The following is a 55,333-nucleotide window of genomic DNA, read 5'->3' as shown; positions in this document are numbered from 1 at the left end:
CAGGGTGACCGCGCCCGAGTCCTGGAGGATCCAGCGGACCTGGAAGAGCGAGGAGGTCGGGTAGACGGGCACCGTGACGAGGCCCGCGGCCCAGGCGGCGAAGTCCAGCAGCGTCCACTCGTACGTCGTCCGGGCCATGATCGCTATCCGGTCGCCCGGCATCAGGCCCTCGGAGATCATCCCCTTCGCCACCGCCAGCACCTGCGCGGCGAACTCGGCCGCCGTCACGTCGCTCCAGTGGCCGTCGCCCGACCTGCGGCTGAGGACCACCGCGTCGGGCACGGCCGCCGCGTTGTCGAAGGGCAGGTCGGCCAGGGAACCGTGCCGCACCGGCGGGGCGAACGGCGGTACGTACGCCTCCCGCACGGCCCCGTCCAGGCGTCGCGTCTCGGGTGCCACCAGGGTGGGACCGGGTGAGTCGGTGAACGCGGCGGAGGGGGCGAAGGAGGGAAGCGGGGTGGACACGGGCGGCTCCTGGGACGTGCAGCGGCGGCACTGCTCAGCTGCATGACGTACGTGCCTCGGGCGCCGAGGCGTTCATCGCCGGGCCCGGTGGATGAGGTCCTGCCGGGGGTTACCGGCGGTCAGGTTCGGGATCGTACGGGGCTCGCGTGGGGAGTTGGTGCGGGTTCGGGGATGGTCCGGCGCCGGGGCTGTGCAGTCTCGGGGGTTACCTGCGGGTAAGTCACGTTCGGTCCGGAATGATCGGCACACCACACCTCTCCGCAACGGGACGACCACGCCTTACCTCCGGTAACATTACTTCAAAGTAAGTGTTGTTCGGGTCTGTTCACAGAGCTGGGGGACGCCCGTGGCCGACGACCGTCCGCTGACCGCCGTCCCCGCCCTCACGCCGCTCCTCGCCCGCGGCGCCCTGCTGTCGCCCCTCAAGCGGCCCCGCCCCGACGCGGACTTCCCGCGCACCCGCCTGGTGGTCCCCGGCCTGCGCGTGGACCCCGCCCGGCTGGCCGCCTACGAACGGGCGTGCGGCTTCCCGGCCGGGGCGGCCACGCTTCCCCCGACCTATCCCCACGTGCTCGGCTTCCCGCTGGCCGTGCGGCTGATGAGCCGCCGGGACTTCCCGCTGCCGCTGCTCGGGCTCGTCCACACGTCGATCGGCCTCACCCGGCGGGCCTCCCTGCCGGCGGCCGGGACCTACGCACTCGCCGTGCGCGTCGAGGCCCTGCTGCCGCACCGGCGCGGCACCGAGGCCGCGGTCGTGACGGAGCTGCGGGCCGGCGGCGAGCTGGTGTGGGAGTCGCGCAGCACCTACCTGGCGCGGCACGGCACCGGGGGGCGGAGCTCCTCCGACGTCCCGCGGCGGCAGGAGCCGCCGCTGCCCGTGCGCGCCGAGTGGCGGCTCGCCGGTGACCTCGGCCGGCGCTACGGAGCCGCGTCCGGCGACCGCAACCCGATCCACCTGCACCCCCTCACCGCCCGCCCGTTCGGCTTCCCCCGCCCCATCGCACACGGCATGTGGTCGGTGGCCCGGTGCCTCGCCGAGCACGGCACCCCGGAGGCGGTCACGGTGCGGGCCGCCTTCGAGGCGCCACTGCCGCTGCCGGGGACGGTGACGTACGGGGCCGGGGACGGACGGTTCGAACTGCGCGGCGGCGAGGGCCGGCCGCACCTGTCCGGCGAGGTCGTCCCCTATCCGGCGGCGTGAGCCACCGCTTCGGCCCCGGACTCCTCGGGCGGGGTCCAGGGCCGGTCCGTCATCAGGTTGCCCAGGCCCGCCCAGGCGAAGTTCATCAGGGTCGCCGCCGCCTGCCTCGCGCTGACGCCCTCGGTCGCGTTGGCCCAGTCCGCGAGCGACTCGGCGGCGCCGACCAGGGCCTCGGCGAGCCCGGCGACCTCGCGCTCGGGCAGGTCCGGGTCACGGTGGGCGTCCCGCGCGGCGGCGGCGATCAGCTGCGTCACGAACGCGACGATCTCCTCGCGCATCACCGCCACCTCGGCGGCGAACGGCTCGCCGTGGGTACGGGCCTGGAGGTGCAGCACCGCCCAGGCGTCCGGGTTCCGGGCGGTGTGGGTGAAGAAGGCCCGCAGGCCCGACCAGAGCTGGCCGTCGGCCGGCAGTCCCGGGCGGACGCCGGCCCGCACGGCCTCGGTCAGCGCCCGCGCCTCACGGCGGATGCAGGCGGTGAAGAGGTCTTCCTTCGAGTTCAGGTAGAGGTAGACCAGCGGCTTGGACACGCCCGCGAGTTCGGCGATCTCGTCCATCGACGCCGCCATGTACCCGCGCTGCCCGAAGGTGCGCACCGCGGCGTCCAGCATCTGCTGCTCACGGACCGCACGCGGCATCCGCTTGGTCTTCCCCACACCCATGGGCATCAGCGTACGGTCCGCGCGACCACGACAGGGGCGTCCGGACGCCGATGCGTCCGGACGCCCCTGTCGTGGTCAGGCGGTCAAGCGGTCAGGCCGCGGCCGGGACGGGCTCCGCGTCCCGCTTCTCCCGCTCCGGCTCGTCCAGCGGCGAGCTGTGCGCCTCGTCGTACGCCTTGCGGTCGAGCAGGCCCTCGCGGGCGGCGACGACGACCGGGACGAGGGCCTGGCCGGCGACGTTGGTCGCGGTGCGCATCATGTCCAGGATCGGGTCGATGGCGAGGAGGAGGCCGACGCCCTCCATCGGCAGGCCCAGCGTGGACAGGGTCAGCGTCAGCATGACCGTGGCGCCGGTGAGGCCGGCCGTGGCGGCGGAGCCGACCACCGAGACGAAGGCGATCAGCAGGTAGTCGCCGACCCCGAGGGGGATGTCGAAGATCTGCGCGACGAAGATCGCGGCGATCGCCGGGTAGATCGCGGCGCAGCCGTCCATCTTGGTCGTCGCGCCGAACGGCACGGCGAAGGACGCGTACTCCCTCGGCACGCCGAGGCGCTCGGTGACCTTCTGGGTCAGCGGCATGGTGCCCACGGACGAGCGGGAGACGAAGGCGAGCTGGATGGCGGGCCAGGCGCCCTTGAAGAACTGGAGCGGGCTGACCTTGGCGACGGTGGCGAGCAGCGTCGGGTAGACCACGAACAGGACGATCGCGCAGCCGACGTAGATGTCGGCGGTGAAGGTCGCGTACTTGCCGATCAGGTCCCAGCCGTAGGTGGCGATGGCGCGGCCGATGAGGCCGACGGTGCCGAGCGGGGCCAGGCGGATGACCCACCACAGGGCCTTCTGGAGGAGTTCGAGGATCGACTCGCTCAGGTTCAGGATCGGCTGGGCCTTCTCGCCGAGCTGGAGGGCGGCGATACCGGCGACGGCCGCCATGAAGACGATCTGGAGCACGTTCAGCTCGGTGAACGGCGTGATGACGTCGGTCGGCACGATGCCGGTCAGGAAGTCGATCCAGGAGCCGGTGTGCTCGGGCTCGGCGCCGTCGGCCGGGGTGAGGCCGGTGCCCGCGCCGGGGTTGGTGACCAGGCCGATGACGAGGCCGATGGCCACCGCGATCAGGGAGGTGATCATGAACCAGAGGAGGGTGCGGGACGCCAGGCGCGCCGCGTTGTTGACCTTCCGCAGGTTGGTGATCGAGACGAGGATCGCGAAGAAGACGAGCGGGGCGACGGCCAGCTTCAGCAGGCCGATGAAGGTGCCGCCGATCTTGTCCAGGGTGGTGACCAGCCAGGAGACGTCCTGGCTGCGGGCCAGCCAGCCCAGCAGGACGCCGAGGACGAGGCCGGCGATTATCTGGGCCCAGAAGGGCACCTTGAAGGACTTGGTGAGGGAGGACACGGACATGCTCCGTAGGGGGACGGGACGCGGGGACGGACGCGCACGTGCTGACGTGGGGAACGACGGATGAGAGGGGACGTCAGGGGCGACAGTTCGCGGACGCGCACCGACAGAGGTCCACGTGCAGGCGCGCCACGAGCCCGAGGCTCGGCGGTGTGGCGGGCGCGGCTGCTGACATCATGCGTACGACTTTAACACTTACGCTTTGAGACCCCCAAAGCCTCACTTTGAGAGGCTGGAGCCGACTCCTGACCGTAAAACGTAAAGCGCCCCGGTTTCCTGTGGTTAGGGAACCGGGCGCTCGGGTGCGTGAGGGGGTTACGAGGTCCGGCCCTGCGCGCGGGCGGCCTCGTCGGCGAGGTCCTCCTGGCCGCGGTTGGCCTCCAGGTTGGCCTTCATCCGGTCCACCCGCTGCACGACCTGCACGGAGGCGCGGTCGCGCTCCTTGCGCAGCACCACGAAGCTGATGGGGGCCGAGAGCAGCAGGGACAGCAGGACGATCCACATGCCGTTGGAGTCGCCGAGGCCGCGCGGGAACACACCGGCGTAGACGAGGCCCCAGACGGCCACGAGGCAGGCCACGAAGATCCCGAGGCGCATCAGCGTGTAGCGGAGCATCTCAATCCACTCTTCCGTTGGGGGAGGCCGGAACGTACCCAAATGGGCACCGTCCAGTGAAGCACGCCGGGGCCCGTGCGCCTCAGTCGGGGTGGTGCGCTCAGGTCAGCGGCAGCAGCATCGTGATGTCGTCCCGGTCGTCGTCCGGCGCCACCCGGATCGCGCCGGGCACCCGGCCGACCTCCTTGTAGCCGCAGGACGCGTAGAACCGCTCCAGGCCGAGGCCGCCCCGACAGGTGAGCCGGATCGCCTCGATGCCGTCGTGGGCGCGGGCCGCGTCGGCGGCGGCGGTCATCAGGTCCCGGCCGTACCCCCGGCCCTGGTGGCGCGGGTGGACCATCACCGTGTAGAGCCACAGCCAGTGGGTCATCAGCCGGTGCGTGTTGAGGGTGAGGAACGCGGTGGCGGCCACCCGCCCCTCCTCGTCGTGTCCGACGAGGAGCCGGGTGCGGCCCTCGGCCATGGCCACCATGTGCCTGACCAGCTCGGGGCGGATGTCCTCCCGGGTCACCGTCGGTACGAAGCCCACGGAGCCGCCGGCGTTGGTCACGTCGGTCCACAGGTCGAGGACGCCGTCGCGCAGTTCGGGGGTCAGGGCGGGGTCGAGCGTGAAAGTAAGCGGCACGAGGCCATACTAACTATTACCCCTCCGGTTCCCGGAAGGGTCCCCCGCCAGGACCCGCGCCGCCACCTCCAGGTCGGAGACCAGACCCCGGTAGGCGCCCTCCCGGTCGTCCGCCCGCAGCACCGCCGACGGGTGCACCGTCGGCACCAGCCTCTCGAACCGCCCGTGGATCTCCTCCTCCAGGACAGTGCCGCGCACCTGCGTGACCCGGAACGACGGGCCGAGCAGCGCCTTCCCGGCCGTGGCGCCGAGCACCACGATCAGTTCGGGCTCCACCACGGCGAGCTCGGCGGCCAGCCACGGCCCGCACGCCGTCGTCTCGCGCCGGGCGGGCGCCTTGTGGACACGGCGCTTGCCCGGCCCGGCCTGTGTGAACTTGAAGTGCTTGACGGCGTTGGTGACGTACGCGTCCGCCGGGTCGATGCCGGCTTCGGCCAGGGCCCGGTCGAGGAGTCTGCCGGCGGGCCCGACGAAGGGCCTGCCCTGGCGGTCCTCCTGGTCACCGGGCTGCTCGCCGACGAGCATGACGCGCGCGTCCGCCGTGCCGGCGCCGAACACGGTCTGTGTGGCGTCCCGGTGCAGCGGGCAGCCGCGGCAGCCGGCGGCGGCCTCGCGGAGGGCGGTCAGGCCGCCGCGCTCGGGAACGAAGGGCTCCGCCGTGTAGGCGTCCTCGGGAGCTCGGGTGGTGGCCATGGGGTGCGGGTACCCGCCGCGGGGGCGCGGATCCCTGGCCGGGTGCGGGCCGACGGGGGACTACCGCCCGTTCACACCCGCATCGGCTGCGGCGCGTCGCGACGCGCCGGGTCGGGGCCCTCGTACTCCCGGATGATCTCGTACCGCGTGTTCCGCTCGACGGGGCGGAACCCGGCGTCGCGGATCAGGTCGAGCAGGTCCTCGCGGGTCAGCTTGTTCGGCGTGCCGTAGTTGTCCGCGTCGTGCGTGATCTTGTACTCGACGACCGACCCGTCCATGTCGTCGGCGCCGTGCTGGAGCGCGAGCTGTGCGGTCCGGACGCCGTGCATGACCCAGAAGACCTTGACGTGCGGGACGTTGTCGAACAGCAGCCGCGACACCGCGAAGGTCTTCAGCGCCTCCGCGCCGGTCGCCATCTGCGTCCGCGCCTGGAGCCGGTTGCGGATCTTGCCGTCCTTCATGTCCACGAAGTCGTGCTGGTAGCGCAGCGGGATGAAGACCTGGAAGCCGTTCGTCTCGTCCTGCAGCTCACGCAGCCGCAGCACGTGGTCCACGCGGTGGCGGGGCTCCTCGATGTGGCCGTAGAGCATGGTGCACGGGGTCTTGAGCCCCTTCTCGTGCGCCAGGCGGTGGATGCGCGACCAGTCCTCCCAGTGGGTGCGGTGGTCGACGATGTGCTGCCGCACCTCCCAGTCGAAGATCTCCGCGCCGCCGCCGGTGAGGGACTCCAGACCGGCGTCGATCAGCTCGTCGAGGATGTCGGAGGCGGACATCCCGGAGATCGTCTCGAAGTGGTGGATCTCGGTGGCCGTGAACGCCTTCAGCGACACGCCCGGCAGCGCGGCCTTCAGTTCGCGCAGCGAGCGCGGGTAGTAGCGCCACGGCAGGTTCGGGTGCAGTCCGTTGACGATGTGCAGCTCGGTGAGGTTCTCGCCCTCCATCGCCTTGGCGAGCTTCACCGCCTCCTCGATGCGCATCGTGTAGGCGTCCTTCTCCCCCGGCTTGCGCTGGAAGGAGCAGTAGGCGCAGGACGCCGTGCACACGTTGGTCATGTTGAGGTGACGGTTGACGTTGAAGTGGACGACGTCGCCGTTCTTCCGCGTCCGCACCTCGTGCGCGAGGCCGCCGAGCCAGGCCAGGTCGTCCGACTCGTACAGCGCGATGCCGTCCTCGCGGGTCAGGCGGACGCTCGCCCGCACCTTCTCCTCCAGCTCGCGCTTGAGCCCGGCGTCCATGCGATACCTCTTTCTGAGACGAACTCGTCAACCGTACTCCCCCACCCTTCGGGCGGGGGGACCCCCGAACGGCGCTCCGTGCCCCGGCTACTGGACCTCTTCGGGCAGCTCACCGACCCGGTTCTCCCACTTGGTGGAGAGCACGATGGTGGTACGGGTCCTGGACACGCCCTTCGTGCCGGACAGCCGGCGGATGATGCTCTCCAGGCCGTCCACGTCGGCCGCGCGCACCTTGAGCATGTAGGAGTCGTCGCCGGCGATGAACCAGCAGTCCTCGATCTCCCGCAGGTCCCGCAGCCGCTGCGCGACGTCCTCGTGGTCGGCGGCGTCGGAGAGCGAGACGCCGACCAGGGCGGTGACGCCGAGGCCGAGCGACGCGGAGTCGACGGTGGCCCGGTAGCCGGTGATGACACCGGCCGCCTCCAGCCGGTTGATGCGGTCGGTGACGCTGGGGCCCGACAGCCCGACGAGGCGCCCCAGTTCCGCGTAGGAGGCCCGTCCGTTCTCCCTCAGGGCCTGGATGAGCTGCCTGTCCACCGCGTCCATGCGATCGAAGCCTTCCGCTGAAGAGGTCTGAAGATACGTGTGGGGGAGATGGTGCTCGTGGGGTGTTGCCGTGGGGGTGTTCTCGTGGGGTGTGCTTTCGTGCTCAGCCGGTGGTGCGCGACCCTCCGCCGAGCTCGCCGCGCCAGCGGCGGTACAGGCCGTGCTCGACGCCCGCCGCGTCCAGGACGCGTCCGGCGACGAAGTCCACCAGGTCCTGGATGTGCGTCGCCCCCGCGTAGAAGGCCGGGGAGGCGGGCACCACGCTCGCGCCCGCGTCGTCCAGGGCCACCAGGTGCCGCAGCGTCCGGCCGTCCAACGGGGTCTCCCGCACGGCCACGACCAGTGTGCGCCCCTCCTTCAGGGTCACGCTCGCCGCCCGCTGCAACAGGTCCTTCGACAGCCCCAGCGCGACCCCGGCCACGCAGGCCGTGGAGGCGGGGACGATCAGCATGCCCTTGGCGGGGTACGACCCCGAGGACGGCCCGGCCGCGAGGTCGCCCGCGCTCCAGTGCCGTACCCGGTCGCCGTCGAGGCCGACGTCGAAGGTGCCCGGCTTGCCGTCGGCTCCGCGGGCCAGCCACTCGCGCAGGTCCTGCTGCCAGTGGGCGTCGCGGAAGGAGATGCCGGTCTCGTCGAGCAGGGTGAGCCGCGAGGCCCGGCTGACCACCAGGTCGACGTTCTCGCCGGCCGCGAGCAGCGCCCGCAGCACGGCGGCGGCGTACGGGGTGCCGGAGGCCCCGGACACCCCCACGATCCAAGGCACGCGCTGCGATTTTCCTGGGTTCACATCTTGAGCCTATCCGGCCGCCCTCCGTGCGTGTCGGGCGGCCGGACAGCGATCCCCGCAGGTGCGGGGAGCACCTTGACCGTCAACCGGTTCATGGGCGTAGCGCTCGGGCCATCCCCGCTGGTGCGGGGAGCAGAACCCGATCAAGGCCCGTTCAACGGACGAGTTCTCGAGCGGGTGGACACGGCGGCTCCGCCGACGTCACCTGAAGGGGCTACACCGTGAGCCCGCGCACCAGTAGATCGATCAGCGCGCACACGAAGAGGCTGATACCGATGAAGCCGTTGACGCTGAAGAACGCCCTGTTGAGGCGGGTCAGGTCGGTGGGGCGGACGATGGTGTGCTCGTAGAGGAAGGCGCCCGCGACGATGACCAGGCCGAGCCAGAAGAACGCGCCGGCGCCGGTGGCGAGGGCGTACCAGACGAGCAGGGCGGTGGTGACCGTGTGGCAGGCGCGGGCTCCCCAGATGGCGGCGGGGATGCCGAAGCGGGCCGGGACGGACTTCACGCCGACCTGCCGGTCGGTCTCGACGTCCTGGCAGGCGTAGATCAGGTCGAAGCCGCCGATCCAGATGCCGACCGCGAGACCGAGGATCACCGCCTCCCAGGACCACTCGCCCGTGATCGCGAGCCAACCGCCGATGGGCCCCATGGCCTGCGCGAGGCCGAGGATGGCCTGCGGGAAGTTGGTGAACCGCTTGCCGTACGGGTAGACCACCATCGGCACGACGGCCACCGGGGCGAGGGCCAGGCAGAGGGGGTTGAGCAGGGCCGCCGCGCCCAGGAAGACGACCAGGGCGATCAGCGCGCCGGTCCAGGCGTGCCTGACCGACATCGCGCCGGTGACCAGCTCGCGGTGGGCGGTGCGCGGGTTGCGGGCGTCGATCTCGCGGTCGATGATCCGGTTGACGGCCATCGCGAAGGTGCGCAGGCCGACCATGGCGACGGTGACCAGGAGCAGCCGGCCCCAGTGGATGTTCTCGTCCCACTCGTACATCGCGGTGAGGGAGGCGATGTAGGCGAAGGGCAGCGCGAAGACCGAGTGCTCGATCATCACCAGGCGCAGGAACGCCCTGGTGCGGCCCGGCTGCGGCATCGCGGCGGCGGAGGCGCTCACAGTCCGTGCCCCGTCCCACGGCGCTCGACCGGACCGCCTCCGCACCGGCGGACAGGCCCCGCCGGTGCGGTGCCGCGCTCCCTCATGACCTCGACTGTCACAGGCCGTATTCCTTCCAGCGTCGCGTCACCCGTTCGGATGTCTCCGGGTCGGACAGCACCATGTCCGGCCAGCCCCCGTCCCGCGTGTACCCCTCCTCGGGGAGCTTCTTCGTCGCGTCGATGCCCGCCTTGCCGCCCCAGAACTGCTGGTAGGAGGCGTGGTCGAGGTGGTCGACCGGGCCCTCGACGACGGTGAGGTCGCGGGCGTAGTCGGTGTTGCCGAGCGCGCGCCAGGCGACCTCGTGCAGGTCGTGGACGTCGCAGTCGGCGTCGACGACCACGATCAGCTTGGTCAGGGACATCATGTGGGCGCCCCAGATGGCGTGCATCACCTTCTGGGCGTGTTTGGGGTACTTCTTGTCGATCGACACGATCGCACAGTTGTGGAAGCCGCCCGCCTCCGGGAGGTGGTAGTCCACGATGTCCGGGACGATGATCTTGAGGAGCGGGAGGAAGAAGCGCTCCGTCGCCCGCCCCAGCGGCCCGTCCTCCGTCGGCGGCCGGCCGACGACGATCGACTGGAGCAGCGGGCGCTTCCGCATCGTCACGCAGTCGATCGTCAGGGCCGGGAAGGGCTCCTGGGGCGTGTAGAAGCCGGTGTGGTCGCCGAAGGGGCCCTCGGGCAGCATCTCGCCGGGCTCCAGCCAGCCCTCCAGCACGACCTCGGCGTTGGCCGGGACCTGGAGCGGCACGGTCTTGCAGTCGACCATCTCGATCCGCTTGCCCTGCACGAAGCCGGCGAAGAGGTACTCGTCGATGTCGCCGGGGAGGGGAGCGGTGGAGGCGTAGGTCACGGCGGGCGGGCAGCCGAAGGCGATGGCGACGGGCAGGCGCTCGCCGCGCCGGGCCGCCACCTGGTAGTGGTTGCGGCTGTCCTTGTGGATCTGCCAGTGCATGCCGATGGTGCGCTTGTCGTGGCGCTGGAGCCGGTACAGGCCCAGGTTGCGGACGCCCGTCTCCGGGTCCTTGGTGTGGGTGAGCCCCAGGTTGAAGAAGGAGCCGCCGTCGTCGGGCCACGTGAACAGGGCGGGCAGCCGCTCCAGGTCCACGTCGTCGCCGTGCAGGACGACCTCCTGCACGGGCGCGCTGTCGGACTTCACCTTCTTCGGCGGCACGTGCGCCATCGCACCGAGCTTGCCGAACGCCTCGCGCATCCCGACGAAGCCCTGCGGCAGCTCCGGCTTCAGCAGCCCGCCGATCTTGTCGGAGATGTCGCTGTACGCCTTCAGGCCGAGGGCCTTGAGCAGGCGCCGGTCGGTGCCGAAGACGTTCATCGCGAGGGGCATGGCGGAGCCCTTCACGTTCTCGAAGAGCAGGGCGGGGCCGCCGGCCTTGTTCACCCGGTCGACGATCTCCCCGACCTCCAGGTACGGGTCCACCTCGGCCTTGATGCGCTTGAGGTCGCCCTCGCGCTCCAGCGCCCTGAGCAGGGAGCGAAGATCGTCGTAAGCCATGCGGTCCAGTATCCCCGAGCGGCTAGGCTGGCCCTGTACCTGGGGGCGGTGACGCGTCCCCGCCCACCGCTTGAGCTGGAGAGGCCCATGCTCCGGGTGCTGATGTTCCTCGTGCCACTGGCGCTGAGCGTCTACGCGTTCATCGACTGCATCAGCACGAAGGACGAGGACATCCGCCACATGCCCAAGCCGCTGTGGGCCATCCTCGTGCTGCTGTTCCCGCTGGTCGGATCGATCTCCTGGCTCATCGCGGGCAAGAAGCGGCACCCCGCCGGCGCGGGGCCCTGGCAGGGCGGGGGCCGGGGTCAGTGGGTGGCACCGGACGACAACCCCGACTTCCTCAAGTCCCTCGGCGAGGAGCGGGACAGGGGCGGGGACAGGGGCAGGGACCGCGACCGGGACGAGGACTCCGACCGGGACAAGAACCCCGACCGGGACGACGACCCGCGGGGCGACTGAACCGTCCGGCGGCGCGTCCTCCCCGCGCAACGCCGGACCGGCCGGACCCGAGGCCCGTACGTTCCCCCCGGGCCGTACGGACGGACACGAGTCCGGCCAGACGGACAGTCTGTCACCACCCCGCCCCGGATTGAAAGTTACTTCTAGAAACCCGCTTCTAACTCCGCGCGTACGAGCCGAGCCCGACCAGGCAGTACACGTACTCGCTGATGGCCGCTCCGTTGAGGGTGTAGCGGTAGGAGAACGCGTACTCGGTGCGGGGGTTGTCGTCGCACGCACTCATGTCGGACGTCATGGGGAAGGTCTGGATCACCCGGTAGTGGGCGTCCGACGCCGAGCAGTCGACCTCTTCGACGTCGTCGACCTCCTGCGCGGTCGTGGAGTCCGGCAGCGTCCCGTTGAGACAGGTGCCCGACTCGAACGGGTCGGGGGCCTCGCTCTCGGACGCGTAGGGGTCGTCCTCGGTGAACGGGTCCTCATCGGCCGGGTCTTCGTCGACCGGTTCTTCGTCGGCCGGGTCCTCGGTGTACGAGTCGTCGTAGGTTTCGTCGTCGTAGGTGTCGTCGCCGTAGGTGTCGTCGCCGTACGAGTCGTCGGTGTACGCATCCTCCGTGGCGGTCTCGTAGGACGACGAACCCGTGGACGACGTGTCGCCGCCCCCGCATCCGACGGCCGACAGCGCCAGCAGCGCGACCACGGCGGCCGCCGCCGCGCCCCTCGCCCGGGCGGTGCGGCGCGGCCTGAGAACGGTGGGGATCCCTGATCCTGATCCAGACATGCGCACAGTGTGCTCGCGCCTCCGCCGCACCGGAGCCTTTTTCTAGAAATCTGCTCTAGAATTCCACGGACGGGGTACCGGGCGGAACGTTGCTTTACCCTGGTCCCCACGGTCCCAGCAGAGAACGGTCGCCCCATGAGCCCCAAGCAACAACGCGGTGAGGCCACTGTCGAACTGCTCCTGGACACCGCCCTGCGCCTGTACGGCGAGGAGGGCGAACAGGGCCTGACCGTCAACGCGGTGACCAAGGCCAGCGGCGTGAGCCTGGGCAGCCTCTACCACCACTTCGGGAGCATCGACGGCCTCGTCGACGCGCTGCTGATGCGGTGGCTCGAGCGGCTGCTGGGCGAGATGCTCGCGGCGCTGGAGCGCTCACGCACCGCACGGACCGGCGTCCGCGCGCTGGTGCGCGCCTATCTGTCCTTCGTCCGGGAGCACCCGGAGGCGGGCCGGCTCCTGCACTCGTCCCGCGCCGACCACCTCGGCATGGAACAGGCCAGGCAGCTCCGTGACGCCCAGGAGGCCAGGCTGACGCCCCTGACCGGCTGGCTCCAGCGGTACGTGGACAAGGGGGAGGTCGCGCCGCTCTCCCCGCCGCTGCTCGAGTCCCTCGTCCTCGGCCCCGTCATCGGCGTCTCCCGCCGCTGGCTGACCCTCGGCGACGTCGACCTCGACGAGGCCGCGCGCGTCCTGCCGGAACGGATCTGGCGGTCGGTGAGCGCGGAGGCGGCGCCTCACACGTGACGGACGGGGGGCTCGAAGACCCCGGCTCCGATGAACGCGGCCCAGGCGGCGCGCCCGACGACCAGCACGGGACCGTCACCGTCGTAGCGCGAAGGCCGGTTTCCGTGACCCGGGTCACGGAAACCGGCCTCGTGATGCTCGCGGTGCTCCGGGTCAGAAGCCCACGGACTGCAGTGCGCCCAGGCCGACGTCGGCGTACGAGTGCTTGCCGGAGACGAAGATGTTCACGCCGTAGTAGTTGAACAGCCAGCAGGCGAACGCGGCCAGGGCCAGGTAGGCGGCCTTGCGGCCCTTCCAGCCGGCGGTCGCGCGGGCGTGCAGGTAGCAGGCGTAGGCGACCCAGGTGATGAAGGACCAGGTCTCCTTGGGGTCCCAGCCCCAGTAGCGGCCCCAGGCGTCGCCCGCCCAGATGGCGCCCGCGATGATCGTGAACGTCCACAGCGGGAAGACGGCGGCGTTGACGCGGTACGCGAACTTGTCGAGGGACGCGGCGGCGGGCAGCCGGTCCAGGACCGAGTTGGCGAAGCGGCCGGGGGTGCCGCCGGTGGCGAGCTTGTTCTCGAACGAGTCCTTGAACAGGTACAGGATCGTGGAGACCGCGCCGACGTAGAAGACCGCGCCGCAGAAGATCGCCGTGGAGACGTGGATGTACAGCCAGTACGAGTGCAGCGCCGGGACCAGCTGGTCGCTCGCCGTGTACAGGACGGTGACGGCCAGGCCGAGGTCGAGCAGGACCGTGGTGGCCAGGGGCAGGCCGAGCCAGCGGATGTTCTTCTTCAGCGCGAGCAGGACGAGGTACACGCCGACGGCGACCGTCGTGAACGTGATGTTGAACTCGTACATGTTGCCCCACGGCGCCCGCTTCACCGACAGGGCGCGCGTGAGCACGCCACCGGCCTCGATGGCGAAGGCGAGCACGGTGAGCGAGATGGCGATCCGTCCGTAGAGGTCGCCCTTCTCGGTGCCGCCGTGGGCGCCCGGCCCGTCGGGCACGTCGCGGGAGCCGGAGGCGGCCCGCACGACCACCTTCGGCCGCTCCAGTACGGCGGTGCCGCCGTTCTTCTTCACCGTGACGGCCGGTGCGCTCTTCGCCTCGGCCGTGGCGGTGAGCGCGGCGGCGGTGCGGCCGACCTTGCTGCGGCTGCCGAAGATCCACTCGGCGATGTGGGCGAAGAAGGCCAGCGTGTAGACGGCCATCGCGGAGTAGATCAGCGTGTTGCTGAGGTTCGCGAGGTGCTCGTTGGTGGCGGTGGCCAACTCCGTTGCGGCCTCTGTTGCGGCGGCGAGAGTCACTTCTCAGCCCCTTCGGCAGGTACGACTCGGGGATCGGGGGTTTCGGGATCGGCGTCGGCGTCGGGGACGCCGGGCGCCTGTTCGTACAGGATCCCGGCCAGGTCGCCGAGCTCCTCGGGCACCTTCGCGGACTCGCTGCGGCCGAGGCCGGCCATCTCGACGACCGTGACGCCGTCGGCGCCCCTGACGGCCCGCACCCACACGCGGCGGCGCTGGATGAACAGGGAGCCGGCGAGGCCGAGGATGGCGACGACGGCACCGGCGAGCGCCCAGCCGCTGGCGGGCTGCCGGGTGACCTGGAAGTTGGCCCATTCCCGGACGCCGTCGAAGGTCACCGTGCCGGCGCCGTTCGGCAGGGTCATGGTGTCGCCGACCTTGAGCTGCTTCTTGAACAGCTCGCCGTCGGAGTCCTTGAACTCCTTCAGCTTGGTCTTGTCGAGCTGGTAGATGCTCTTCGGGAAGCCCGCGTCGACACCGAGGTCGCCGTGGTAGGCGGAGAGCGCGAGCATCGGGTTGAGCAGGGCCGGGAAGGCCGAGAGCATCGTGCTCCCCTTGCCGCCGTACGTCGGCAGGAAGAACGCGTTGAAGCCGAGCTGCTCCTTGACGCCCTCGGCGTTGCGGTAGCCGTCCCGGACCATGACGGCGCCGGAGGAGGTGACGTTGGAGTCCAGCGGCAGCAGTGCCGTCGCCTCGTGGTCCATGACGACGTTGCCCTTGGCGTCCTTGACGGTGAGGACGGGCGCGTAGCCGTGGGCGGTGAGGTAGACCTTCGAGCCGTCGATCTCCAGCGGCTCGTTGACCTTGATGGTGGTCGGCCTGTCCTTGCCGTAGGCACCCTCGCTGTAGGTGATCCTGGCCTCGTAGAGGCGCGGGGTGCCGCGGTTGGGGCCGGTCGCCTCGTAGGTGCCGTGGAAGTCCTTCAGGGTGAAGCTGAAGGGGTCCAGGTCGCGGTCCGGGTCGAACAGGTTGCCGGACTTGAAGTCGTCGTACTGCGTGAGGGTGTTGGAGAAGCCGTCGCCCTCCAGGATCAGCTTGTTGCCCTCGTACTTGAACAGCTGGCCCCAGGCGAAGGCGATCAGCATCACGATCAGCGCGATGTGGAAGGCGAGGTTGCCGACCTCGCGCAGGTAGCCCTTCTCGCCGGCGACGGCGTCACCGACGACGTGGGCGCGGAAGCGGCGCTTCCGCAGCAGTGCCAGCGCGGCCTCGCGGACCTGCTCGGGCTCGGCCCCGGTGCGCCAGGTGGTGTGGGCGGGCAGCCGGGTCAGGCGCCGGGGGGCGCCCGGCGGGCGGCCGCGCAGCTGGCCGACGAACTGCCAGGTGCGCGGGACGATGCAGCCGATGAGGGAGACGAACAGCAGGATGTAGATCGCGGAGAACCACACCGAGCTGTACACGTGGAAGAGGCCGAGCTTGTCGTAGACCGGCGCCAGGAGGTCGTGCCTCGCGCGGAAGTCGTCGGCCTTCGTGGCGTCGACGCCCTCCTGCGGGATCAGCGACCCGGGGATCGCGCCCAGCGACAGCAGCAGGAGCAGCAGCAGCGCCACCCGCATCGAGGTGAGCTGCCGCCAGAACCAGCGGACCCAGCCGACGACGCCGAGGGCGGGGAGGTTCGGTGCCTCCTCCTGGGGGGCGGTGGAGAGCTGGGAGCCGGCGGCGCCGAGGTCCTGGTCGTCGCCGGCCCCCGGGGTGGTCCCCGGCACCGTTTTCGAAGTGCTGCTCATCGATTCAGATTCCCACGTTGAAGCCGGTGGACCAGGTCTGCATGTCCTGCACCATGCTGTCCCACGCGCCGGTCAGCAGCAGCAGACCGGTCGCGATCATCATGACGCCGCCGACGCGCATCACCCATACGTAGTGGCGTTTGACCCAGCCGAAGGCGCCGAGCGCCTTGCGGAAGGCGACCGCGGCCAGGACGAACGGCACGCCGAGGCCGAGGCAGTAGGCCACGGTCAGCACGGCGCCGCGACCGGCGGTGCCCTGCTGGGAGGAGAGCACCAGCACCGAGGAGAGCGTCGGGCCGATGCAGGGCGTCCAGCCGATGCCGAACAGGGCGCCGAGCACGGGCGCGCCCACCAGTCCGCTCACGGGCTTGCGGTGGAAGCGGAACTCGCGCTGGGTGAGCCAGGGCATCAGGCCCATGAAGAAGACGCCCATGAGCACCATGAAGACGCCCAGCACCTTGGTCAGGACGCCCCGGTTGGCCTGGAGCGTCTCACCGAAGTAGCCGAACAGCGCGCCGCCGGAGACGAACACGGCGGTGAAGCCGAGGACGAAGAGGGAGGCGCCGGCGACCATCCGGCCGCGCCGGGCCTCGGCGAGGTCGGTGCCGGTGACCCCGGTCACGTAGGAGAGGTAGCCGGGGACGAGCGGCAGGACGCAGGGCGAGAAGAACGAGACGAGGCCGCCGAGGAGGGCGACGGGGAGGGCGACCAGCAGGGCGCCGTTGAGCACAGTGCCGTTGTAGCCGTCCGCAGCGAGCGTGGACATCACGGTCACGTCACTTCTCCGGCTTCTCCGCGAGGAACGGCGCGAGCATCTTGCGCAGCTTCTCCTCGCTGAGCCCCTGGAGGGTGCGCGCGGCGACCTTCCCGTCCCGGTCGATGACCAGCGTGGACGGGATGGCCTGCGGGTTGAGCGTGCCCTTCTCGAACCGGAGCATCATCTTGCCGGTGGGGTCGTACAGGCTCGGGTACGTGATCCCGTAGTCCTTCTCGAAGGCGCGGGCCGGGCCGACGGACGGGTCACGGGTGTTGATGCCGACGAACTGGACGCCCTGGTCCTTGACGTCCCGGTAGACCGTCTCCAGGTTCTTCGCCTCGGCACGGCAGGGCCCGCACCAGGAGCCCCACACGTTGACGACGACGATCTTGCCCTTGTAGTCGGCGACGTCGACCTGTCCGCCGTCGACGGTCTTGCCGGACAGCTCGGGGGCGTCCGCCCGCTCCCCCTTCTCGGCGGTGGAGATGCCGTCCGAGCCGGTGATGAAGCCGGTCTGGCCGCCACCGCCGGAGGTCCCTCCCGAGCTGCACGCGGACACGAGCAGCGCGGCCACGGCCGCACCGGTGGTCAGGGCGGCACGACGGCGGACACGGGCGGCGGTGCGGTTCGAGCGCAGGGGGGCGCGGCTGGCGGCACTCATGTGAAAAGTTTCGCATGTCCGTTCCGGGGATCTTGCGCACCCCCCTCACGGGCGGAAACCCGCATTTCAGGCGGCATTCCCGGTGGGTGTCGAGCCGGTGGCGGAGGTGTCCTTGAGGAAGGTGTTCCAGCCGCCGGCGGGCCGCTGCCCCACCTCGACGGTGCGGAGCCTGGCGAGCACCTCGGGCTTCTGCACGTCCAGCCAGTCGGTGAACTGGCGGAAGGAGACGAGCCGTATGTCCCCGCCCTTCTCCTTCTCCCGCGCGATGTGCTTCAGGGCGTTCTCGACGGCGTCCATGTAGATGCCGCCGTTCCACTCCTCGAAGTGGTTGCCGACGAAGAAGGGTGCCCGATTCGACTCGTACGCCCGCGTGAAGCCGGATATGTACGACCGGGTGGCCTGGTCGCGCCAGCCCGGGTAGTTGTGGGCGGGGGCCTTGGTCGAGTTGACCGACTGGTTGGCGAGGATGTTGTAGTCCATCGACAGGACCTCGAAGGAGTGGCCGGGGAACGGTATCTGCTGCAGCGGCAGGTCCCAGATCCCGTCCTTCTTCGCCGGCCACACCTGCCGGCCGCCGGGCGAGGAGGCGTCGTAGCGCCAGCCGAGCTCGCGGGCGGTGGGCAGCAGGTTGTCCTGGCCGAGCAGACAGGGCGTGCGGCCGCCGACGAGTTCCTTGTCGTAGTCGAAGGGCAGCGACGGCAGGTCGGTCCAGCCGGTGTTGGTCCGCCACTCCTTCACGAAGGACTTCGCCTGCTCGATCTCGCTGCGCCACTGCACCGGGGTCCAGTTGCCGACCGTGCCGCTGCCGCCGCAGAAGTGGCCGTTGAAGTGGGTGCCGATCTCGTGGCCGTCCAGCCAGGCCCGGCGGACGTTCTTCAGCGTCTCCTTGATGTGGGCGTCGGTGAGGTAGCCGATGTCCGAGGCGCCGCGCGGGTTGTTCGGCGGGTCGTAGAGGCGCTTCTTCGACTCGGGCAGCAGGTACAGCCCCGAGAGGAAGAAGGTCATGTGCGCGCCGTGCTCCCGGGCGAGGTCGAGGAAGCGCGGGAAGAGCCCGTTGCCGACCTCTCCCGCGCCGTCCCAGGAGAAGACGACGAACTGCGGCGGCGTCTGGCCGGGCTCCAGCGGCACGGGTGCGTCCGGCTGGTGCGGCTGCCTGCCGGTGTACGACGTGGAGCCGTCGCCGATGGGGCGGGCGGGCGGTGCCGTGCTGCCGGACGGCGAGGGCCGCTCGGCGGGGCCGCCGGCCTGGTGCGAGCCGTCCGCCGACGGGTGGGAGCCGCAGCCCGCGAGACCGACGGCGGCCGCGGCACCCGCGCCGAGTCCGAGCATCCCCCTGCGGGTGAGAGTGCGGGTGGAAGTGCGCATCGCAACCTCGTTCGTCACGTCCTCTGGTGGTCACTGGGTGAGAGGACGTGACGAACGGGCGGGTTCCGGATATTTGTGCGGATTCCGTAACGAGGTTCGCGAGCGGCGGGTCGCGCGGCCGTCGGATCGCGCGGCCGTCGGATCGCGCGACCTTCGGGTCTCAGGCCCCGAAGGCCTTGCCCTGCCCCTTCACCGGCTTGGCCCCCGCGAGGAGGTGCGCCGGGACGAGGTCGCGGGCGGGCTCCGTGTAGCCGACGGACACGATCCGGTCGCCCCGGAACGTGAACGTCGTCAGGGAGGCCAGCGTGCACTGCCGCTTGCGCGGATCGTGCCACAGCCGCCGCCGCTCGACGTACGAGCGCAGGATCCAGATCGGCAGCTGGTGGCTGACGACGACGGCCTCGTGCCCGCGCGCCTTGTCCTTGGCGGCGTTCAGCGCGCCCATCATCCGCACCACCTGGTCGACGTACGGCTCGCCCCAGGACGGCTTGAACGGGTTGACGACGTGCTTCCAGTTGGCGGGGCGGCGCAGCGCGCCGTCGCCGATGCCGAAGGTCTTGCCCTGGAAGACGTTGTCGGCCTCGATGAGCCGCTCGTCGGTGTCCAGGTCCACCCCGTGCGCCTTGGCGATCGGCGTCGCCGTCTCCTGCGCCCGCTCCAGCGGGGAGGCCACGACGTACGTCACGTCGCGCGGGGCGAGGTGCTCGGCGACCCGGTCGGCCATGCGCCGGCCCAGGTCGGAGAGGTGGTAGCCGGGCAGCCGGCCGTAGAGCACGCCGGTCGGGTTCTCGACCTCGCCGTGCCGCATCACGTGGACGACGGTCAGGTCGTCCTTCTCGTCCCCGGCGCTCACGCGGTCGCCTCCGCAGCCGCGCGGGCCGCCGCCGGAAGGGCGTCGGCGATGCGCTGGACGGCCCGCTCGTCGTGGGCGGTGGACACGAACCAGGACTCGAAGGAGGACGGCGGCAGGTAGACGCCGTTCGCGAGCATCGAGTGGAAGAAGGCGGTGAAGCGGAAGGACTCCTGCGCCTTGGCGTCCTCGTAGTTCCTGACCGGCCGGTCGGTGAAGAAGACGGAGAACATGTTGGAGGCGTTCTGCAGCGTGTGCGCGACGCCCTCCTTGGTCAGCGCCTCGGTGACCAGGCCCTGGATCTGCTCCGAGACCGCGTCGACCTTGGTGTACGCCGCGTCGTCGAGGAGGCGCAGCTGGGCGAGACCGGCGGCGGTGGCGACCGGGTTCCCGGACAGGGTGCCGGCCTGGTAGACGGGGCCGGCCGGGGCGAGGTGCGCCATGACGTCCGCGCGCCCGCCGAACGCGGCGGCGGGGAACCCACCGCCCATGACCTTGCCGAAGGTCATCAGGTCGGGGACGACGCCCTCGACGCCGTACCAGCCGGCCCTGCTGGTGCGGAAGCCGGTCATCACCTCGTCGGAGACGAACAGCGCGCCGTTCGCGGCGCAGGCGTCCTTGAGTCCCTGGTTGAAGCCGGGCAGCGGCGGCACGACGCCCATGTTGCCGGGCGACGCCTCGGTGATCACGCAGGCGATCTCACCGGGGTGGGCGGCGAAGGCGGCGTGCACGGCCTCGAGGTCGTTGTACGGCAGCACGATCGTGTCGCTCGCCTGGGCGCCGGTGACGCCGGGGGTGTCGGGCAGCGCGAAGGTGGCGACGCCGGAACCGGCGGCGGCGAGGAGGGAGTCGACGTGGCCGTGGTAGCACCCGGCGAACTTGATCACCTTGGTGCGCCGCGTGAACCCGCGGGCGAGCCGGATGGCCGACATGGTCGCCTCGGTCCCGCTGGACACCAGCCGCACCTGCTCCAGCGGCGCGACCCGCTCGACCATCGCCTCCGCGAGGGCGACCTCGCCCTCGGCGGGCGTGCCGAACGACGTCCCGCGCGCGACCGCCTCCTGCACGGCGGCGATCACCTCGGGGTGCGCGTGCCCGAGGATCATCGGACCCCAGGAGCAGACGAGGTCGACGTACTCCCGCCCGTCCGCGTCCGTCAGGTACGGCCCGGTGCCGGACACCATGAACCGGGGCGTGCCGCCGACGGCGCGGAACGCCCGCACCGGGGAGTTCACACCACCCGGGGTGACGGCCGCCGCACGGTCGAACAGAGCCTGCGAGGCCGGTGCTTCGTATGGATATGCCAGTTCGCTCATGACCTGCGACTTCTCCGACCTTCTCGACCTTCTCCGACTTCTCGGACACCGGTTGCCCAGAGTGACCTCATTCAGGGTAGACAACCCGCCCGAACGCCGTGTCGTCTGCCAGACTGGAACCCGTCCACGCAGCTCACGCGGGCGGCGCGGACAGGGGCCGCCGGCTTCCGCGGGCACGTGACGGCCGTACGACGGCCATATGTCCGCCGCACGTTTCGGCGGGCGGCCGTGGGGGAGGTCACTGACACGATGATCGGGTTGCGCGGCGGGGGTCACGCGTCCTAGAAAAGCAGTCGGGTGGAGATATGCATCGCGGTGGCGGACTGGGCGAGGGGACCGACGACCTGGGTCCTCGACGTGCCCGGCGGGGAAGGCACCGGCGCGAGGCGGCGGATTCGACCGAAGCACGCCAGGCGCACGGACCCCCGGGAGAGCCCGACCGGCTCGACGCGCGGGCCGGCCGGCTGGGGACGGGGAGCGGGAATGGTGGTCGGGTGGGGGTGACGTACAAGTACTTCGGCGCGCCCGACGGCGCGACCGCGGCCCGCGTCCCGATCTCGATGCGCCCCGAGGAGCTGGGCGGCGACGAGCTCGGGATGAACGGCATGTTCACCAAGATCAAGCCGGAGACCATGGCGGCCATGGTCCTCACCGGCATCGAGGGCGTGCCCCTGCACAAGGTGCCCCCGCTGGAACTGGTCGTCCTGCACCCCGACTACGCGGTCGTGAAACTCCCGATGACCGTCGTCGACCCCCTGCGCGGCGTCGGCGAGGAGGCGGTCGGCGCGGCGGCCTTCATCTGGTCGACGGTCCCGGACCGGGGCGGCCCGCGGGACGCGTTCGACGTGTACCAGCTGCTGCACGAGTGGCAGGACTTCAGCCACCGGCTGCATGAGGCTGGGCATCAGGCTTACTGCCTGGTGTGGCCCTGAGCTGGGGTTTCGTAGGAGTCGGGCGGGGTCTTCGGGCCCCGCCCTTTTCCGTGCCGGAGAGGGGTCCTCAGGCGGCCAGGGCACATCGAGGGCACATTGGTGCAGCCGAGGGGCTGATGCACCCGCCCCTTCTCGCCCCCGCACCCATCCGCGCCCAGCTCCGCGAAGCCGCTTCCGCCTTCGAGCGCGCCACGCGCTCCCGTATTCAGGCCGAACACCACCACGCCCGCGCCCTGCGAAGCGCCATACGGGCGATGCTCCGCGAGCCCGCACCGGGGGACGGTACGGCTCTGGCGATGTTCCTCGATGCCGCGATCCTCGTCACCATCGCGGCCACCCGCTCCGCCACCACGACCAGCAGGTCACCGCCGCCCAGCAGACTCTGCTCCACCTCCAAGCCGCATACGACCAGGCAGCAGCACCCCTGACCGCCCTCGTCCGGCACCGACCGCCGCAACCAACGGTGGACCGGCATGTCCACCACATCCGTCGGGCCGTACCCGCGCACTCGGAGCAGGTCCTCGCAGATCCCGCGATCGCTGCCCTCACTGCCGCACTCGCCGAAGCGGAAGCACTCGGGCACGACCCGGAACGACTTCTCAGGCAGGCCGCCGACCAACGTGCCCTGGATGACGCCCGCTCCCCCGCACGGACCCTGGCGTGGCGTATTCAACGCGTCAGCGCACGACCGACGCCCAACGCACGCGCCCGTGCAGCACAGGCCCACAGCGCAGCACGGCCCGATGGGACACCCAGCACTCCGGCCCACGGGGCAACCACCGTCTCGCTCCCGCAGCCGCGAGCGCATCGGCGCTGATCACGACCGCGCGGACAGCCTCGGGGCAAGCAGCTCCAGCACTTCCTCCCAGCGGTAGCGGTCGGCCCCGCCGCCCGCCTTCGGCCGGTGAGGCTCGTAGGAGCCGACCAAGACGCCCATCTCGCGCAGCAGGTCCAGACTCCGTCGGTATGCAGGGTGGGCGGCCTGGGCGGAGTTCAGGTACGGCAGCACGGCGACCGGTACACCCATGGCAGGCGCCTCGCACAGGATGCCCAGCGCGAGATTGTCCGAGATCCCGGCGGCCCACTTGTTGACCGTGTTGAAGGTGGCCGGGGCGACCGCGATCGCATCCGCAGGCCGGCTCGGACGCGGCTCTCCCGGTGACCGCCAGGCCGAGCGGATGGGGCGGCCGGTCCGGGCCTCGACCGCCTCGGCATCAAGGAAGCCGACTCCTTGCGGGGTGGCTACGACGCCGACGTCCCAGTGCCGTTCCTGTGCTGCCGTGATCAGCCGGCCGACGTCGGCGGCGACCCCGGCCGCGCAGACCACGATCTGGAGGAACGGCTTGTCATGCTGGTCACTCACGCGGGCACTCCCAGTTGGCGGCTGAAGTGGTGGAGCTCGGGCAGCGCCCGGCGACGGTCACGGGCTGCCATGTCGGCGACCAGTTCGCGTACGGCCGGGCGTCGGACGTCCTGTGCCGCGCAGCTCTCGGCGATGCGCAGGGCCTGGTAACCGTCGGCGAGTCTGCCCTGCTGACTGTAGGCGCGGGCGGCCTCCACCCAGAGCGCGGCCCGTCGCTCGGGGACGGGGATGTGCCGCCGCATGAGGGGGCGAGCGGTTTGGAGGGCGATTCCGGCGTCGCCGAATGAGACAGCCGCGCTGATCTCGTGCAGGGCTACGTTGGTTGGGCTGAAGTTCGCCCAGGCGTCCGGCCTGTCGAATGCGACGTAGCGGGCCACCTCTTTGGCCTCGGTGAGGAAGTCGTGGGTGGTTTCGCGGTCGCCGTTTCTGCTGGCGGCGGTTGCTCCGCGGAGCAGCAGCAGGCCGACCGCTGCCAGATATCGGGGCGAGCGTTGGTCGTAGGAGCCGCTGAGCTGGTCGACGGTGTGGCGCACCATGTTCACGGCTTGGGCTGTGTGCTTATCCCGTACGAGCACGTGAGCGTGAACGCGGACGCTGGCGGCGAGGACGACAGGGTCCCCGGACCTTTCCGCCTCGGCCATGGCCCGGCCGGCCGCGAGCCAGGCGTTGCCCTGGTCGGCTCGCTTCAGCAACAGGCTCACCGCCGTCTGGTAGGTGGTCGCGAGCAACCCGGACGCCTCCGCCGAACCGGAGGAGCCGCCGGCGACCTGGCGCAGGTCGGCGATCAGGCCCGGCAGGACCTGCTCCAGTTTCGCGTAGTCGCACGTGCAGAACAGCCGGCGCACGGTCCGCGCTCGCTCCCGCAGCTCGTCGATACCGGAGGAGTCACCGGTGGCGGCGGGGCTCGGTCCCGGCAGCAGGACCTGGATCAGGTCGTGGTGCGCCATGGTCGGCGTTGCCGCGAGCGCGGCGACGCTCGCGGCAAGGAAGGTACGGCGGTGCATGTCCTCGGTTCCGGGATCGCTGGGGCTGGCGTCGGGGGCAGCGGCGAGGCCGAGGCGTTGCGGTGGGATGTCCAGTACCTTCGCGATCTCGCGCAGCACGCGCACGTCCTCCGTGCCCCTGCCGTTCTCCAGGCGGCTCACCTTCGACTGGTGGTAGCCCAGTGCGGTGGCAACGTCCTTCTGCGAGCGCCGCTGTAATACGCGTGCCTGACGGATGACTTCGCCGATCCGTCCAGCTTCACTCTGTGCGTCGGCCATCTGCGCCACGGCCCCTTCTGCCGTCGCCGATCCTGCCTGCTCAACCGAGCGTAACCGAGCATCGATTGGCCGCGATGCAGCTCCTGCATAAGTGATGCGGCCCCGGCACACGGCATGGTCCCGCTTGCCTCCGGAGCGGTTGCCTGGAGCAGCCGCACCGACCCTGGAGGCAGCTCGTGAAAGCGCACCAGTTCGCACTCTCCGTATCCGCCACACCGACCGCGGTCACCGCCGCCCGGCACCGGGCCGTGGACGCGATAGAGGGCTGGGACACGGTGCTGGGCAACGAGGTGGTGCACACCGCCGAGCTCGTGATCAGTGAGTTGGTCACCAACGCGGTCCGGCATGCCGAAGCCGGCCCGGTTTCCCTGTCCGTCCGTCTCGACGAGCAGTCACTGCGGATCGAAGTCTGCGACGACTGCCCGGAGCTGCCCCGGCCGGGTCTCCCGGATCCGTGTAGCGAGAGCGGCCGAGGTTTGTTCCTCGTGGCCGCGCTCGCGGATCGATACGGCGTCGAGCCGACGGCAGTCGGGAAGTGCTGCTGGGCCGAGATCGCACTGCCCACCAATCCGGACCATCCGATCGTGTCCCCTCTTGTTACACAGAGGAGTTGCTGATGACGACCACTCGCGTCCCCGGCGCGGCCGCCGAGGTGATCGCCGTTCGTCCGGGCCCACCGCTCACCGGCACTGTGACTGTCGACGGCTCCAAGAACGCGGCGCTCCCGCTGGTGGCCGCCGCAGCTGCCCTCGGCTGTCCGGTGAGTCTGAACAACATCCCTGCCAACACGGACGTGCAGACCATGCTCGCGCTGCTCCAAGAGTCGGGCTGGCACGTAGCGCAGCCGGTCGGGAAGCCGACTGCGGCGGTGATTCTGCCGACTGAAAACCAGCCCGTGCGCCCCCACCTGCCCCAGGCCGCGCGTATCCGTGCCTCGTACTACCTGGTGCCGGCCCTGCTCGCCCGGCACGGAGAGGCACGGCTGCCGTGGCCGGGAGGCTGCCGGATCGGCGCACGCGGGATGGATCTGCACTTCAAGGTGTACGAGGTATTCGGCGACCGGAGTGTCTTGGATGACTCCGGATATCGCGTCGAGGCCGCCAGACGTCGCTATGGCACCGTGTCCCTGGTGCTGCCGTTCCGCTCGCGCGGGGCGACCGTGGCCGCCCTGCTTCGAGCCGTCACCACCGGCCGGCCTCTGCGGCTGGGCGAGCCCAATCTCTCGCCGGAAGTGCTGTACGTGCTGGAGGCCCTGCAGGCGGCGGGATGGGAAACCCGGGCCAGCGAGCGCCTGCTCGCCCTCTCGCCGCCCCCCTCGGCACCGAGCGACGCCGCATGGGTAGTGCCGGGAGACAAGGTGGAGGCAGGGACACTCGCCTGTGCAGTCGCCACCACCGGCGGAAGCGCGCGCATCCGAGGCGCGCGAGCCGACGACCTGGGCCCCCTCGTGGCCGCCCTGCACCGACTGGGCATCTCCACCGTCAGCGAGTCGGACACTCTCACCGTGAACGCCCAGGACGGCCGCTTGGCCAGCCGCCCCTTACGGGCCACCGCCTCGCTCAGCCCGGGCGGCTTGGACGCCGACTTCGAACCACCACTCATGGCACTGGCCCTCGGCCTACCCGGTACCCACCTGTTCGCCGACGCCATCAACCCGGGTCGCCACGGCAATCTTCTGCCGCAGTTGGCCCGCCTCGGGGCGGACATCGAGGAGATCTCCCCCACCGAGTGCCGCCTTACCGGCCCTCAACGGCTGACCGGGACGGGCGTGGAGGCCACCGACATCCGAACCGGATCCGCCCTCATGGTCGCCGGCCTCGCCGCCCAGGGCGTCACCACCCTTGGTGGCCTCGACCAACTCCGCCGCGGCCACGCCGACCTGCCCGGCAAGCTCCACACCCTGGGCGCTGACATCTGCGAGGTCACCCCATGACCACCGACGGGCGCAGCCTGCGCCAGATCGTTGCCACAACGGACGTCCACTCCGCCTTCGACAACGCCGCGCCGTTCCTGACCCACCTCCACTCGCTGCGGCCGACTTCCCTCATCGTGGACTGCGGCGACTTCTTCGAAGGCAGCGGGTACTACCGCCTCGCCCGCGGCACGATCGAGCGGGGGATCCTACTCAGGCTGTACGACGTGCTGGCCCCCGGCAACCACGGCTGGCCCCACTACTTCGAACCCGTCCTTCATCGGCGCACTGTCTGCGCCAATGCCGTGGATGCCAACACCGGCGACGCTCTGTTCCGCCGCCTGTACATCGCCGACATCGATGGACGGCGCGTCGGCGTAACCGCTGTGATCGGCCGGCAAGCCTTCCACTCGATCCCGGCTCCCCAGCGAGCCGGCCAATGCGTCACCGATCCCCTGCAGTCCCTGCGCGAGGTGATTCTCGCCCACCACCACGAGGTGGACAGCTGGGTCCTGCTCAGCCATTCCGGCTTCGACGAGGACCGGAAACTCGCGGCGGCCTGTCCGTTCCTCGACGTGGTCTTCGCCGGGCACTGCCACAGCGATCAGTACGGACCGGTCCGAGTCGACGGCACCCTGGTCGCCAAGGGTCGGGAACTCGCCGACGGCTACGCGATCGCCACGCCCGTGGGCACGGGATGGGGTGTGGGCACCACATCCTTCCCGAGGCGGGCCCCGAGCGTCGTTCCCATGGAGCTTGCCGATCTGCGCTCCCACATCGAAGACGTCAAGCAGCGGCTGGCCGCCGTCCTCGGTCCGATCAGTCCGGCGTACCGCCACCAGCCCCTCGACCGGCGCAGCCTGCTCATGGAGCTCACCGCCCGCCTGCGTACGGCACTCGGGGCAGACACGGTCATCCTCAACGAGACGGCACTACGTGCCGTCCCGCTCGGCGACACACTCACCCAGGGCGACCTGCTCTCCATCGAGCCGTTCGCCAACCAGCTGGTGCACGCCCACGTACCTGAGCCGGCACGCAGCGACCTCCGTGGCCTGCTGTCAGATCTGACCGCCCAGTCCGGTCCGCTCGTCACGGCCCCCTATCCCCTGCCGGACGCCATCACCACCGTGCTGACCACCGACTACCTCGCCGACACCTACCTCGGCGGACGCACACACGAGGCCGGCCTGCGCCTGGACCAGGCCGTCCAGCACGTCCTCACCGCTCCCGACACCGCGGAAGGAGACAGCGAATGATCCTCACCGGCCCGGAGATCACCGCTGCCGCTCACGACGGCCGCCTCCGCATCACCCCGTTCGCCGCCGACCAGGTCAACCCCAACAGCTACAACGTGCGTCTGGGCCCCACCCTGATCACCTACACGAGCACGGTCCTGGACCCACACCGGCCCAACCCCACAAACGCAACCAGCATCGGCTCGGACGGGCACATCCTCCAGCCAGGCGAGCTCTACCTCGGCCACACCCTCGAAGAGGTCGGCTCCGACACCTTCGTGCCACTGCTGTTCGGTCGTTCCTCCGTCGGACGCCTCGGCCTGTTCGTCGAGATCACCGCCCCCATCGGCGACATCGGCTTCCACGGCCAGTGGACGCTCATGCTCACCCCGATCCGACCGCTGCGCGTATACGAGGGCATGAAGATCGGGCAGATCATGTTCTTCGTCTCCACCGGCGCCATCGACCTCTACCGCGGCAAGTACCAGGCCGCCGCAGGACCGCAGCCCTCCGCCTACTGGCGAGACCTCGCCCGACTCCGGGCGGTGGCATCGTGATCCTCACCGGCCCTGCCATCGCCGCCGCCGTCCAGGCCGACGAGATCACCATCGACCCGTACGAACCCAGCCGCCTCTCCCCCAACGCCTACGACTGGCGGCTCGGGGACACGATCCGCGTCTGCGACGGCGACCTCGACGCCGCGACCCCCACCGCCTTCACCGAGCAGCCCATCCCCAACACCGGCCTCGTACTGCGCCCTGACCTGCTCTACCTCGGCATCACGCTGGAGCGGACCGGTTCGGAGACGTACGCGCAGCTACTGAACGGCGACCGCACCACCGGGTCCCTGGGCATCTGGGTTCACGTCTCGGCTCCGCTCGGACACCAGGGCCATGCGATCCGCTGGACGCTGGAGATCCGCGCCACGCGACCGGTGCGCGTGTATCCGGGCATGACCTTCGGCAAGCTCGTCTTCCTCACTGCCTTCGGCGCCCCGGCCAGCTACCAGCATCAGCCCGCCAAGTACGCGTCCACGGAAGGCATCGACGTCTCGCGCCTCTACGAGGAGATCGACGGAGGCACGCGGTGAACGCTCGCTCGGCCACCGGCCCGATGGCTGCCACCTTCCTGGACCTCCCCGTTGGAAGCCCCGGCGGCAGCGTCGAGCTCTTCATCGACCTCTACACCGGCCGACAACCCCTCATCCCGGCACGCGCCTTCATGCTCGCACCACCTGGTCACGCTCCCCGGCCACCCGCCGGACTCAGCGTGCTCCCCGTAGCAGGCAAATGTCTGGAAGGAACGGCCTTCAGCCGCTACGTCGCCACCCTGCGCAGAGCGCTCACAGCCATACTCGATCCCACGCAGATCGGCGTCCTCCACTTGCAGCACCTCGCATTCGGCGCCACTCCTGCCCTCATCCACGCTCTGCCCGCGCATCCTCGGATCGCCCTCGTCCACGGCACGGACCTGCTCTTCGCCGAGACCCACCGAGACCAGCTCCAAGTGCTGCGCAAAACAGCCAGGGCCGCCGACGCCATCGTGGTCCCGACCAATGCAATGGCCGACCGCCTCCTCAAGCTCGCCCCGCAGATCGAACGCCGCAAGATCACCCACATCCCCTGGGGCATCCCCGACCACCTGCTCACCGCCCCACCCGCCCGGCCGGCACGCACCTCCAGCAGCCACCTGCGGCTCCTGTACGCAGGACGCCTGACCGTCGAAAAGGGTGGTGAGGCCCTGATCAAGAGTCTGGCCCCGGTGCCCGGTGTCGAGCTGAGCGTCGCCGCGCCCAGAGCCCAGTTCCACGCACTGGCCCCGCTGCTGCAACGAGCCGGCGTACGAGTCCGCTACCTCGGCTGGCTGCGCCGCCCACAACTGTGGAAAGCCTTCACCGAACACGACGTACTGGTCATGCCGTCCACCACCCTGGAAGCCATGGGACTGGTCGCGCTGGAAGCCCAAGCGTGCGGGCTCCCCGTCCTTTACCAGCCTGTCCCCGGCCTCAGCGAGGCGCTCGCCGCTTCCGGTATGACCACCGACTTCACCCACTCCGCCGCACTCGCACGGGATCTCGACCGGCTGATGAAGACCCCTGGGTTGCTGTCGGCCCTGCGCCAGGCGGGCTATGCCAACGCGGCACGCTACCCCCTCTCGGCAACCGCACGATCCCTGACCGACCTCGGCCGACAGCTCACCTGAACCGACCGCCAGACGTCCCGACACGTCACTACCCGAACCGCTCTGCGAACGTCACTACGCTGACCGACGGGATACCCCGGTGAAGAGGGAGACCATGACGTACGACCATGACCGCATCGAAGCCCTACTCGACGAGGGGGTCCGCGACAAGGTGTACCCGGGCACCGTGTGGGCCCTCGGCGATGCCGCCGGCATCCTCGACCAGGGTGCCACCGGCGTCCTCGACCCCGACGAGCCGGACGTGCCGATGCGCGCCGAAACCGTCTTCGACGCCGCCAGCCTCACCAAGATCCTGGCCGTCTGGTCCTCCGTCGGCGCCCTGTACGAGGACGGAACCCTCGACCTCGACCAGCCGCTCGGCAGCTTCTGGCAGGAGGTCACCGGGCACCCACTCGGAGCCGTCACCGCCCGGCATCTGCTGACGCACACCGCCGGCGTCCCACTGCGAGCCCAGCTGAAGAACCTCTACGGCACCAACCCGGACGACATCCGCCGCGGAGTACTGCACGAGGCACTCCACCGGGCACCTGGCGAAGCCGTCGAGTACACCGACCGAGCCGCCCTCATCCTCGGCTACCTCGCCGAACACCTCTCCGGCAGCCCCTTGGACCAGCTGGCCACCGCCCGCTCCTGGCATCCGCTGGGCATGACCGGCACCCGCTTCGGCCCCCTGCCCGCCGACCTCGCCGCCCGCTGCGCACCCACCGAACTCGACCAGGACACCGACACCCACCTCAAGGGAGTCGCCCACGACTTCTCTGCCCGCCTTCTGGGCGGCGTCTGCGGCATCGCCGGCGTCTTCACCGTCCTCGACGACCTCGCCGCCTTCCTCCGGTACATGCTCGCCCCTGCCGCTTCCCCGTTCCGGGCTGGTTTCGGGAGCGAGTGGATCACCTGCTCCCTGGCCATCCAGACAGGTGAGCTCCAGCCCGCTCGCGGCCTGTTCTGGCACCCCGCTCCCGGCACGACCACCGACGAGGATGTCTGGGTCCACTACGGCTTCACCGGCACAGGCATGTGGATCTGCCCCGCCAACGACCGCTGGGCGGTGCTCCTCACCAACAAGCTCTACTACACAAGGGACCGGGGGCCATTGACCGAGGTTCGCAACACCTTCCGTGAACTCGCATTCAACTGAAGTGCCAAAGCCCAATCCAGGCCGCACTCGACGCCCACCACTCGGTGTTGAGCGCAACGCTGCCTGCCCACTTGCCAGGACGGCTGGCCTCGCGCTCAGCGTCACGGCTGACGGAACCTCTGTCGCTCCCGACCCGCACCACGCCCGCGCCTGTTCAGGCAAGCAACGTGCCCGAGCAGTGCCCACACGTGTGCGGGCAGGCCCGTCTACGATCAGCCGACATGGACTGGCTGGAGCGGATAGCGAAGCTGAGGCAGTGGACCAGGAGTGGAACGCGCGCTCCACACAAGCCGCTGCTGCTCCTGTACGCCCTCGGCCGGTTCCAGGAGGACGCCGACGGCGGTTTGCGCTACACCGCGGTGGAGCAAGACCTGCAGCGACTGCTCATCGAGTACGGCCCACCCCACAAGACGACACCCGCCTACCCCTTCCACCACCTGGTCAGCGACGGCGTGTGGGAAGTCCGCACTGATCACGGACCAGGCAGCCCGGGCAGCGGGGTACGGGACCTCCGAGAGACGGGCGCCACGGGGCAGCTCGCGCCGAACTTGAGAGCGGCCCTGCGACGTGAACCGGACCTGCTCGGCAGAATCGCGCGATTGCTGCTTGACCTGCACTTCCCACCCTCTCTGCACGGGGAACTGTGCGAAGCCGTCGGCCTGGGACTGGAGCCGGCGGAGGCCGAGCAGCTCTCGGCTGTACGCAGGCAGCGGGACCCGCAGATGCGGGAGCTGGTGTTGACCGCCTATGAGTACCGGTGCGCCTTCTGCGGATACGACGGCAGGATCGGCGCGGTACCCGTCGGGCTGGAGGCCGCCCACGTGCGCTGGTGGGCGTTCGGCGGACCCGACGAGATCGAGAACGGGCTGTGCCTGTGCGCGCTGCACCACAAGCTCTTCGACATGGGCGTCCTCGGCGTGGGGGATGATCACCGCATCCTGGTCTCACAACGCTTCGTCGGTCACAGCCCCGCCGCTCGCACGCACGTCATAGCCCTCGCGGGCCGTCCACTCATCGGCCCTCAGCCCGGCTCGCGCCCTGTTGCCGCAGTTCACCGCGACTGGCATGCCCAGCAAGTATTCCGCGGCGAACCGCGCCCTGCCACGGCTGCCTGACCCTGGCAGCCACCCACGAGACACCCCCTTCACAGAACGTGTGTTCGACCTGAAAGATGGGCACGGTCGCGTGCCAGTTCGGTACGTCGCTCGTTAGGCAGCGCAGTCGAAGCGCTGAGTGGGCAAGCGCTGGTGGCCCTTGCTCAACTGTTACGGGAGGGGACCCATGGGCGATCGCAGCACCATCGAGTGGACTGAGGCGACCTGGAATCCCACCACCGGTTGCGATCGCATCTCCCCCGGGTGCGACAACTGCTACGCCCTGACGTTATCCAGACGCCTCAAGGCCATGGGGGTGGCGAAGTACCAGGCCGACGGGGACCCCAGGACATCTGGCCCCGGTTTCGGCCTCACGCTCCATGCGGACACGCTGGCCATTCCGCGCCAGTGGAAGACCCCCCGCATGGTGTTCGTGAACTCCATGAGCGATCTGTTCCACGCCAAGGTGCCGTTGGACTTCGTACGGCAGGTTTTCCAGGTGATCGCCGACACCCCGCAACACACGTACCAGCTGCTGACGAAGCGAGCCCGAAGGCTCCGGCGACTGGCGGACCAACTTGACTGGCCCCCCAACCTCTGGATGGGCGTCTCCGTCGAGAACGCGGATCACATGGACCGCATCGACGACCTGCGGCAGGTGCCCGCCGCAGTGCGCTTCCTGTCCTGCGAACCTTTGCTCGGCCCGCTGACGGACTTGCGCCTGGACGACATCGGCTGGGTGATCGCCGGCGGCGAATCCGGACCCCAGCATCGACCCGTGCATGAGGAATGGTTGTTCGAGATCCGCGACGCCTGCAGCGACGCCGACGTGCCGTTCTTCTTCAAGCAATGGGGCGGCCGTACACCCAAATCAGGAGGCCGTGAGCTCGCAGGGGTCACATGGGACGAGATGCCACCTCGCCTGCCGATGGCAGCACAGTAACAGCCAATCTTCAACGGACGCCGTACGCGCTCTGGTGGCATATGGCAACGGTGTGTGACCCTCTCCCCAGCGGGGCCGTAGACGAGTGGGGGGAGCGGTCATGGCCGTACCGAAGGATGCCGTATGGGAACGCGATCCGCACACGGCCGCCAAACACGACTTACTCAGGCGGTACCTGGAAGCGTGGGCGCCGATCCTTCTGTCGCGGAACGACGTGATCACCTACGCAGAAGGGTTCGCGGGGGCCGGCGTCTATAAGCAGGGCGAGCCCGGGTCCCCCGTCGTCGCCTACGAGGTCTTCGCCCGCGCTCTGCACCGTTTCCCTAAGCGCACGCGTCTGATCCTCATGGAGGAAGACCACCGGCGGGTGGAGGAATTGCAACGCCAGATGACCCTCGTGCAATCGAGGCACGCGGACAACATCACTGCACGTCTGTCGGTCGACATCGGGCAGGGAGATTTCCACCCGGCCCTTCTGAGGAAGCTGCAAAGCACTGGCAGGCTGGGCAAGCCCCTCTTTGTCCTCCTGGACAGCTTCGGTGGGCCCGACATCCCGTACTCGCTCCTGCATGAGCTCGGTCGTTACCGAAGCACGGAAGTCATGGTGACCTTCGAACCCGCCTTCCTCACCCGGTTCGCCGAGAGACACGACGGCCACCGGAAACTCGGTGACGAAGCCTTCGGCAGCCAGGAGTGGCAAGACGTATTCCGGCAGCCGTCCTCGCACAAGTTCACGTTCCTTCGCGAGCAATACCGGGCCACGCTGCGCCAGGCCGGTTTCACGCACACGCTGTACTTCGAGATGGTCGACGAAGGTGGCAGGAAGCTCTACCTGATCTTCGGCACCCAGCATGAGCTGGGACTGGAGAAGATGAAGGACGCCATGTGGAAGGTGGACCCTTCCTACGGCGTCCGCTACCGCGACCCCAGGGACACCGAACAGCAGATGCTGGATCTCGTATTCGAACCGGATACGGCTCCGCTACGACGCATCCTGCACGACTTCATATCCGAAGCTCCCAAGGGGCGAACTGTCACGGAGCTCCAGCGCTACACCCTCCTGGAGACCGTCTACCGGCCCGCCCAAGTGATCACGGCCGTCCGACAGCTACGCGAGTCAGGCGCTGTGACGACGGAACCTCGTGCCATCAACACCAAGACCCGAGTGAGCGCAGTGGTGCAGCCGCCCCGTACCGGTCCGTCGGGCGAGCAGGGTGTCCTCTGGTGAGTGGCCACGAGGGCACATCCAGGGCACATGAGCCTGGGAAACGGCGTTGACCCGTGAGAACTACCGAGACGAGTTCCCGCAGGTCAACGCACGTTTCACCGAGAATGCACAGGTCACAACCCCGCCTCTTCCAATCGCTGCACGAGTGGCAGGACTTCAGCCACCGGTTGCACGAGGCGGGGCATCAGGCGTACTGCCTGGTGTGGCCCTGAGTCGGGGGTTTCGCAGGGGCCGGTCGATCGGGCGGGGCTGCAGCGGGCTCTGCGGAAGACGCGCCAAGCCTTCAGTCTCGCGATGCTTCGTTCGACCGGCACTCGTGCCGCTGACAGGGACCGGTTGATCGTCCGCCGGGTCGCGGTGAGGTCCTGGTGGGGAAGACGTCCGGTCGGCTTGGTCACCCAGGAGCCGACCCCGGAACCGGCACGGTGTCCCGGCGTTCACCGCCGTCGGTCACAGGGCGGTGGCGGCGCGGACCAGTGCGGCGACCACCGCCGAACGGCTGTGCGGGGGCCAGGCGATGACCGTGGTGACGCGGGGGGCGTCGGTGATCGGAACGGCGGTGAGGCCGTCGCGCAGGCCGGTGCTGCTCGACTCCGGGACGACCGCACAGGCGCGGCCGAGGGTGATGAGCTGGGCGAGCTGCGTGTGGTCGCGCACCTGCGGTCCGGGGCCGTCCGGGAAGGTGCCGTCGGGGCGGGGCCAGCGGGGCAGGGGCAGGTCGGGGAGGGCGGTGACCTCGGCGAGCCGCAGGTGGGGACGGGTGGTGAGAGGGTGGCCCGCGGGGAGGACCGCGATCTGGCCCTCGGAGTGCAGGTCCTCGGTGTCGAAGCCGGCCGTGTCGTCGAAGGGCCGGTGCAGCAGGGCCACGTCGGCCCGGCCGGTGCGCAGCACCGTGGCCTGCTCGCCCGGCCCGCACAGGACGACGTCGACGTCGACGGCGCCGGGCTCGGCGGCGTAGGCGTCGAGGAGTTTGGCCAGCAGTTCGTCGGAGGCGCCGGCCTTCGCGGCCAGGACCACGGCGGGACGGCCCGTCGCGGCGAGTGCGGCCCGGCGGGTGCGTCGTTCCGCGGCCTCGACGGCGTCCAGCGCCGCCCGCGCCTCCCGCAGCAGCACCTCCCCGGTCCCGGTCAGGGCGACGCCCCGGCCGCCTCGTTCCAGCAGGGTGGTGCCCAGGCGTCGTTCGAGCCCGGCGATCGCCCGTGACAGCGGAGGTTGGGCGATTCCGAGCCGCTGCGCCGCCCGGCCGAAGTGCAGCTCCTCGGCGACCGCGACGAAGTACCGCAGCTCACGTGTCTCCACCCCACCAGCCTAACCAGCCCGGCCAGGAGTGATACCCGGGCGGTATCGCCGCCCACCCAGTCGGTCTTGGACGCCCTGCCCGGCGGGGGAGAAGCATCGGTGTCATGACTGAGACGAACACCGTGAACCGCCCCAAGGTCGCGCTGGTGACCGGGGCCAACAAGGGCATCGGGTACGAGATCGCCGCCGGGCTCGGCGCCCTCGGCTGGACGGTCGGGGTCGGCGCGCGGAACGAGGAACGGCGCGAGGCCGCCGTGGACAGGCTCCGCGCGGCCGGCGCCGACGTGTTCGGCGTGCCGCTGGACGTGACCGACGACGCGAGCGTGACCGCGGCGGCCCGGCTGATCGAGGAGCAGACGGGGCGGCTGGACGCGCTCGTCAACAACGCCGGCGTCACCGGCGGTGTACCGCAGGAGCCCACCACGGTCGACGTGGACCGGGTACGGGCGGCCGTGGAGACCAACGTCATCGGCGTCATCCGCGTCACCAACGCCCTGCTGCCGCTGCTGCGCCGCTCGCCGGCGCCGCGGATCGTGAACGTCTCCAGCCGCGTCGGCTCCCTCACGCTCCAGACCGCACCCGGCACCGAGACGGGCCCCCTCGCCGTCGCGTACGCCCCGTCGAAGACGTTCCTCAACGCCGTCACCGTGCAGTACGCCAAGGAACTGGCCGACACGCACATCCTGGTCAACGCCGTCTGCCCCGGCTACACGGCGACCGATCTGAACGGCTTCCGGGGAGTGCGCACTCCTCAGCAGGGCGCAGCCGCCGCGATCCGGCTGGCCACCGTGGACGGCGACGAGCCGACGGGCCGCTTCTTCGACGACGAGGGAGAGCTGCCCTGGTGACGAACGGTCCGCGCGCGCCGTTCCGGGGAGACGACGCGTACGCGTCCAGGTGACCGGCACTGTCGCACCCTGTCGGTACGGCCGTCGCGCCCGAGCCGCCGACGGCCGACCGACGAGGCGGGGGGGGCCGGAGGGCACCGGGCGTCTGTGTGTCGCCCGACGGAGGCCGTGGGCCGTTCCGACGGAGGACGGAGACTGTTCCGGCGTGACGGCCGAGCGGGAACGCCGCCGCGGTCGCTCCGACCGACCGGCCGGTCGCGGCGGTGCTTGGACGGTGTGCGCGGAGGACGGTGCCGTGGCCCCGTTCCCGGGCGTTTCCACCCGGCCTGAGCCGTACGGGGGAACCCTGCGGACCGGGGACGCGAGCGGTGGCTCAAAAGCATCCGCCGTGCACAGACTGAGGCACACGTGCGTGCTCGTCGCCCGGAGCGGGGTACCCCAGCGGCGCGCGAGTCCCCTCTTCCTCAGGAGGCACCCCCCCATGACCTTCAATCCGCTGGAGCAGCGGGGTATCCCACTGGACCGCCAACTGCGCAACTGGCGTGAGCTGAACGTGGACCCGATCGACCCCGACCACTGCGACCCGTACACCCGCTGTCGGATCATCACGATGAACGGGATCGAGGTGGAGGCGATCCTGTTCAGCCACCACCTCGCCCGCCACACCGCCGACCCGGAGATCAAGCGGCAGCTCGCGCGGGTGCGCTACATCGAGGCGCAGCAGCAGAAGGTCGTGAACTGGCTGCTGCCGGGCGTCTCCTCGGTGCTGGAGACGACCATCGCCTACGAGCAGGTCGCGGTGGACCTGACGGCGTGGGTGGCGCGGATGGAGCCGGACCCGTACCTGAAGCAGGCTTACCAGTTCGGTGTGCTGGAGGACTTCGACCACCTGTACCGGTACGCGAACCTGTACGAGATGATCGAGCACCGCAAGGCGGAGTCGATCGTCGACAACCTGACCGAGGTCATGCCCGGCCGGCCCACCCGGTACCACCACCGCAATCCGGTCGACAACGTCCGCGACCCCTACGCCAAGGACCGCACGGACCCGCTGTCCAAGCTGCACGCCCTGACGATCATGTCGGCGGAGCAGCAGACCATGAACTTCTACATGAACACCGGCCCCACCTACATGGAGCCGATCGCCCGTCAGCTCTACCAGGAGATCGGGCTGATCGAGGAGGAGCACGTCACCCACTACGAGTCCCTGGTGGACCCGGGTGAGACGTGGTGGGAGCAGCTCGTCAACCACGAGTACAACGAGTGCTACCTCTACCACTCCTTCATGGAGCAGGAGAGCGACCCCCGGGTGAAGGCCATCTGGGAGCTGCACCTGAACATGGAGCTGGAGCACCTGCACCTGGCCTGCGACCTCATGCGCGAGCACGACGGCCGCGACCCGGCCTCGGTGCTGGCCCCCGAGCTGCCCAACGTGCTGACCTTCGAGCCGAACAAGGCCTACCTGCGGGAGCTGCTGGACACCCAGATGGACCTCACGACGCTCGGCGCCGGCTACGTGCGCGAGGCGCACGAGCGGTTCGAGAAGATGCAGGAGAGCATCCACGGCGGCGAGGCTCCCCCGAGCGACCGGGTCATGACCGAGCACGACGAGATGTTCGGCCGCGAGTACCGCGTCCAGACCGAGGGCGAGCACCCCGACCCCGCGCAGCGCGAGAAGTAGGGGGGCGACATGTCCGAGCTGCACACCCCGCACGCCGGGGACGACAAGGCCCGGGACGACGACGTCGTCTCCCTGCTGATGCGCCAGCACGGCGACATCCGCAACCTCTTCGACGAGGTCGAGGCCTGCACGGGTGAGGAACGCCGGGACGCGTTCCGCCGCCTGGTACGGCTGCTGGCCGTGCACGAGACCGCCGAGGAGGAGGTCGTCCACCCCTTCGCCCGGCGCGCGCTCCCCGGCGGGGAGCAGGTGGTGGAGGACCGGCTCGCCGAGGAGAAGGCTGCCAAGGAGACGCTGTCCGCGCTCGACGAGATGGACACCGACGACCCGAAGTTCATGCCCCAGCTGCTGAAGCTGCGCAAGGACGTGCAGGAGCACGCCCGGGCCGAGGAACGCTACGAGTTCACCCACATCCGCCGCAGCGCCGACACGGCCGGCCTCGCCTCGATGGCCAAGGCGATCAAGGCCGCCGAGGCGATGGCGCCCACCCGGCCCCACCCGGGCGTCGAGTCCGGGGCGAAGAACGTGGCCCTCGGCCCCGTCGCCGCCCTCATGGACCGCACCAAGGACGCCGTGCGCAAGGCCATGGGCACGTAGGTCCGGCAACGGGCCGCGGTCCGGCCGGGGCGGTGCGCCGAGGGCGGTGCGCCGCCCCGGTGGCGTTCTCCAGGGCCCCGTACGCCCCGCGTCCCCCGCACGCCCCGCGTCCCCCGTACGCCCGCACGCCCCGCACGTCGTCGTTTCGTCGTGAGGGACGCGGAAACCCGCCCCCCGACGGTGATGGCCAGGTTCCGGCGGAAGGCTGCTCATGAAGAAGGCGTTGTGGATGCTCCCGATAGTCGCCGCCGGCGTCGCGGCGGCGCGGAAGGCCGGGACGGCGCACCGGAGCGAGGACCGGACGGCCGACCGGTGGCTGACGGTGACGGTCAACCGCTCGATGTCGGATGTGCGACCGGCCGGGAAACTGCCCGGCTCCCTCCGGCGGTTCGCGGACGAGATCGACGTGCGGGTGAGCCCCGCGCCGGGCGACCGCGGCACGGAGGTGGCCGCCCGGTTCAGGGAACCGGTGTCCGCCGCGTCGTCCTCCGCACCCGCACGCCTGGCCGGCCGGGACCCGCGGCAGGAGCTGCGGCTCGCGCTGCGCGAGACCAAGGCCCTCCTGGAGGCCGGGGAGGTGCTGCGCCCCGACGCGCCGCCGACGACCCGGCCCACGCCGGGCGGCAAGCTGGTCGAACTGTTCACCCGTCGCTCCGGCGGGGAGGGAGTGCTGTGAAGGCGCTGTGCTGGGAAGGCGTGAACAAGCTGTCCGTCGAGCAGGTCCCCGATCCGGAACTGCGCAACGACCAGGACATCGTCGTGCGACTGATCGCGGGCACCACCTGCGGCTCCGACCTGCACCTCATCGGCGGCTACATCCCGGCGATGCGCGCCGGCGACGTCATCGGCCACGAGTTCGTCGGGGAGGTCGTCGAGACCGGTCCGGCGGTGCGCAGGCACAAGGTCGGCGACCGGGTCGTCGTCTGCTCCTTCATCGGCTGCGGACGCTGCTGGTACTGCGCCAACGACCTGTGGTCCCTGTGCGACAACACGAACACCAACCCCGGCATCGGCCAGGCCCTGTTCGGCTACGAGACCGCCGGCATCTTCGGCTACTCGCACGCCATGGGGGGCCTGCGCGGCAGCCACGCCGAGTACGTCCGCGTCCCCTTCGCCGACTACGGGGCCTTCAAGGTCCCCGAGGGCGTCGACGACACCAGCGCCCTGTTCGTCTCCGACTCCGTCCCCACCGGGTGGATGGGCGCCGACCTGGCCGGGGTGAAGCCCGGCGACGTGGTCGCCGTCTGGGGCTGCGGGGCCGTGGGGCAGATGGCCGCCCGGGCGGCCGTCCTCAAGGGCGCCGAACGGGTCATCTCCATCGACCGCATCCCCGAACGGCTGGCCATGGCCGAGCGGTACGCCGGTGCGGAGACCATCGACTACACCACCACCGACGTCGCCGCGGAACTGCGCGAACGCACCGGCGGACGCGGCCCCGACGTGTGCATCGAAGCCGTCGGCATGGAGGCCCACAGCGACGGCCCGATGCACCTGTACGACCAGGCCAAGCAGCAGCTGCGTCTCCAGACCGACCGGCCGACCGCCGTACGCCAGGCCATCCACGCGTGCCGCAAGGCCGGCACGGTCTTCATCCTGGGCGTCTTCGCGGGCGCCGTCGACAAGTTCCCGCTCGGCGCCGTGATCAACAAGGGGCTCACCGTGCGCGGCGCCCAGATGCACGGGCAGCGCTACATCCCGATGCTGCTGGAGCGGGTGGCCGCCGGGGAGATCGAGACGGCCCACCTGGCGACCCACACCCTCTCGCTGGACGAGGCGCCCACGGCGTACGACATGTTCAAGCACAAGACCGACGGCTGCGTCCGGGCCGTCATCCGTCCCGGGACCCGAGGGGCCGCATGATCGTCGACCGGACCGCCCACCTCGTGGCCGACCGCCTGGCCCGTCGGCGCTCGGCACCGGCCCTGCACCCCCACGGGGTGCTGTGCACGGGGACGCTGACCGTGACCGGCCGCGCGGACGGCGCCTGGGGCGCGGCCTGGCTGGACCGGCCCGCCACCTACCGGGCGACCGTGCGCTGGTCCCGTGCGCTGGGCCTGCCCCGGCGGCTGCCGGACGGCCTCGGTCTGGCCGTCCGGGTCGAGGACGCCGACGGCCCGGGCACCGCGCTCGACGTGCTGTTCACGTCCAGCCGTCCCGGGCGGTTCGGCCGTCACCTGCCGCTCCTGCGGCCCGACGCCCTGACCGGCCCGTACTCCACCCTGCTGTCCTACCGGACGGGGCGCCGCGAACGCGTCCTGGCGGCCTTCCCGGTCCGCGCCCCGGGCGGTGACGCGCTGCCGACGCTGTGGCAGGAGCTGGCCCGCCGTCCCGTCCGCTTCGACCTGCGCGCGGCCGCCCCCGACGAGCCCTGGAGCACCTTCGCCGTCCTGTCCCTGGACGCCGCGCACGCCGCTCCGGGCACGGCCACCGTGTCCTACGACCCCTACGCGCACTGCCTGCCCGGCCTGCACCCCACCGGTCGGCTGCGCCGGCTCCGCGACGCGGCCTACGCGGGCTCCCGCCGGGGGCGGGGCGCCTCGGAACGGGAGCACCCCGCCCTTTACCCCGCCCCTTGACGGAGCGGGGTGCGGAGCGTCCCTCGGCGCCCTCCTCGGTGCGTCCCTCAGCGGAACAGGGTGCACAGCGTGCTGCCGACGCCCGCCGAGCACGCCAGCGTGGCCGACGCCCAGGCGGCGTGGCGCACGAGCAGACGGCGCCGCAGCTCCAGGTACCGGGCCTCGTACTCCTCGCGCAGTTCCTCGGCCCGCCGCACCGTCGCGGCGAGCATGCGGCGGGACAGGGCGATCCGGCCGTCGACGTAGTGGTGCGTGAGGTCCTCCGCCTGCGCGGTGGTCAGCCACGGCAGGCGGTCGCACAGGGCACGCGCCTCGCGGTGCGCCTCGGTCCAGTGCGACCGCGCCAGCAGGAAGCCCTCCGCCTCGGCCCCGATCGCCGCGGCCACGTCGGGGTCCGGACGACGAGCGCGGCCGCCGGTCACGGCCGTTCGCCCTTGTGGCCGCTGGTGTCCAGGATGTCGCGCTGACCGGTGTTCTCCGCCTGGTCGAGGCTGGCGACCGCGGGGTGGTGCAGGTCGAAGGCGGGGGATTCGGACCGGATCTTCGGCAGGGTGACGAAGTTGTGCCGGGGCGGCGGGCACGAGGTGGCCCACTCCAGCGAACGCCCGTAGCCCCAGGGGTCGTCGACCTCGATCCGCTCGCCGTACTGGGCGGTCCGCCAGACGTTGTAGAGGAAGGGCAGGGTGGACAGCCCGAGGAGGAAGGCGCCGATGGAGGAGATGGTGTTGAGGGTGGTGAAGCCGTCGGCGGCGAGGTAGTCGGCGTAGCGGCGGGGCATGCCCTCGGCGCCCAGCCAGTGCTGGATCAGGAACGTGGTGTGGAAGCCGACGAACAGCGTCCAGAAGTGGATCTTCTCCAGCCGGTGGTCCAGCATCGTGCCGGTCATCTTGGGCCACCAGAAGCTGAAGCCGCCGAACATGGCGAACACCACGGTGCCGAAGACCACGTAGTGGAAGTGGGCCACGACGAAGTAGCTGTCGTGCACGTGGAAGTCCATCGGCGGTGAGGCCAGCAGGACGCCGGTCAGCCCGCCGAAGAGGAAGGTGACCAGGAAGCCGATCGCCCACAGCATCGGTGGTTCGAAGGACAGGGAGCCCCTCCAGAGCGTTCCGGTCCAGTTGAAGAACTTCACCCCGGTCGGCACGGCGATCAGGAAGCTCATGAAGGAGAAGAACGGCAGCAGTACGGCGCCGGTGGCGAACATGTGGTGCGCCCAGACGGTCACGGACAGGCCGGTGATGGCGATCGTGGCGGCGATCAGGCTCGTGTAACCGAAGATCGGCTTGCGGGAGAAGACCGGCAGGATCTCCGTGATCACCCCGAAGAACGGCAGGGCGAGGATGTAGACCTCGGGGTGCCCGAAGAACCAGAACAGGTGCTGCCACAGGATCGGTCCGCCGTTCTCCGGGTCGAAGACGTGCGCCCCGAACTGCCGGTCCGCCGCCAGCACCAGCAGGGCCGCCGCCAGCACCGGGAAGGCGAGCAGCACGAGCACCGAGGTGAGCAGCACGTTCCACGTGAAGATCGGCATCCGGAACATGGTCATGCCGGGGGCGCGCATGCAGATGATCGTGGTGATGAAGTTGACCGCCCCGAGGATGGTGCCGAAGCCGGACAGGGCCAGGCCCAGGATCCACAGGTCACCGCCGACGTACGGGGTGCGCTCGCCGCCGCTGAGCGGCGGGTAGGCGGTCCAGCCGAAGTCGGCGGCGCCCTGGGTGGTGAGGAAGCTGCTCACGACGATGAGCCCGCCGAAGAGGAAGAGCCAGTACGAGAGCATGTTCAGCCGGGGGAACGCCACGTCCGGGGAGCCGATCTGCAACGGCATGATCGCGTTGGCGAACCCCGCGAACGTCGGGGTGGCGAACAGCAGCAGCATGATCGTGCCGTGCATCGTGAAGGACTGGTTGTACTGCTCCGCGGACACGATCTGCAGGCCCGGTCGCGCCAGCTCGGCCCGCACCACCATCGCCAGCACCCCGCCGATCAGGAAGAAACCGAACGACGTGATCAGGTAGAGGTGGCCGATCTTCTTGTGGTCGGTGGTGGTCAGCCAGGTGACCACCACGTGGCCCCTCCCCCGCCGCTCGGGCGTGGGGACGGGGGCCACCGGCTCGGTGTGGGTCGCCATCGGGATCCTTACTCGGCGTTCGGCACTCGGCGTTCGGCAGGAGAGGGCGGCACGGACGGTGACGACCGCCCGCGCAGCCGGGGAAAAGGGAGTACACAACCGTGGGGAAAGTAGTGCCCCCCGGTGCCGACGCGCGCCCGCAGAGGGCGGTACGCGGCCCGAACGGGTCAAGGTTCCAGCCGTACGGGTGAGACGGCGGGACCCGGCACATCGGGCGCGGCGCCGCCGCGCACCGGAGACCCGTTTGCCCCTTCTGTCCGAGGGGGACCCGGCGCGCATGAGGAAAGAGCCGCGTCGCCGCCCCATCGGACAGAACCGCATGCTGTCGCTGCTGGACGCCCTGGAGCGTGATTCCCGGGCGGACGCGGTGATCGACGTGCTGACCGGACGCGTACGGGCCCTGCCGCTCGGCCGGGCGCGGGACGTGCTGCACGGTAAGCCGCTCGGCCATCCCGCGCACCCCTTGTTGGTGCAGGTGCCGGTCGGCAGCTGGATGTCGGCCGCGGTGCTCGACCTGTGGCCCGGCCGCTCCCGGGAGGCCGGCGCCCTGGTGGGCGTCGGACTCGCGGCGGCCGTCCCCGCCGCGCTGGCGGGCGCCGTCGACTGGGCCGAACTGCGCCGCGAGCAGACACGGGTGGGGCTGGTGCACGCCCTGGCCAACACGGCGGCCCTGGGCCTGTACGGCGCCTCGCTCGTCTGCCGCCTCACCGGGCGGACCGGCGCGGGGCGGACGTACGGCTTCCTCGGGCTGACGGCGGTCGGCGTGGGCGGCATGCTCGGCGGCCACCTGGCCTACCGGCAGGCGTCCGGCGCCAACCACGCCGAGGAGGTCCCGCACGTCGTCTCCGAGGGCTGGCACCGGGTCGGCGGCGTGGACGAGTTCCCGGCCGGCCGGCCGGTGCGGCGCACCGTGGACGACGTGCCGGTCCTGGTGGTGCGGGAGACCGGCGGCGCCTTCCACGCGCTGGCCGAGCGGTGCAGCCACCTCGCCGGGCCGCTGTCCGAGGGCACGGTCGCCGACGGGTGCGTCGAGTGCCCCTGGCACGGCAGCGTCTTCCGACTCTCGGACGGCTGGAACGTCCGCGGTCCCGCCACCGCGCCCCAGCCCGTCTTCGACACGCGTGTCGTCGACGGGTGCGTGGAGGTCAGCCTGCGCGGGCCGGACGCGGCACCGCCCGGCCCCGGGACGGACGCCGGGCCGGCGCGGGCGGACGAGCGCCGCCTGCACGGGCACGGCGCCTGACGTCACCCCCGTACGCCGAGAGGTCCCGTCCCCTCCCGAACGCCGAACCCTTGGCATATACCCCCGGGGGGTATATGGTTCCGAGGTGTGAGGCGGGCCAGCAGAGGTTCGCCGGGCATCGGACGGGGGCGAGGTCATGGACCACGAGCACGAGCACGAGCACGAGCAACCGCAGGGGCACGGGCACGGGCGGCACCACGGGCACGGTCCGGCGTCGTGGGCCATGGCCGCGAAGGCGACGCTGCACTGCCTGACCGGGTGCGCCGTCGGCGAGATCCTCGGGATGGTGATCGGCACCGCCCTGGGGTGGGGCAACGTCCCGACGATGGTCCTCGCCGTCGCACTGGCGTTCCTCTTCGGCTACTCGTTCACGCTCTTCGCCGTGCGCCGGGCCGGGCTGGACCTCAAGGCGGCGGTCAAGGTCGCGCTGGCCGCCGACACGGTCTCCATCGCGGTGATGGAACTGGTCGACAACGGGATCATCGCCCTGGTGCCGGGCGCGATGGACGCCCAGTTGTCGGACGGGCTGTTCTGGTACGCGCTGATCGGCGGGCTCGCCCTCGCCTTCGTGCTCACCACGCCGGTCAACAAGTGGATGATCGGCCGCGGCAAGGGCCACGCGGTCGCCCACGCCTACCACTGACCGGCCCGCCCCGCCGTCCGCCCACCGGCGCGTCCGGCCGCATCGCCGGCCTCCGGCCGCCTCCCCCACGTCCTCACACCGGGATCCGTCGACGTTTTCACCCGAATGGCCTACGCCCGGTCGTGGCCGTCCGGTTGCGGACGAACACTGGGGAGTGCCCGCGCATCGCGGACTCCGAGGGACGGAGAACGACCATGGCCAACGCCACCCGCAGCACCGGAGCCCGGTCCGGAAACAGCAGGGCCGCCTGGGCCTCCGGCGGCGTCGTCCTCGCCGGCGTACTGATGCTGCTCGAAGGCCTCTTCGGCGTCTTCAGCGGCATCGCCGCCATCGCGAAGGACGACGTCTACGCGACCGTCGGCGACTACGTCTTCAAGTTCAACCTCACCTCCTGGGGATGGATCCACCTGATCCTCGGCGCCCTCGTCATCATCACCGGCTGGGGCGTCCTCACGGGCGCCGCCTGGGCGCGGGGCCTCGGCGTCGGGCTCACCGCCCTCTTCGTGATCCTGCAGTTCCTCTGGCTGCCCTACACCCCGCTCTGGGCGATCATCTCCATCGGCGTCGGCGTCTTCGTCATCTGGGCGCTGTGCACCGACCACGGCCGCACGTCGTCGGCCTGAGCGCCGGCCCGTACCGCCGTCAGGCCGAACCGCCGTCAGGCGGTACCGCCGTCAGGCCGTGCCGCCCGGCGGCTCGTCCCGCGCCGGGACCTCGCCCACCGTGAACCCGATCACCGACCCGCCCCCCTCCCGCCGGTGGGCGAACGGCGCTCCGCCGTGCGCCAGCGCCACCTCCCGCACGATGGACAGGCCGAGGCCCGAACCGGGCTGGGAGCGGGCGTCGGCGGCGCGGTAGAAGCGGTCGAAGACGCGGACCAGGTCGGCGTCGGTGATGCCGGGGCCGCGGTCGCGGACCTCGACGCTGATCGTGCCGGGACGAGCCGGACCGGCCACGGTGACCTCGATGGGGCCCGTGCCGCCCCGGTCGAACTTCGCGGCGTTCTCGACCAGGTTGGAGATCGCGCGGGTCAGCATGACGGGCCGGCCGGTCGTCGTCGTGTCGCCGCAGGCCCGCACGCTGATCTCGCGCCCGGTACGGCGCCGGGCGTGGGTCGCCACCTCGTACGCGATCTCCCCGAGGTCGACCGGCCGCACCGGCTCCGTCCCGGACTGACCGGCCGCCAGCTCGACCAGCTCGTTCACCAGGTCGGTCAGCTCCCGGGCCTCCTGCCCCAGGTCGGCGACCAGTTCCTCGCGCGCGGCGGGCGGCAGCTCGTCGATCCGGCGCAGCAGCGAGATGTTGGTGCGCAGGGAGGTCAGCGGGGTGCGCAGCTCGTGGCCCGCGTCCTGGACCAGGCGCCGCTGGTCCTCCTCCGACTGGGCGAGCCGGCCCAGCATGCGGTCGAAGGCGCGGCCCAGCCGGCCCACCTCGTCGTGCCCGGTGACCGGTACCTGGATGCCGAGCCGGCGGGTGCGGGCGACGTCCTCGGCGGCGGAGGCGAGGGCGATCAGGCGCCGGGTGATGCGCCGCGCCAGCCACCAGCCGCACAGGCCCGCCGCGGTCACCACCGCGCCCATCAGCACCCAGGTCCGCCGCTGCAGGGCCCGCAGCAGGTCCTCGGTGTCGCTGAACTCCTGCGCCACCTGCACGGCGCCCCGGCCGTCGCCGAGGGCGACGGTGGCGATCCGGTAGACGTCGTGGCCGACGTCCACGTCCCTGTGCTGCACCATCCGCCCGGCCACCGCGGCGCCCGCCGTCCGCCGGTCCTCGCCGGTCACCGGCAGCCGGCGGCCGGCCGGGTCGGAGACCTCGCCGTCCGGCCCCAGCACCTGCACGTCCGTACGGGCCGGGCGCACGATGTCGTGGCCGGGCGCGGACGAGGAGAAGTCGCCGGGCGACATCGGCCGCTCGCGCACCTCGGCGCGCAGGTCCTGCACGACCTGGTCGAAGACGGACTCCTGGTCCACCCGCACCAGCCGCGCGGCGGCGTTGTACGACAGCACGCCGACGAGGACGGTGACGACGGCCGTGACCGTCGCGAACGACACGGCGAACGTGGTCCGCAGCGACCGCAGCCGCGGCCGCCGCCCCCGGCCCCCCGCCCCGGTCCAGCCCCCCGTTCCGCCCCGGCCGCCCGTTCCGGACGAGGTGCCCACTCAGCCCTCCCGCAGCACGTAACCCACCCCGCGCACGGTCTGGATCAGCTGTGGGGCGCCCGGCTGGTCGAGCTTGCGGCGCAGGTAGCCGACGTAGACGGCGAGGTTCTTCGAGCCGGGGCCGAAGTCGTAGCCCCAGATGCGGTCGTAGATCGTGGAGTGGTCGAGGACGATGCCCGCGTTGCGGACCAGCAGTTCCAGCAGCTCGAACTCGGTGCGGGTCAGCTCCAGCTCCCGCTCGCCCCGCCAGGCGCGGCGCGCCCGCGGGTCCATGCGGAGCCCGGCCGCCTCCAGGTACCGGCCGTCGGGCTCCCCGCGCTCCGGAGCCCGCCCGGACGCGCCCTCCCCCGTCGTCGGGGTGTCCCCGGCGGTCACCGTCCCGGTGCCGTCCGTCTCCGTCCGGTCGGTGCGGCGCAGCAGCGCGCGCAGCCGGGCGAAGACCTCCTCGACGTCGAACGGCTTGACCACGTAGTCGTCGGCACCCGCGTCCAGGCCCGCGATGCGGTCCGCGGTCTCCACGAGCGCCGTCAGCATCAGGATCGGTGTGCTGTCGCCCTCGGCGCGCAGCGCCCGGCAGACCTGGAGGCCGTCGACGCCCGGCATCATCACGTCGAGGACCAGCACGTCCGGGCGGCCGGCGCGGGCCTGCGCCAGCGCCTCGACGCCGTCGGCGACCGCGGTGACCCGGTAGCCCTCCAGGGTGAGGGCGCGCTCCAGGGCGTGCCGGATGGCGCGGTCGTCTTCGGCGAGCAGAACAGTCCGGGGCACCCGTCCAGTCTGCCAAGGCCGAGGGCCCCGCGGACGGGCGGCCGGGCCTCTTACCCAGATCTCACCCGGCGGGCCGCAGCGCGGCGAGGCGTTCCTCGAAGGGCACGACCTCGTCGGTGTCCCGGGCCGGCTTCCTGACCGTCGACAGCCCGGTCATCAGCGCGGCCAGCTCGCCCGCCGCCCGCTCGATCCGCCCGTCCAGCCCCTCGGCGCCCCAGTCCTCCGAGGCGGCGTAGACGCCGGTCGGGACGACGACGGCCTTGAGATAGGCGAAGAGCGGACGCAGCGCGTGCTCCAGCACGAGCGAGTGCCGGGCCGTGCCGCCGGTCGCCGCCATCAGCACCGGCTTCCCGGCGAGGGCGTCCGGTTCCGTGGCGCCCAGCGCGTCGAAGAACGACTTGAACAGCCCGCTGTACGATGCCGAGAACACCGGCGTGACGACGATCAGGCCGTCGGCCGCCCGTACGGCGTCGAAGGCGGCGGACAGCTCCCGCCCGGGGAAGCCGTTGGTGAAGGTGTGCGCGATCTCCACCGCGAGGTCGCGCAGCTCCACGACCCGCGCTTCGACCGAGGTCCGCCCGGCGGTCGCGGCGGCCAGCCGGTCGGCCAGCAGCCGGGTGGAGGACGGGACGCTCAGTCCCGCGGAGACGACGACGAGCTTCATGCGCGTGCTCCTTCCTGCTCGACGTTCTTCGCGCTCGCCAGCAGCGAGGCGTGGGTGGGGGCGTCCGGCACGTCCGCCGGGCGGTTCTTGGCGAACTCCTCGCGCAGCACCGGCACGACCTCCTCGCCGAGCAGGTCGAGCTGCTCCAGGACGGTCTTCAGGGGCAGTCCGGCGTGGTCCATCAGGAACAGCTGGCGCTGGTAGTCACCGGCGTAGTCGCGGAAGGCGAGGGTCTTCTCGATCACCTGCTGCGGGGAGCCGACGGTCAGCGGGGTCTGCGCGGTGAACTCCTCCAGCGACGGGCCGTGGCCGTAGACCGGGGCGACGTCGAAGTACGGGCGGAACTCGCGCACCGCGTCCTGACTGTTCCTCCGCATGAACACCTGACCGCCCAGGCCGACGATCGCCTGCTCGGGCGTGCCGTGCCCGTAGTGGGCGTAGCGGGTCCGGTACAGCTCGACCATGCGCTTGGTGTGGTCGGCGGGCCAGAAGATGTTGTTGTGGAAGAAGCCGTCGCCGTAGTAGGCGGCCTGCTCGGCGATCTCCGGGGAGCGGATCGAGCCGTGCCAGACGAACGGCGCGACGCCGTCCAGCGGCCGCGGGGTGGACGTGAAGCCCTGCAGCGGCGTGCGGAACCTGCCCTCCCAGTTCACCACGTCCTCGCGCCACAGCCGGTGCAGCAGGGCGTAGTTCTCGATCGCGAGGTTGATGCCCTCGCGGATGTCCTTGCCGAACCAGGGGTAGACCGGGCCGGTGTTGCCGCGGCCCGTCATCAGGTCCACCCGGCCGTCGGCCAGGTGCTGGAGCATCGCGAAGTCCTCGGCGATCTTCACCGGGTCGTTGGTGGTGATCAGCGTGGTGGAGGTGGACAGGATCAGCCGCTCGGTGCGCGCCGCTATGTAACCGAGCATCGTGGTCGGCGACGAGGGCACGAACGGCGGGTTGTGGTGCTCACCGGTCGCGAAGACGTCGAGGCCGACCTCCTCGGCCTTCAGCGCGATGGCGACCATGGCCTTGATGCGCTCACGCTCGGTCGGCGTGCGCCCCGTGGTCGGGTCCGGGGTGACGTCGCCGACGGTGAAGATGCCGAACTGCATGGTCGCTCAACCTCCAGGTTGTTTATGGTTCAACCATACCCGCGAACGACCTGCCCCCGGACGTTATTCCGGCCCCACCCCCCGCTCCGGCCGTGCGAAGCTGCCCGCATGATCGTCCTGCGCTCCGCCGCCCTCTTCGCCGTCGCCGCCCTCTTCGAGATCGGCGGCGCCTGGCTGGTCTGGCAGGGCGTGCGCGAACAACGCGGCTGGCTGTGGGCCGTCGGCGGCGTCCTCGCCCTCGGCGCCTACGGCTTCGTCGCCACGTTCCAGCCCGACGCCCACTTCGGCCGCATCCTCGCCGCGTACGGCGGCGTCTTCGTCGCCGGCTCGATCCTGTGGGGCATGGCCGCCGACGGCTACCGCCCCGACCGCTGGGACGTGGCGGGCGCGCTGGTCTGCCTGGCGGGGATGGCCCTGATCATGTGGGCACCGCGCAACGGCAGCTGACCGGGCCGTGACGGCGGCCGGTCCACGCCGGGCGGCGGCCGACCGGGCTGCGACGGCGGCCGGTCCACGCCGGGCGGCGGCCGACCGGGCTGCGACGGCGGCCGACCACGCCGGGCGGCGGCTGGCTAACCTGGGCGGCGACGTCCGCACCACCCGCCGTACGTACCAGGAGCAGCCCATGGCCACCGCAGCCGCCGCCCCGTCCGCCGCCTCCCGTATCGCCGTCGTCACCGGTGCGAGCAGCGGCATCGGCGCCGCCACGGCCCGGCAGCTCGCCGCCGCCGGCTACCGCGTCGTCCTGACCGCCCGCCGCAAGGACCGCATCGAGGCGCTGGCGGAGGAGATCCAGGCGGCCGGCCACCAGGCCACGGCCTACCCCCTGGACGTCACCGACCGCGCGGCGGTCGACGAGTTCGCCACCGCGTTCAAGACGGTCGGCGTCCTCGTCAACAACGCGGGCGGCGCGCTCGGCGCCGACCCGGTGGCCACCGGCGATCCGGACGACTGGCGCCGCATGTACGAGACGAACGTCATCGGCACCCTCAACCTCACCCAGGCCCTGCTCCCCAAGCTGGAGGCGAGCGGCGACGGCACGGTCGTCGTCGTCTCCTCGACCGCGGGCCTGTCCACCTACGAGGGCGGCGCGGGCTACGTCGCCGCCAAGCACGGCGAGCACGTCCTCGCCGAGACCCTCCGCCTGGAGATCGTCGGCCGCCCGGTCCGCGTCATCGAGATCGCGCCCGGCATGGTCAAGACCGACGAGTTCGCCCTCACCCGCTTCGGCGGCGACGCGGAGAAGGCGGCCAAGGTCTACCAGGGCGTCGCCGAGCCCCTGACCGCCGACGACGTCGCCGACACCATCACGTGGGCGGTCACCCGCCCCGCCCACGTCAACGTCGACCTCCTGGTCGTCCGTCCCCGCGCCCAGGCGTCGAACACGAAGGTGCACCGGGAGGGGTGACGCCGGACGGCACCCCGGGCGTCAGCCCTTCACGCAGACGACCTGCTTGAGCTTGGCCACGACCTCGACCAGGTCGCGCTGCTGGTCGATGACCTGGTCGATCGGCTTGTAGGCGCCCGGGATCTCGTCCACGACGCCGGAGTCCTTGCGGCACTCCACGCCCCGCGTCTGCTCCTCCAGGTCCCTGACGGAGAAGCGGCGCTTGGCGGCGTTGCGGCTCATGCGCCGGCCCGCGCCGTGGGAGGCGGAGTTGAAGGACTCGGCGTTGCCGAGCCCCCGGACGATGTACGAACCCGTGCCCATGGAGCCCGGGATGATCCCGTACTCCCCGGACCCCGCGCGGATCGCGCCCTTGCGGGTCACCAGCAGGTCCATGCCCTCGTACCGCTCCTCCGCCACGTAGTTGTGGTGGCAGGAGATCTCCTGCTCGAAGACCGGCTTCGCCTTCTTGAACTCCTTGCGGACCACGTCCTTGAAGAGCGCCATCATCAGCGTGCGGTTGTACTTCGCGTACTCCTGGGCCCAGAACAGGTCGTTGCGGTACGCGGCCATCTGCGGGGTGTCCGCGACGAACACGGCGAGGTCGCGGTCGACCAACCCCTGGTTGTGCGGGAGCTTCTGGGCGACGCCGATGTGGTGCTCGGCCAGCTCCTTGCCGATGTTGCGGGAACCGGAGTGGAGCATGAGCCAGACGGAACCGGTCGTGTCCGTGCACAGTTCGATGAAGTGGTTCCCGGATCCGAGCGTCCCCATCTGCTTCCCGGCCCGCTCGTGACGGAACCTGACCGCCTCCGCCACCCCGTCGAACCGCCCCCAGAAGTCGTCCCACCCGGCCGTCGCCAGCCCGTGGAAGTGTCCCGGGTCGAGGGGGTCGTCGTGCATCCCCCGCCCCACCGGAATGGCCTGCTCGATCTTCGACCGCAGGCGCGACAGGTCGCCCGGGAGGTCGTTCGCCGTCAGGGACGTCTTCACCGCCGACATCCCGCAGCCGATGTCGACGCCCACCGCCGCCGGGCACACCGCGCCCTGCATCGCGATCACGGACCCGACCGTCGCGCCCTTGCCGTAGTGCACGTCCGGCATGACCGCCAGGCCCTTGATCCACGGCAGGGTCGCGACGTTGCGCAGCTGCTGCAGCGCCACGTCCTCGACCGTCGCCGGATCGGTCCACATGCGGATCGGTACCTTCGCGCCCGGCATCTCCACGTACGACATATCGTCCTCATTCCCCCGGAAACACAGCAGAAGTATCAAAGCGCAGAACCGACGCCAAGGGCAGCCAAAGAGACGGCTGACCGGCGGTCACGGCGGCGCGTGCGATACACATTGTCTGCAGGGGGCGCCCCCGCGCGGCAAGCGAATAACCAGCGGGGACACTGGAGTACCGACCACAGCCACACCGGCGAGAGGAGCCGCACCGTGCAGCGGAAGGCCTACGTACCCGGCGTCGCCGCCCTGCTGGCGGCGCTGCTGGCCGGCTGCAGCGGCGGCTCGGACGACGGCGCCACGACGGACCACTCCAACCCCGGGCAGCCCGGCGTCGCCAGCCGGGCGGCGCAGCCCGGCAAGTACCGCACGCTCCCGGAGCCGTGCCGCGCGGTCGGCCACAAGACGCTCGACTCGCTGCTGCCCGGCATCCAGGAGATCGCGGACGAGCAGCAGCGCGAGAAGGCGTACGCGGGCGAACCGACGCTCGCGTACGACACCGACCGCAAGGTCGGCTGCCGCTGGAAGGTGGAGTCGGCGGACGCCACCGACCACCTCTTCGTCGACTTCGAGCGGGTCGTGTCGTACGACACCTCCGTGAGCGACGACAGCGAGGCCGAGCGGCTCTTCGCCCAGCGGGTGGACGCGGCCCACCTGCCCGAGCCGGTCGTCTCGGAGTCGGCCCCGGCCTCGGATTCGGCGTCCGCGTCGGTCTCCGGGTCGCCGTCCGGCACCCCGTCGCCCGGCGCGTCGTCCACCGGCCCGGGCGCCCCGTCCTCCGCGCCGGCCTCGGGGTCCTCGTCGCCCGCCTCGCCATCGTCGAGCCCGTCCGCCTCCGACGGCACCCCCACCGACCTCCAGCCGCGTCTGCTGGACGACCTGGGCGACGAGGCGTTCGTGGACGACGAGCTGAACACCTCCGGTTCGACGGCGGAACGACGCACGGTGACTGTGGCGTTCCGCACGTCGAACGTGATGGTGACCGTCGAGTACGCGGAGCAGCCGGCGACGGTCGGGGTCGTGCCCGACAGCAAGGAAATGCAGGACAGGGCACGGAAACTCGCCTCCCAGCTGGCGGATTCGCTGGGTGGCTGAGCCCGCTCCCGACCCCGTGCGGGCCGCCCGGCGGGCACGGTGGTGCGGAACGCGCGCGGTGCCGGGCGCGTACCGTGACCCCTCGGACCCGATCCGGACGCAGGAACCACGAGTGCCATGAGTGAAGGAACCATGCAGCGACGAGCCCAGCGTGACCAGCGAACGAAGCGACTCACCCGCGTCCTTGTCGGCGCGGCCGCCGTACCCGTGATGCTGGTGGCAGCCGGCTGCTCCTCCGACTCCGACTCCGACTCCGGCAAGGACAAGGCCGCGACGACCACGGCGGCGCCGGAGTCCGCGAGCCCCTCCCCGACGGTGCGGGCGGCGGCGTACGGGAAACTCCCCGAGCCGTGCTCGACGTTGTCGAAGAAGACGCTGGAGGAGCTGGTGCCGGAGGCCGGTTCCGGCAAGGAGGGCACGTCGAACGACACGTCGACGCGCGGCAGTTGCTCCTGGGACAGCCTCGACGACAACGGGGTGAAGGGCTCGCAGTTCCGCTGGCTGAGCGTGTCGGTGCTGCGCTTCGACTCGAACGTGACGCGCGGCGCGGGCGACGAGCTGGCGCACGACCAGTACACGAAGCAGCTCCAGGACGCGCAGGCCGCCGAGGGCGCGCAGAGCGTGAAGACGGCGCCGGTGAGCAGCACGGGCGACGAGGCCACGATCGTGCGCTACGACCTGAAGAAGAAGGAAGGCACCTTCAAGCAGCAGACGGTCGTGGCGCGCGTCGAGAACGTCGTCGTCACCGTCGACTACAACGGCGCGGGCCTGGCCGGTGACAAGACGCCGGACGCCGACGACCTGGCGAAGGACGCGCAGAAGGCCGCCAAGGAGGTCGTGGCCGCGGTGATGAAGGCCAACGGCGCGGGCGGCGCGGCGAGCAGCTCCCCGTCGGCGTCGGCGCAGGCGTCGAAGGGCACCTCCGGCGACGCCTCGCAGGACGCCTCGGAGGGCGCCTCGGAGGGCGCCTCGGAGGGCGCCTCGGACGACTCCTCCAAGCGCCCGTCGAAGAGCTCCGCGAAGTCCTAGTGACCAGGGGGGACCCGACCGGCCGCCCGTCCCCCCGCACACATGTGCCACTCTGTTCCGCGCAACAACAGGCACTGGGAGGGGAGTACGGGTGGCCGCGCCACTTCAGCTGACACGGATGCACCGCGTTCTCATCGGCGTCGTCGTCTTCGGTGCCGTCATCATCGCCGGCATCGGCTTCGCCGGTTCGTACGCGGCGGTCCGCGAGCTGGCCCTCAAGAAGGGCTTCGGGAACTTCAGCTACGTGTTCCCGATCGGTATCGACGCGGGCATCTGCGTGCTGCTCGCCCTGGACCTGCTGCTGACCTGGATCCGCATCCCGTTCCCCCTGCTGCGCCAGACGGCGTGGCTGCTGACGGCGGCGACGATCGCGTTCAACGGCGCGGCGGCCTGGCCGGACCCGCTGGGCGTGGGCATGCACGCGGTGATCCCGGTCCTGTTCGTGGTCGCCGTCGAGGCGGCCCGGCACGCGGTCGGGCGGATCGCCGACATCACGGCCGACAAGCACATGGAGGGCGTCCGCCTCACCCGCTGGCTGCTCTCGCCCCTGCCCACCTTTCTCCTGTGGCGCCGGATGAAGCTGTGGGAGCTGCGCTCCTACGAGCAGGTGATCAAGCTGGAGCAGGAGCGCCTGGTGTACCAGGCCCGGCTGCGCTCCCGCTTCGGCCGCGCCTGGCGGCGCAAGGCGCCGGTGGAGTCCCTGATGCCGCTGCGCCTGGCCCGCTACGGC

At 70.9% G+C, this 55,333-nt stretch carries 57 protein-coding genes and 1 pseudogene (1 of these 58 cut by a window edge); 29 read left to right on the top strand and 29 right to left on the bottom strand.

Annotated elements, in window-relative coordinates; genetic code table 11:
- Positions 1-465, bottom strand: partial view of a long-chain fatty acid--CoA ligase gene (locus JHAT_RS16790; protein WP_077798988.1) — the 5' end (the start) only. The gene continues 1,461 nt to the left of window position 1, outside the view; only the first 465 of its 1,926 coding nucleotides appear in the window; the start codon lies at positions 463-465; its stop codon lies beyond the left edge, outside the window.
- 346 nt (positions 466-811) lie between these two features.
- Between JHAT_RS16790 and JHAT_RS16785 the strand changes: the two genes are divergently transcribed.
- Entirely contained in the window at positions 812-1,666 is an 855-nt protein-coding gene (locus JHAT_RS16785; RefSeq protein ID WP_077798987.1) for a MaoC family dehydratase, read from the top strand.
- Here the strand turns inward: JHAT_RS16785 and JHAT_RS16780 are convergent.
- From JHAT_RS16780 to JHAT_RS16735, 10 genes are all read right to left on the bottom strand, one after another.
- Entirely contained in the window at positions 1,651-2,328 is a 678-nt protein-coding gene (locus tag JHAT_RS16780; protein WP_077799024.1) for a TetR/AcrR family transcriptional regulator, read from the bottom strand. The genes JHAT_RS16785 and JHAT_RS16780 overlap by 16 nt on opposite strands.
- Positions 2,329-2,419: 91 nt before the next feature.
- Positions 2,420-3,733 carry a dicarboxylate/amino acid:cation symporter gene (locus JHAT_RS16775; protein WP_077798986.1) on the bottom strand — a complete coding sequence of 438 codons (1,314 nt, stop codon included), beginning with the start codon at positions 3,731-3,733 and terminating at the stop codon, positions 2,420-2,422.
- Between the two features lie 312 nt (positions 3,734-4,045).
- Complete coding sequence (locus tag JHAT_RS16770; RefSeq protein ID WP_077798985.1) at positions 4,046-4,345, bottom strand: DUF4229 domain-containing protein; 300 nt, start codon at positions 4,343-4,345, stop codon at positions 4,046-4,048.
- Positions 4,346-4,445: 100 nt separating this feature from the next.
- Entirely contained in the window at positions 4,446-4,970 is a 525-nt protein-coding gene (locus tag JHAT_RS16765) for a GNAT family N-acetyltransferase (RefSeq protein ID WP_077798984.1), read from the bottom strand.
- 9 nt (positions 4,971-4,979) lie between these two features.
- The gene (locus tag JHAT_RS16760; RefSeq protein WP_077798983.1) at positions 4,980-5,663 is read right to left on the bottom strand and encodes a UdgX family uracil-DNA binding protein; all 684 of its coding nucleotides are present in this window, start codon (positions 5,661-5,663) and stop codon (positions 4,980-4,982) included.
- 71 nt (positions 5,664-5,734) lie between these two features.
- Positions 5,735-6,898 (bottom strand): aminofutalosine synthase MqnE, encoded by a 1,164-nt coding sequence (mqnE, locus tag JHAT_RS16755; RefSeq protein WP_077798982.1) that lies wholly within the window; start codon positions 6,896-6,898, stop codon positions 5,735-5,737.
- An 87-nt stretch (positions 6,899-6,985) separates the two neighbouring features.
- Positions 6,986-7,444, bottom strand: coding sequence for an Lrp/AsnC family transcriptional regulator (locus JHAT_RS16750; RefSeq protein WP_077798981.1), 459 nt, complete (start codon positions 7,442-7,444; stop codon positions 6,986-6,988).
- Positions 7,445-7,547: 103 nt separating this feature from the next.
- Positions 7,548-8,207, bottom strand: a complete 660-nt coding sequence (locus JHAT_RS16745) for a UbiX family flavin prenyltransferase (RefSeq protein WP_077798980.1) — start codon at positions 8,205-8,207, stop codon at positions 7,548-7,550.
- A 238-nt stretch (positions 8,208-8,445) separates the two neighbouring features.
- The gene (gene mqnP / locus JHAT_RS16740; RefSeq protein ID WP_077798979.1) at positions 8,446-9,348 is read right to left on the bottom strand and encodes a menaquinone biosynthesis prenyltransferase MqnP; all 903 of its coding nucleotides are present in this window, start codon (positions 9,346-9,348) and stop codon (positions 8,446-8,448) included.
- Between the two features lie 97 nt (positions 9,349-9,445).
- Positions 9,446-10,903, bottom strand: coding sequence for a menaquinone biosynthesis decarboxylase (locus JHAT_RS16735; RefSeq protein WP_077798978.1), 1,458 nt, complete (start codon positions 10,901-10,903; stop codon positions 9,446-9,448).
- Positions 10,904-10,990: 87 nt separating this feature from the next.
- Between JHAT_RS16735 and JHAT_RS16730 the strand changes: the two genes are divergently transcribed.
- A complete protein-coding gene (locus tag JHAT_RS16730) occupies positions 10,991-11,362 on the top strand; it encodes a PLD nuclease N-terminal domain-containing protein (RefSeq protein ID WP_077798977.1) in 372 nt (123 codons plus the stop codon).
- A gap of 157 nt (positions 11,363-11,519) precedes the next feature.
- Here the strand turns inward: JHAT_RS16730 and JHAT_RS34655 are convergent, their stop codons facing one another.
- Positions 11,520-12,140 carry a hypothetical protein gene (locus JHAT_RS34655; RefSeq protein ID WP_171990929.1) on the bottom strand — a complete coding sequence of 207 codons (621 nt, stop codon included), beginning with the start codon at positions 12,138-12,140 and terminating at the stop codon, positions 11,520-11,522.
- Positions 12,141-12,275: 135 nt separating this feature from the next.
- Between JHAT_RS34655 and JHAT_RS16720 the strand changes: the two genes are divergently transcribed.
- Positions 12,276-12,884 (top strand): TetR/AcrR family transcriptional regulator, encoded by a 609-nt coding sequence (locus tag JHAT_RS16720; RefSeq protein ID WP_077798975.1) that lies wholly within the window; start codon positions 12,276-12,278, stop codon positions 12,882-12,884.
- Between the two features lie 153 nt (positions 12,885-13,037).
- On the opposite strand, the gene ccsB is transcribed toward JHAT_RS16720, so the two are convergent.
- The 7 genes from ccsB to hemL all read right to left on the bottom strand — a co-directional run bounded on the left by ccsB (position 13,038) and on the right by hemL (position 20,850).
- Positions 13,038-14,081 (bottom strand): c-type cytochrome biogenesis protein CcsB, encoded by a 1,044-nt coding sequence (gene ccsB / locus JHAT_RS16715; RefSeq protein ID WP_375603568.1) that lies wholly within the window; start codon positions 14,079-14,081, stop codon positions 13,038-13,040.
- A 92-nt stretch (positions 14,082-14,173) separates the two neighbouring features.
- A complete protein-coding gene (locus JHAT_RS16710; protein WP_077798973.1) occupies positions 14,174-15,901 on the bottom strand; it encodes a cytochrome c biogenesis protein ResB in 1,728 nt (575 codons plus the stop codon).
- Between the two features lie 4 nt (positions 15,902-15,905).
- Positions 15,906-16,667, bottom strand: coding sequence for a cytochrome c biogenesis CcdA family protein (locus JHAT_RS16705; protein ID WP_077799023.1), 762 nt, complete (start codon positions 16,665-16,667; stop codon positions 15,906-15,908).
- 10 nt (positions 16,668-16,677) lie between these two features.
- Positions 16,678-17,319, bottom strand: a complete 642-nt coding sequence (locus JHAT_RS16700; protein ID WP_077798972.1) for a TlpA disulfide reductase family protein — start codon at positions 17,317-17,319, stop codon at positions 16,678-16,680.
- A 66-nt stretch (positions 17,320-17,385) separates the two neighbouring features.
- On the bottom strand, positions 17,386-18,684 hold the full coding sequence (locus JHAT_RS16695) for a hypothetical protein (protein WP_077798971.1): 1,299 nt from the start codon (positions 18,682-18,684) through the stop codon (positions 17,386-17,388).
- A 160-nt stretch (positions 18,685-18,844) separates the two neighbouring features.
- Positions 18,845-19,492: a histidine phosphatase family protein gene (locus tag JHAT_RS16690; RefSeq protein ID WP_077799022.1), complete on the bottom strand. Its 648-nt coding sequence runs from the start codon at positions 19,490-19,492 to the stop codon at positions 18,845-18,847.
- 41 nt (positions 19,493-19,533) lie between these two features.
- Positions 19,534-20,850, bottom strand: a complete 1,317-nt coding sequence (gene hemL, locus JHAT_RS16685; protein ID WP_077798970.1) for a glutamate-1-semialdehyde 2,1-aminomutase — start codon at positions 20,848-20,850, stop codon at positions 19,534-19,536.
- A 305-nt stretch (positions 20,851-21,155) separates the two neighbouring features.
- On the opposite strand from hemL, the gene JHAT_RS16675 reads away from it, so the two are divergent.
- A complete protein-coding gene (locus JHAT_RS16675; protein WP_171990927.1) occupies positions 21,156-21,782 on the top strand; it encodes a hypothetical protein in 627 nt (208 codons plus the stop codon).
- 41 nt (positions 21,783-21,823) lie between these two features.
- Positions 21,824-22,599 (top strand): annotated as a pseudogene (locus tag JHAT_RS34985) (mobilization protein); the annotation flags it as partial.
- On the opposite strand, the gene JHAT_RS16665 reads toward JHAT_RS34985, so the two are convergent.
- Entirely contained in the window at positions 22,600-23,145 is a 546-nt protein-coding gene (locus JHAT_RS16665; protein WP_031045352.1) for a flavoprotein, read from the bottom strand.
- Positions 23,142-24,407 carry a helix-turn-helix domain-containing protein gene (locus JHAT_RS16660; protein WP_171990933.1) on the bottom strand — a complete coding sequence of 422 codons (1,266 nt, stop codon included), beginning with the start codon at positions 24,405-24,407 and terminating at the stop codon, positions 23,142-23,144. Before JHAT_RS16660 ends, JHAT_RS16665 begins: the two co-directional genes overlap by 4 nt.
- A gap of 176 nt (positions 24,408-24,583) precedes the next feature.
- On the opposite strand from JHAT_RS16660, the gene JHAT_RS16655 reads away from it, so the two are divergent.
- The 10 genes from JHAT_RS16655 to JHAT_RS16610 all read left to right on the top strand — a co-directional run bounded on the left by JHAT_RS16655 (position 24,584) and on the right by JHAT_RS16610 (position 34,159).
- Complete coding sequence (locus JHAT_RS16655; protein ID WP_077798967.1) at positions 24,584-25,024, top strand: ATP-binding protein; 441 nt, start codon at positions 24,584-24,586, stop codon at positions 25,022-25,024.
- The gene (locus JHAT_RS16650) at positions 25,024-26,340 is read left to right on the top strand and encodes a UDP-N-acetylglucosamine 1-carboxyvinyltransferase (protein ID WP_171990925.1); all 1,317 of its coding nucleotides are present in this window, start codon (positions 25,024-25,026) and stop codon (positions 26,338-26,340) included. The genes JHAT_RS16655 and JHAT_RS16650 overlap by 1 nt, the downstream gene beginning before the upstream one ends.
- Entirely contained in the window at positions 26,337-27,575 is a 1,239-nt protein-coding gene (locus JHAT_RS16645) for a metallophosphoesterase (protein ID WP_077798966.1), read from the top strand. The genes JHAT_RS16650 and JHAT_RS16645 overlap by 4 nt, the downstream gene beginning before the upstream one ends.
- Positions 27,572-28,111, top strand: coding sequence for a dCTP deaminase (gene dcd, locus JHAT_RS16640; RefSeq protein WP_073725492.1), 540 nt, complete (start codon positions 27,572-27,574; stop codon positions 28,109-28,111). Before JHAT_RS16645 ends, dcd begins: the two co-directional genes overlap by 4 nt.
- Positions 28,108-28,644: a deoxycytidine triphosphate deaminase gene (locus tag JHAT_RS16635; protein ID WP_077798965.1), complete on the top strand. Its 537-nt coding sequence runs from the start codon at positions 28,108-28,110 to the stop codon at positions 28,642-28,644. The genes dcd and JHAT_RS16635 overlap by 4 nt, the downstream gene beginning before the upstream one ends.
- 23 nt (positions 28,645-28,667) lie before the next feature.
- Entirely contained in the window at positions 28,668-29,756 is a 1,089-nt protein-coding gene (locus JHAT_RS16630; protein ID WP_077799019.1) for a glycosyltransferase family 4 protein, read from the top strand.
- A gap of 94 nt (positions 29,757-29,850) precedes the next feature.
- Positions 29,851-30,894, top strand: a complete 1,044-nt coding sequence (locus tag JHAT_RS16625) for a serine hydrolase (RefSeq protein WP_077798964.1) — start codon at positions 29,851-29,853, stop codon at positions 30,892-30,894.
- Positions 30,895-31,115: 221 nt separating this feature from the next.
- Positions 31,116-32,009: a phosphorothioated DNA-binding restriction endonuclease gene (locus JHAT_RS16620; RefSeq protein WP_077798963.1), complete on the top strand. Its 894-nt coding sequence runs from the start codon at positions 31,116-31,118 to the stop codon at positions 32,007-32,009.
- A gap of 166 nt (positions 32,010-32,175) precedes the next feature.
- Positions 32,176-32,931, top strand: a complete 756-nt coding sequence (locus JHAT_RS16615) for a DUF5131 family protein (protein ID WP_077798962.1) — start codon at positions 32,176-32,178, stop codon at positions 32,929-32,931.
- Positions 32,932-33,031: 100 nt separating this feature from the next.
- Positions 33,032-34,159, top strand: a complete 1,128-nt coding sequence (locus JHAT_RS16610) for a three-Cys-motif partner protein TcmP (protein ID WP_077798961.1) — start codon at positions 33,032-33,034, stop codon at positions 34,157-34,159.
- A 450-nt stretch (positions 34,160-34,609) separates the two neighbouring features.
- On the opposite strand, the gene JHAT_RS16600 is transcribed toward JHAT_RS16610, so the two are convergent.
- Positions 34,610-35,458: a LysR family transcriptional regulator gene (locus JHAT_RS16600; protein WP_077798960.1), complete on the bottom strand. Its 849-nt coding sequence runs from the start codon at positions 35,456-35,458 to the stop codon at positions 34,610-34,612.
- 104 nt (positions 35,459-35,562) lie between these two features.
- On the opposite strand from JHAT_RS16600, the gene JHAT_RS16595 reads away from it, so the two are divergent.
- The 6 genes from JHAT_RS16595 to JHAT_RS16570 all read left to right on the top strand — a co-directional run bounded on the left by JHAT_RS16595 (position 35,563) and on the right by JHAT_RS16570 (position 41,160).
- Positions 35,563-36,306 (top strand): SDR family oxidoreductase, encoded by a 744-nt coding sequence (locus tag JHAT_RS16595; RefSeq protein WP_077798959.1) that lies wholly within the window; start codon positions 35,563-35,565, stop codon positions 36,304-36,306.
- 481 nt (positions 36,307-36,787) lie between these two features.
- Positions 36,788-37,987: a hypothetical protein gene (locus tag JHAT_RS16590; RefSeq protein ID WP_077798958.1), complete on the top strand. Its 1,200-nt coding sequence runs from the start codon at positions 36,788-36,790 to the stop codon at positions 37,985-37,987.
- A gap of 9 nt (positions 37,988-37,996) precedes the next feature.
- The gene (locus JHAT_RS16585) at positions 37,997-38,584 is read left to right on the top strand and encodes a hemerythrin domain-containing protein (RefSeq protein ID WP_077798957.1); all 588 of its coding nucleotides are present in this window, start codon (positions 37,997-37,999) and stop codon (positions 38,582-38,584) included.
- A 211-nt stretch (positions 38,585-38,795) separates the two neighbouring features.
- Complete coding sequence (locus tag JHAT_RS16580) at positions 38,796-39,260, top strand: hypothetical protein (RefSeq protein WP_077798956.1); 465 nt, start codon at positions 38,796-38,798, stop codon at positions 39,258-39,260.
- Positions 39,257-40,444, top strand: coding sequence for a zinc-dependent alcohol dehydrogenase (locus JHAT_RS16575; protein WP_077798955.1), 1,188 nt, complete (start codon positions 39,257-39,259; stop codon positions 40,442-40,444). Before JHAT_RS16580 ends, JHAT_RS16575 begins: the two co-directional genes overlap by 4 nt.
- Positions 40,441-41,160 (top strand): phosphodiesterase, encoded by a 720-nt coding sequence (locus JHAT_RS16570; protein WP_077798954.1) that lies wholly within the window; start codon positions 40,441-40,443, stop codon positions 41,158-41,160. Before JHAT_RS16575 ends, JHAT_RS16570 begins: the two co-directional genes overlap by 4 nt.
- A gap of 47 nt (positions 41,161-41,207) precedes the next feature.
- On the opposite strand, the gene JHAT_RS16565 is transcribed toward JHAT_RS16570, so the two are convergent.
- Both JHAT_RS16565 and ctaD read right to left on the bottom strand, forming a co-directional pair.
- Positions 41,208-41,582, bottom strand: coding sequence for a hypothetical protein (locus JHAT_RS16565; RefSeq protein WP_077798953.1), 375 nt, complete (start codon positions 41,580-41,582; stop codon positions 41,208-41,210).
- Positions 41,579-43,291 carry a cytochrome c oxidase subunit I gene (gene ctaD / locus JHAT_RS16560; protein ID WP_077798952.1) on the bottom strand — a complete coding sequence of 571 codons (1,713 nt, stop codon included), beginning with the start codon at positions 43,289-43,291 and terminating at the stop codon, positions 41,579-41,581. Before ctaD ends, JHAT_RS16565 begins: the two co-directional genes overlap by 4 nt.
- A 277-nt stretch (positions 43,292-43,568) precedes the next feature.
- Here ctaD and JHAT_RS16555 point away from each other — a divergent pair, with 277 nt between their 5' ends.
- From JHAT_RS16555 to JHAT_RS16545, 3 genes are all read left to right on the top strand, one after another.
- Positions 43,569-44,534, top strand: coding sequence for a Rieske 2Fe-2S domain-containing protein (locus JHAT_RS16555; protein WP_171990924.1), 966 nt, complete (start codon positions 43,569-43,571; stop codon positions 44,532-44,534).
- 136 nt (positions 44,535-44,670) lie between these two features.
- A complete protein-coding gene (locus JHAT_RS16550; protein ID WP_077798951.1) occupies positions 44,671-45,177 on the top strand; it encodes a DUF4396 domain-containing protein in 507 nt (168 codons plus the stop codon).
- Positions 45,178-45,371: 194 nt separating this feature from the next.
- The gene (locus JHAT_RS16545) at positions 45,372-45,800 is read left to right on the top strand and encodes a hypothetical protein (protein WP_077798950.1); all 429 of its coding nucleotides are present in this window, start codon (positions 45,372-45,374) and stop codon (positions 45,798-45,800) included.
- Positions 45,801-45,851: 51 nt separating this feature from the next.
- Here the strand turns inward: JHAT_RS16545 and JHAT_RS16540 are convergent, their stop codons facing one another.
- From JHAT_RS16540 to JHAT_RS16525, 4 genes are all read right to left on the bottom strand, one after another.
- Complete coding sequence (locus JHAT_RS16540) at positions 45,852-47,228, bottom strand: ATP-binding protein (RefSeq protein WP_375603567.1); 1,377 nt, start codon at positions 47,226-47,228, stop codon at positions 45,852-45,854.
- A gap of 108 nt (positions 47,229-47,336) precedes the next feature.
- Positions 47,337-48,104, bottom strand: a complete 768-nt coding sequence (locus JHAT_RS16535) for a response regulator transcription factor (protein ID WP_077798948.1) — start codon at positions 48,102-48,104, stop codon at positions 47,337-47,339.
- A 61-nt stretch (positions 48,105-48,165) separates the two neighbouring features.
- Positions 48,166-48,768 carry an FMN reductase gene (locus tag JHAT_RS16530; protein ID WP_077798947.1) on the bottom strand — a complete coding sequence of 201 codons (603 nt, stop codon included), beginning with the start codon at positions 48,766-48,768 and terminating at the stop codon, positions 48,166-48,168.
- Entirely contained in the window at positions 48,765-49,865 is a 1,101-nt protein-coding gene (locus JHAT_RS16525; protein ID WP_077798946.1) for an LLM class flavin-dependent oxidoreductase, read from the bottom strand. Before JHAT_RS16525 ends, JHAT_RS16530 begins: the two co-directional genes overlap by 4 nt.
- 108 nt (positions 49,866-49,973) lie before the next feature.
- On the opposite strand from JHAT_RS16525, the gene JHAT_RS16520 reads away from it, so the two are divergent.
- Positions 49,974-50,312: a YnfA family protein gene (locus JHAT_RS16520; protein WP_077798945.1), complete on the top strand. Its 339-nt coding sequence runs from the start codon at positions 49,974-49,976 to the stop codon at positions 50,310-50,312.
- A gap of 178 nt (positions 50,313-50,490) precedes the next feature.
- Positions 50,491-51,273, top strand: a complete 783-nt coding sequence (locus JHAT_RS16515) for an SDR family NAD(P)-dependent oxidoreductase (RefSeq protein ID WP_077798944.1) — start codon at positions 50,491-50,493, stop codon at positions 51,271-51,273.
- Positions 51,274-51,294: 21 nt separating this feature from the next.
- Here JHAT_RS16515 and JHAT_RS16510 read toward each other — a convergent pair whose 3' ends face one another.
- Entirely contained in the window at positions 51,295-52,488 is a 1,194-nt protein-coding gene (locus JHAT_RS16510; RefSeq protein ID WP_077798943.1) for an RtcB family protein, read from the bottom strand.
- A gap of 204 nt (positions 52,489-52,692) precedes the next feature.
- Between JHAT_RS16510 and JHAT_RS16505 the strand changes: the two genes are divergently transcribed.
- From JHAT_RS16505 to JHAT_RS16495, 3 genes are all read left to right on the top strand, one after another.
- Positions 52,693-53,574 carry a DUF3558 domain-containing protein gene (locus JHAT_RS16505; protein ID WP_171990923.1) on the top strand — a complete coding sequence of 294 codons (882 nt, stop codon included), beginning with the start codon at positions 52,693-52,695 and terminating at the stop codon, positions 53,572-53,574.
- 117 nt (positions 53,575-53,691) lie between these two features.
- Entirely contained in the window at positions 53,692-54,603 is a 912-nt protein-coding gene (locus JHAT_RS16500) for a DUF3558 family protein (protein WP_253195512.1), read from the top strand.
- Between the two features lie 91 nt (positions 54,604-54,694).
- The coding region (locus JHAT_RS16495; RefSeq protein ID WP_143660443.1) for a DUF2637 domain-containing protein at positions 54,695-55,333 on the top strand (639 nt) is incomplete at its 3' end.

It is taken from the genome of Streptomyces sp. JHA26 (genome assembly GCF_002005565.1).
GTDB lineage: Bacteria > Actinomycetota > Actinomycetes > Streptomycetales > Streptomycetaceae > Streptomyces.
This window is presented reverse-complemented; position numbering and strand designations above follow the sequence as displayed.

Excerpts from the sequence above, each read along its gene's own strand:
- JHAT_RS16500 (WP_253195512.1), top strand. The coding sequence starts at position 53,692 with ATGAGTGAAGGAACCATGCAGCGACGAGCCCAGCGTGACCAGCGAACG.
- JHAT_RS16705 (WP_077799023.1), bottom strand. The coding sequence starts at position 16,667 with ATGTCCACGCTCGCTGCGGACGGCTACAACGGCACTGTGCTCAACGGC.
- JHAT_RS16735 (WP_077798978.1), bottom strand. The coding sequence starts at position 10,903 with ATGGCTTACGACGATCTTCGCTCCCTGCTCAGGGCGCTGGAGCGCGAG.
- JHAT_RS16710 (WP_077798973.1), bottom strand. The coding sequence starts at position 15,901 with ATGAGCAGCACTTCGAAAACGGTGCCGGGGACCACCCCGGGGGCCGGC.
- JHAT_RS16730 (WP_077798977.1), top strand. The coding sequence starts at position 10,991 with ATGCTCCGGGTGCTGATGTTCCTCGTGCCACTGGCGCTGAGCGTCTAC.
- JHAT_RS16525 (WP_077798946.1), bottom strand. The coding sequence starts at position 49,865 with ATGCAGTTCGGCATCTTCACCGTCGGCGACGTCACCCCGGACCCGACC.
- JHAT_RS16675 (WP_171990927.1), top strand. The coding sequence starts at position 21,156 with ATGCATCGCGGTGGCGGACTGGGCGAGGGGACCGACGACCTGGGTCCT.
- JHAT_RS16660 (WP_171990933.1), bottom strand. The coding sequence starts at position 24,407 with ATGGCCGACGCACAGAGTGAAGCTGGACGGATCGGCGAAGTCATCCGT.
- JHAT_RS16720 (WP_077798975.1), top strand. The coding sequence starts at position 12,276 with ATGAGCCCCAAGCAACAACGCGGTGAGGCCACTGTCGAACTGCTCCTG.
- JHAT_RS16520 (WP_077798945.1), top strand. The coding sequence starts at position 49,974 with ATGATCGTCCTGCGCTCCGCCGCCCTCTTCGCCGTCGCCGCCCTCTTC.
- JHAT_RS16690 (WP_077799022.1), bottom strand. The coding sequence starts at position 19,492 with ATGCGGCACGGCGAGGTCGAGAACCCGACCGGCGTGCTCTACGGCCGG.
- JHAT_RS16650 (WP_171990925.1), top strand. The coding sequence starts at position 25,024 with ATGACGACCACTCGCGTCCCCGGCGCGGCCGCCGAGGTGATCGCCGTT.
- JHAT_RS16585 (WP_077798957.1), top strand. The coding sequence starts at position 37,997 with ATGTCCGAGCTGCACACCCCGCACGCCGGGGACGACAAGGCCCGGGAC.
- JHAT_RS16610 (WP_077798961.1), top strand. The coding sequence starts at position 33,032 with ATGGCCGTACCGAAGGATGCCGTATGGGAACGCGATCCGCACACGGCC.
- JHAT_RS16760 (WP_077798983.1), bottom strand. The coding sequence starts at position 5,663 with ATGGCCACCACCCGAGCTCCCGAGGACGCCTACACGGCGGAGCCCTTC.
- hemL (WP_077798970.1), bottom strand. The coding sequence starts at position 20,850 with ATGAGCGAACTGGCATATCCATACGAAGCACCGGCCTCGCAGGCTCTG.
- JHAT_RS16530 (WP_077798947.1), bottom strand. The coding sequence starts at position 48,768 with ATGAAGCTCGTCGTCGTCTCCGCGGGACTGAGCGTCCCGTCCTCCACC.
- JHAT_RS16700 (WP_077798972.1), bottom strand. The coding sequence starts at position 17,319 with ATGAGTGCCGCCAGCCGCGCCCCCCTGCGCTCGAACCGCACCGCCGCC.
- ccsB (WP_375603568.1), bottom strand. The coding sequence starts at position 14,081 with ATGGCCGTCTACACGCTGGCCTTCTTCGCCCACATCGCCGAGTGGATC.
- JHAT_RS16780 (WP_077799024.1), bottom strand. The coding sequence starts at position 2,328 with ATGGGTGTGGGGAAGACCAAGCGGATGCCGCGTGCGGTCCGTGAGCAG.
- JHAT_RS16770 (WP_077798985.1), bottom strand. The coding sequence starts at position 4,345 with ATGCTCCGCTACACGCTGATGCGCCTCGGGATCTTCGTGGCCTGCCTC.
- dcd (WP_073725492.1), top strand. The coding sequence starts at position 27,572 with ATGATCCTCACCGGCCCGGAGATCACCGCTGCCGCTCACGACGGCCGC.
- mqnE (WP_077798982.1), bottom strand. The coding sequence starts at position 6,898 with ATGGACGCCGGGCTCAAGCGCGAGCTGGAGGAGAAGGTGCGGGCGAGC.
- JHAT_RS16510 (WP_077798943.1), bottom strand. The coding sequence starts at position 52,488 with ATGTCGTACGTGGAGATGCCGGGCGCGAAGGTACCGATCCGCATGTGG.
- JHAT_RS16750 (WP_077798981.1), bottom strand. The coding sequence starts at position 7,444 with ATGGACGCGGTGGACAGGCAGCTCATCCAGGCCCTGAGGGAGAACGGA.
- JHAT_RS16550 (WP_077798951.1), top strand. The coding sequence starts at position 44,671 with ATGGACCACGAGCACGAGCACGAGCACGAGCAACCGCAGGGGCACGGG.
- JHAT_RS16580 (WP_077798956.1), top strand. The coding sequence starts at position 38,796 with ATGAAGAAGGCGTTGTGGATGCTCCCGATAGTCGCCGCCGGCGTCGCG.
- JHAT_RS16620 (WP_077798963.1), top strand. The coding sequence starts at position 31,116 with ATGGACTGGCTGGAGCGGATAGCGAAGCTGAGGCAGTGGACCAGGAGT.
- JHAT_RS16555 (WP_171990924.1), top strand. The coding sequence starts at position 43,569 with ATGAGGAAAGAGCCGCGTCGCCGCCCCATCGGACAGAACCGCATGCTG.
- ctaD (WP_077798952.1), bottom strand. The coding sequence starts at position 43,291 with ATGGCGACCCACACCGAGCCGGTGGCCCCCGTCCCCACGCCCGAGCGG.
- JHAT_RS16615 (WP_077798962.1), top strand. The coding sequence starts at position 32,176 with ATGGGCGATCGCAGCACCATCGAGTGGACTGAGGCGACCTGGAATCCC.
- JHAT_RS16625 (WP_077798964.1), top strand. The coding sequence starts at position 29,851 with ATGACGTACGACCATGACCGCATCGAAGCCCTACTCGACGAGGGGGTC.
- JHAT_RS16595 (WP_077798959.1), top strand. The coding sequence starts at position 35,563 with ATGACTGAGACGAACACCGTGAACCGCCCCAAGGTCGCGCTGGTGACC.
- JHAT_RS16645 (WP_077798966.1), top strand. The coding sequence starts at position 26,337 with ATGACCACCGACGGGCGCAGCCTGCGCCAGATCGTTGCCACAACGGAC.
- JHAT_RS16590 (WP_077798958.1), top strand. The coding sequence starts at position 36,788 with ATGACCTTCAATCCGCTGGAGCAGCGGGGTATCCCACTGGACCGCCAA.
- JHAT_RS34655 (WP_171990929.1), bottom strand. The coding sequence starts at position 12,140 with ATGTCTGGATCAGGATCAGGGATCCCCACCGTTCTCAGGCCGCGCCGC.
- JHAT_RS16775 (WP_077798986.1), bottom strand. The coding sequence starts at position 3,733 with ATGTCCGTGTCCTCCCTCACCAAGTCCTTCAAGGTGCCCTTCTGGGCC.
- JHAT_RS16570 (WP_077798954.1), top strand. The coding sequence starts at position 40,441 with ATGATCGTCGACCGGACCGCCCACCTCGTGGCCGACCGCCTGGCCCGT.
- JHAT_RS16630 (WP_077799019.1), top strand. The coding sequence starts at position 28,668 with ATGGCTGCCACCTTCCTGGACCTCCCCGTTGGAAGCCCCGGCGGCAGC.
- JHAT_RS16545 (WP_077798950.1), top strand. The coding sequence starts at position 45,372 with ATGGCCAACGCCACCCGCAGCACCGGAGCCCGGTCCGGAAACAGCAGG.
- JHAT_RS16515 (WP_077798944.1), top strand. The coding sequence starts at position 50,491 with ATGGCCACCGCAGCCGCCGCCCCGTCCGCCGCCTCCCGTATCGCCGTC.
- JHAT_RS16695 (WP_077798971.1), bottom strand. The coding sequence starts at position 18,684 with ATGCGCACTTCCACCCGCACTCTCACCCGCAGGGGGATGCTCGGACTC.